The sequence below is a fragment of the Nocardia sp. NPDC005366 genome (assembly GCF_040606855.1).
GTDB lineage: Bacteria > Actinomycetota > Actinomycetes > Mycobacteriales > Mycobacteriaceae > Nocardia.
The window spans coordinates 115,343-171,069 of record NZ_JBEXFQ010000003.1; the positions used below are offsets into that span (position 1 = coordinate 115,343).

At 66.4% G+C, this 55,727-nt stretch carries 57 protein-coding genes and 1 tRNA gene (2 of these 58 running past the window's edge); 24 read left to right on the plus strand and 34 right to left on the minus strand.

Features of this window, described 5'->3' with window-relative positions:
* The 4 genes from ABZS43_RS04885 to ABZS43_RS04900 form a co-directional block, all read right to left on the minus strand.
* Positions 1-298, minus strand: partial view of an HIT family protein gene (locus ABZS43_RS04885; protein ID WP_355034483.1) — the 5' portion only. 131 nt of this gene lie to the left of the window's left edge; 298 of the gene's 429 nt are visible here — the first part of the coding sequence; its start codon is at positions 296-298; the stop codon falls past the left edge of the window.
* Positions 299-380: 82 nt separating this feature from the next.
* Positions 381-1,802, minus strand: coding sequence for an adenylosuccinate lyase (purB, locus tag ABZS43_RS04890; RefSeq protein ID WP_355034484.1), 1,422 nt, complete (start codon positions 1,800-1,802; stop codon positions 381-383).
* A gap of 83 nt (positions 1,803-1,885) precedes the next feature.
* Positions 1,886-2,524 carry a TetR family transcriptional regulator gene (locus ABZS43_RS04895; RefSeq protein ID WP_355034485.1) on the minus strand — a complete coding sequence of 213 codons (639 nt, stop codon included), beginning with the start codon at positions 2,522-2,524 and terminating at the stop codon, positions 1,886-1,888.
* Between the two features lie 142 nt (positions 2,525-2,666).
* Positions 2,667-3,836: a pyridoxal phosphate-dependent aminotransferase gene (locus tag ABZS43_RS04900; RefSeq protein ID WP_355034486.1), complete on the minus strand. Its 1,170-nt coding sequence runs from the start codon at positions 3,834-3,836 to the stop codon at positions 2,667-2,669.
* Between the two features lie 111 nt (positions 3,837-3,947).
* Here ABZS43_RS04900 and ABZS43_RS04905 point away from each other — a divergent pair, with 111 nt between their 5' ends.
* A complete protein-coding gene (locus ABZS43_RS04905; RefSeq protein WP_355034487.1) occupies positions 3,948-4,994 on the plus strand; it encodes a M23 family metallopeptidase in 1,047 nt (348 codons plus the stop codon).
* A 65-nt stretch (positions 4,995-5,059) separates the two neighbouring features.
* Here ABZS43_RS04905 and purD read toward each other — a convergent pair whose 3' ends face one another.
* Positions 5,060-6,331 carry a phosphoribosylamine--glycine ligase gene (gene purD / locus ABZS43_RS04910; protein WP_355034488.1) on the minus strand — a complete coding sequence of 424 codons (1,272 nt, stop codon included), beginning with the start codon at positions 6,329-6,331 and terminating at the stop codon, positions 5,060-5,062.
* 216 nt (positions 6,332-6,547) lie between these two features.
* Here purD and ABZS43_RS04915 point away from each other — a divergent pair, with 216 nt between their 5' ends.
* Together ABZS43_RS04915 and ABZS43_RS04920 are read left to right on the plus strand one after the other, a co-directional pair.
* The gene (locus ABZS43_RS04915) at positions 6,548-6,925 is read left to right on the plus strand and encodes a PH domain-containing protein (RefSeq protein WP_355034489.1); all 378 of its coding nucleotides are present in this window, start codon (positions 6,548-6,550) and stop codon (positions 6,923-6,925) included.
* A gap of 53 nt (positions 6,926-6,978) precedes the next feature.
* Positions 6,979-7,404: an HIT family protein gene (locus tag ABZS43_RS04920; RefSeq protein WP_355034490.1), complete on the plus strand. Its 426-nt coding sequence runs from the start codon at positions 6,979-6,981 to the stop codon at positions 7,402-7,404.
* A 115-nt stretch (positions 7,405-7,519) separates the two neighbouring features.
* Here the strand turns inward: ABZS43_RS04920 and ABZS43_RS04925 are convergent, their stop codons facing one another.
* A complete protein-coding gene (locus ABZS43_RS04925; protein ID WP_355034491.1) occupies positions 7,520-8,500 on the minus strand; it encodes an aldo/keto reductase in 981 nt (326 codons plus the stop codon).
* Positions 8,501-8,685: 185 nt separating this feature from the next.
* Between ABZS43_RS04925 and ABZS43_RS04930 the strand changes: the two genes are divergently transcribed.
* The gene (locus tag ABZS43_RS04930) at positions 8,686-9,591 is read left to right on the plus strand and encodes a helix-turn-helix transcriptional regulator (protein ID WP_355034492.1); all 906 of its coding nucleotides are present in this window, start codon (positions 8,686-8,688) and stop codon (positions 9,589-9,591) included.
* A 145-nt stretch (positions 9,592-9,736) separates the two neighbouring features.
* On the opposite strand, the gene ABZS43_RS04935 is transcribed toward ABZS43_RS04930, so the two are convergent.
* The 3 genes from ABZS43_RS04935 to ABZS43_RS04945 all read right to left on the minus strand — a co-directional run bounded on the left by ABZS43_RS04935 (position 9,737) and on the right by ABZS43_RS04945 (position 11,199).
* Positions 9,737-9,808, minus strand: a tRNA-Thr gene (locus ABZS43_RS04935).
* A 126-nt stretch (positions 9,809-9,934) separates the two neighbouring features.
* Positions 9,935-10,177 (minus strand): MbtH family protein, encoded by a 243-nt coding sequence (locus ABZS43_RS04940; RefSeq protein ID WP_011207082.1) that lies wholly within the window; start codon positions 10,175-10,177, stop codon positions 9,935-9,937.
* Positions 10,178-10,365: 188 nt separating this feature from the next.
* Positions 10,366-11,199, minus strand: a complete 834-nt coding sequence (locus ABZS43_RS04945) for an alpha/beta hydrolase (RefSeq protein ID WP_355034493.1) — start codon at positions 11,197-11,199, stop codon at positions 10,366-10,368.
* 183 nt (positions 11,200-11,382) lie between these two features.
* On the opposite strand from ABZS43_RS04945, the gene ABZS43_RS04950 reads away from it, so the two are divergent.
* From ABZS43_RS04950 to ABZS43_RS04965, 4 genes are all read left to right on the plus strand, one after another.
* Positions 11,383-11,574 (plus strand): hypothetical protein, encoded by a 192-nt coding sequence (locus ABZS43_RS04950; protein ID WP_355034710.1) that lies wholly within the window; start codon positions 11,383-11,385, stop codon positions 11,572-11,574.
* Between the two features lie 156 nt (positions 11,575-11,730).
* The gene (locus ABZS43_RS04955; protein ID WP_355034692.1) at positions 11,731-13,302 is read left to right on the plus strand and encodes a trehalose-6-phosphate synthase; all 1,572 of its coding nucleotides are present in this window, start codon (positions 11,731-11,733) and stop codon (positions 13,300-13,302) included.
* Positions 13,303-13,424: 122 nt separating this feature from the next.
* Complete coding sequence (locus ABZS43_RS04960; RefSeq protein WP_355034494.1) at positions 13,425-14,150, plus strand: response regulator transcription factor; 726 nt, start codon at positions 13,425-13,427, stop codon at positions 14,148-14,150.
* Between the two features lie 59 nt (positions 14,151-14,209).
* Positions 14,210-15,685: a HAMP domain-containing sensor histidine kinase gene (locus tag ABZS43_RS04965; protein ID WP_355034693.1), complete on the plus strand. Its 1,476-nt coding sequence runs from the start codon at positions 14,210-14,212 to the stop codon at positions 15,683-15,685.
* Positions 15,686-15,700: 15 nt separating this feature from the next.
* Here ABZS43_RS04965 and ABZS43_RS04970 read toward each other — a convergent pair whose 3' ends face one another.
* The 12 genes from ABZS43_RS04970 to ABZS43_RS05025 all read right to left on the minus strand — a co-directional run bounded on the left by ABZS43_RS04970 (position 15,701) and on the right by ABZS43_RS05025 (position 27,518).
* A complete protein-coding gene (locus ABZS43_RS04970) occupies positions 15,701-16,198 on the minus strand; it encodes a h domain protein (RefSeq protein ID WP_355034495.1) in 498 nt (165 codons plus the stop codon).
* Positions 16,195-17,013: a hypothetical protein gene (locus ABZS43_RS04975; protein ID WP_355034496.1), complete on the minus strand. Its 819-nt coding sequence runs from the start codon at positions 17,011-17,013 to the stop codon at positions 16,195-16,197. Before ABZS43_RS04975 ends, ABZS43_RS04970 begins: the two co-directional genes overlap by 4 nt.
* 148 nt (positions 17,014-17,161) lie before the next feature.
* Positions 17,162-18,580 carry an MlaD family protein gene (locus ABZS43_RS04980; protein WP_355034497.1) on the minus strand — a complete coding sequence of 473 codons (1,419 nt, stop codon included), beginning with the start codon at positions 18,578-18,580 and terminating at the stop codon, positions 17,162-17,164.
* Complete coding sequence (locus ABZS43_RS04985) at positions 18,577-19,818, minus strand: MCE family protein (protein ID WP_355034498.1); 1,242 nt, start codon at positions 19,816-19,818, stop codon at positions 18,577-18,579. The genes ABZS43_RS04980 and ABZS43_RS04985 overlap by 4 nt, the downstream gene beginning before the upstream one ends.
* Entirely contained in the window at positions 19,815-21,059 is a 1,245-nt protein-coding gene (locus ABZS43_RS04990) for an MCE family protein (protein WP_355034499.1), read from the minus strand. The genes ABZS43_RS04985 and ABZS43_RS04990 overlap by 4 nt, the downstream gene beginning before the upstream one ends.
* The gene (locus ABZS43_RS04995) at positions 21,056-22,123 is read right to left on the minus strand and encodes an MCE family protein (RefSeq protein ID WP_355034500.1); all 1,068 of its coding nucleotides are present in this window, start codon (positions 22,121-22,123) and stop codon (positions 21,056-21,058) included. Before ABZS43_RS04995 ends, ABZS43_RS04990 begins: the two co-directional genes overlap by 4 nt.
* The gene (locus ABZS43_RS05000) at positions 22,116-23,144 is read right to left on the minus strand and encodes an MCE family protein (protein ID WP_355034501.1); all 1,029 of its coding nucleotides are present in this window, start codon (positions 23,142-23,144) and stop codon (positions 22,116-22,118) included. The genes ABZS43_RS04995 and ABZS43_RS05000 overlap by 8 nt, the downstream gene beginning before the upstream one ends.
* A complete protein-coding gene (locus ABZS43_RS05005) occupies positions 23,141-24,280 on the minus strand; it encodes an MCE family protein (protein WP_355034694.1) in 1,140 nt (379 codons plus the stop codon). The genes ABZS43_RS05000 and ABZS43_RS05005 overlap by 4 nt, the downstream gene beginning before the upstream one ends.
* Before the next feature lie 88 nt (positions 24,281-24,368).
* Positions 24,369-25,220 carry an ABC transporter permease gene (locus ABZS43_RS05010; RefSeq protein WP_355034502.1) on the minus strand — a complete coding sequence of 284 codons (852 nt, stop codon included), beginning with the start codon at positions 25,218-25,220 and terminating at the stop codon, positions 24,369-24,371.
* A gap of 4 nt (positions 25,221-25,224) precedes the next feature.
* Complete coding sequence (locus ABZS43_RS05015; RefSeq protein WP_355034503.1) at positions 25,225-25,989, minus strand: ABC transporter permease; 765 nt, start codon at positions 25,987-25,989, stop codon at positions 25,225-25,227.
* A gap of 298 nt (positions 25,990-26,287) precedes the next feature.
* Complete coding sequence (locus tag ABZS43_RS05020; protein ID WP_355034504.1) at positions 26,288-27,208, minus strand: 3-oxoacyl-ACP reductase; 921 nt, start codon at positions 27,206-27,208, stop codon at positions 26,288-26,290.
* Between the two features lie 121 nt (positions 27,209-27,329).
* A complete protein-coding gene (locus ABZS43_RS05025; RefSeq protein ID WP_355034505.1) occupies positions 27,330-27,518 on the minus strand; it encodes a ferredoxin in 189 nt (62 codons plus the stop codon).
* Positions 27,519-27,673: 155 nt separating this feature from the next.
* Between ABZS43_RS05025 and ABZS43_RS05030 the strand changes: the two genes are divergently transcribed.
* Both ABZS43_RS05030 and ABZS43_RS05035 read left to right on the plus strand, forming a co-directional pair.
* Positions 27,674-28,867, plus strand: coding sequence for an acyl-CoA dehydrogenase family protein (locus ABZS43_RS05030; RefSeq protein ID WP_355034506.1), 1,194 nt, complete (start codon positions 27,674-27,676; stop codon positions 28,865-28,867).
* A gap of 31 nt (positions 28,868-28,898) precedes the next feature.
* Positions 28,899-30,002: an acyl-CoA dehydrogenase family protein gene (locus tag ABZS43_RS05035; RefSeq protein ID WP_355034507.1), complete on the plus strand. Its 1,104-nt coding sequence runs from the start codon at positions 28,899-28,901 to the stop codon at positions 30,000-30,002.
* Positions 30,003-30,094: 92 nt separating this feature from the next.
* Here the strand turns inward: ABZS43_RS05035 and ABZS43_RS05040 are convergent, their stop codons facing one another.
* Complete coding sequence (locus tag ABZS43_RS05040) at positions 30,095-30,682, minus strand: TetR family transcriptional regulator (RefSeq protein ID WP_355034508.1); 588 nt, start codon at positions 30,680-30,682, stop codon at positions 30,095-30,097.
* A 99-nt stretch (positions 30,683-30,781) separates the two neighbouring features.
* Between ABZS43_RS05040 and ABZS43_RS05045 the strand changes: the two genes are divergently transcribed.
* The gene (locus ABZS43_RS05045) at positions 30,782-31,963 is read left to right on the plus strand and encodes an FAD-dependent monooxygenase (RefSeq protein ID WP_355034509.1); all 1,182 of its coding nucleotides are present in this window, start codon (positions 30,782-30,784) and stop codon (positions 31,961-31,963) included.
* A gap of 359 nt (positions 31,964-32,322) precedes the next feature.
* Here the strand turns inward: ABZS43_RS05045 and ABZS43_RS05050 are convergent, their stop codons facing one another.
* Complete coding sequence (locus ABZS43_RS05050; RefSeq protein ID WP_355034510.1) at positions 32,323-33,402, minus strand: substrate-binding domain-containing protein; 1,080 nt, start codon at positions 33,400-33,402, stop codon at positions 32,323-32,325.
* Between the two features lie 31 nt (positions 33,403-33,433).
* Here ABZS43_RS05050 and ABZS43_RS05055 point away from each other — a divergent pair, with 31 nt between their 5' ends.
* Positions 33,434-33,874 carry a MarR family winged helix-turn-helix transcriptional regulator gene (locus ABZS43_RS05055; protein ID WP_355034511.1) on the plus strand — a complete coding sequence of 147 codons (441 nt, stop codon included), beginning with the start codon at positions 33,434-33,436 and terminating at the stop codon, positions 33,872-33,874.
* Here ABZS43_RS05055 and ABZS43_RS05060 read toward each other — a convergent pair.
* Positions 33,871-34,695 carry an acyl-CoA thioesterase domain-containing protein gene (locus ABZS43_RS05060; protein WP_355034512.1) on the minus strand — a complete coding sequence of 275 codons (825 nt, stop codon included), beginning with the start codon at positions 34,693-34,695 and terminating at the stop codon, positions 33,871-33,873. The genes ABZS43_RS05055 and ABZS43_RS05060 overlap by 4 nt on opposite strands.
* 83 nt (positions 34,696-34,778) lie before the next feature.
* Entirely contained in the window at positions 34,779-36,428 is a 1,650-nt protein-coding gene (locus ABZS43_RS05065; protein WP_355034513.1) for an acyl-CoA synthetase, read from the minus strand.
* A 106-nt stretch (positions 36,429-36,534) separates the two neighbouring features.
* On the opposite strand from ABZS43_RS05065, the gene ABZS43_RS05070 reads away from it, so the two are divergent.
* Entirely contained in the window at positions 36,535-37,317 is a 783-nt protein-coding gene (locus tag ABZS43_RS05070; protein WP_355034514.1) for a crotonase/enoyl-CoA hydratase family protein, read from the plus strand.
* A 57-nt stretch (positions 37,318-37,374) separates the two neighbouring features.
* Here ABZS43_RS05070 and ABZS43_RS05075 read toward each other — a convergent pair whose 3' ends face one another.
* Positions 37,375-37,794 (minus strand): VOC family protein, encoded by a 420-nt coding sequence (locus ABZS43_RS05075; protein WP_355034515.1) that lies wholly within the window; start codon positions 37,792-37,794, stop codon positions 37,375-37,377.
* 217 nt (positions 37,795-38,011) lie between these two features.
* On the opposite strand from ABZS43_RS05075, the gene ABZS43_RS05080 reads away from it, so the two are divergent.
* On the plus strand, positions 38,012-39,010 hold the full coding sequence (locus ABZS43_RS05080) for a sigma-70 family RNA polymerase sigma factor (RefSeq protein ID WP_355034516.1): 999 nt from the start codon (positions 38,012-38,014) through the stop codon (positions 39,008-39,010).
* A gap of 110 nt (positions 39,011-39,120) precedes the next feature.
* On the opposite strand, the gene ABZS43_RS05085 is transcribed toward ABZS43_RS05080, so the two are convergent.
* Together ABZS43_RS05085 and ABZS43_RS05090 are read right to left on the minus strand one after the other, a co-directional pair.
* On the minus strand, positions 39,121-40,659 hold the full coding sequence (locus tag ABZS43_RS05085) for an acyl-CoA synthetase (RefSeq protein ID WP_355034517.1): 1,539 nt from the start codon (positions 40,657-40,659) through the stop codon (positions 39,121-39,123).
* A gap of 64 nt (positions 40,660-40,723) precedes the next feature.
* The gene (locus ABZS43_RS05090) at positions 40,724-41,758 is read right to left on the minus strand and encodes an LLM class F420-dependent oxidoreductase (RefSeq protein ID WP_355034518.1); all 1,035 of its coding nucleotides are present in this window, start codon (positions 41,756-41,758) and stop codon (positions 40,724-40,726) included.
* Between the two features lie 115 nt (positions 41,759-41,873).
* Between ABZS43_RS05090 and ABZS43_RS05095 the strand changes: the two genes are divergently transcribed.
* Genes ABZS43_RS05095 through ABZS43_RS05110 form a run of 4 tightly spaced genes read left to right on the plus strand, consistent with a single transcriptional unit; the run spans position 41,874 to position 45,497 of the window.
* Entirely contained in the window at positions 41,874-42,866 is a 993-nt protein-coding gene (locus tag ABZS43_RS05095; RefSeq protein WP_355034519.1) for a Zn-ribbon domain-containing OB-fold protein, read from the plus strand.
* A gap of 17 nt (positions 42,867-42,883) precedes the next feature.
* Positions 42,884-43,924 carry a thiolase domain-containing protein gene (locus ABZS43_RS05100; RefSeq protein ID WP_355034520.1) on the plus strand — a complete coding sequence of 347 codons (1,041 nt, stop codon included), beginning with the start codon at positions 42,884-42,886 and terminating at the stop codon, positions 43,922-43,924.
* Positions 43,921-45,087: a thiolase domain-containing protein gene (locus ABZS43_RS05105; RefSeq protein WP_355034521.1), complete on the plus strand. Its 1,167-nt coding sequence runs from the start codon at positions 43,921-43,923 to the stop codon at positions 45,085-45,087. The genes ABZS43_RS05100 and ABZS43_RS05105 overlap by 4 nt, the downstream gene beginning before the upstream one ends.
* Positions 45,084-45,497 (plus strand): nuclear transport factor 2 family protein, encoded by a 414-nt coding sequence (locus ABZS43_RS05110; RefSeq protein WP_355034522.1) that lies wholly within the window; start codon positions 45,084-45,086, stop codon positions 45,495-45,497. Before ABZS43_RS05105 ends, ABZS43_RS05110 begins: the two co-directional genes overlap by 4 nt.
* An 89-nt stretch (positions 45,498-45,586) precedes the next feature.
* Here ABZS43_RS05110 and ABZS43_RS05115 read toward each other — a convergent pair whose 3' ends face one another.
* Positions 45,587-46,960 carry a cytochrome P450 gene (locus tag ABZS43_RS05115; RefSeq protein WP_355034523.1) on the minus strand — a complete coding sequence of 458 codons (1,374 nt, stop codon included), beginning with the start codon at positions 46,958-46,960 and terminating at the stop codon, positions 45,587-45,589.
* 42 nt (positions 46,961-47,002) lie between these two features.
* Between ABZS43_RS05115 and ABZS43_RS05120 the strand changes: the two genes are divergently transcribed.
* Together ABZS43_RS05120 and ABZS43_RS05125 are read left to right on the plus strand one after the other, a co-directional pair.
* Entirely contained in the window at positions 47,003-48,166 is a 1,164-nt protein-coding gene (locus ABZS43_RS05120; protein ID WP_355034524.1) for a steroid 3-ketoacyl-CoA thiolase, read from the plus strand.
* Between the two features lie 360 nt (positions 48,167-48,526).
* On the plus strand, positions 48,527-48,943 hold the full coding sequence (locus ABZS43_RS05125; protein ID WP_011207048.1) for a helix-turn-helix domain-containing protein: 417 nt from the start codon (positions 48,527-48,529) through the stop codon (positions 48,941-48,943).
* A gap of 633 nt (positions 48,944-49,576) precedes the next feature.
* Here ABZS43_RS05125 and ABZS43_RS05130 read toward each other — a convergent pair.
* The 5 genes from ABZS43_RS05130 to ABZS43_RS05150 form a co-directional block, all read right to left on the minus strand.
* On the minus strand, positions 49,577-49,969 hold the full coding sequence (locus ABZS43_RS05130) for a hypothetical protein (RefSeq protein WP_355034525.1): 393 nt from the start codon (positions 49,967-49,969) through the stop codon (positions 49,577-49,579).
* On the minus strand, positions 49,966-50,481 hold the full coding sequence (locus ABZS43_RS05135; protein ID WP_355034526.1) for an ImmA/IrrE family metallo-endopeptidase: 516 nt from the start codon (positions 50,479-50,481) through the stop codon (positions 49,966-49,968). The genes ABZS43_RS05130 and ABZS43_RS05135 overlap by 4 nt, the downstream gene beginning before the upstream one ends.
* Before the next feature lie 10 nt (positions 50,482-50,491).
* On the minus strand, positions 50,492-50,695 hold the full coding sequence (locus ABZS43_RS05140) for a hypothetical protein (RefSeq protein ID WP_355034527.1): 204 nt from the start codon (positions 50,693-50,695) through the stop codon (positions 50,492-50,494).
* Positions 50,696-50,906: 211 nt separating this feature from the next.
* Entirely contained in the window at positions 50,907-51,818 is a 912-nt protein-coding gene (locus tag ABZS43_RS05145) for an SDR family oxidoreductase (RefSeq protein WP_355034528.1), read from the minus strand.
* Positions 51,819-51,850: 32 nt separating this feature from the next.
* Positions 51,851-52,651 (minus strand): SDR family oxidoreductase, encoded by an 801-nt coding sequence (locus ABZS43_RS05150; protein WP_355034529.1) that lies wholly within the window; start codon positions 52,649-52,651, stop codon positions 51,851-51,853.
* 118 nt (positions 52,652-52,769) lie between these two features.
* Between ABZS43_RS05150 and ABZS43_RS05155 the strand changes: the two genes are divergently transcribed.
* The 4 genes in view from ABZS43_RS05155 to ABZS43_RS05170 are tightly spaced (at most 9 nt apart) and all read left to right on the plus strand, a layout consistent with a single transcriptional unit that may run on beyond the window.
* Positions 52,770-53,534, plus strand: a complete 765-nt coding sequence (locus ABZS43_RS05155; protein ID WP_355034530.1) for an enoyl-CoA hydratase family protein — start codon at positions 52,770-52,772, stop codon at positions 53,532-53,534.
* A 9-nt stretch (positions 53,535-53,543) separates the two neighbouring features.
* Complete coding sequence (locus ABZS43_RS05160; RefSeq protein WP_355034531.1) at positions 53,544-54,425, plus strand: CoA-transferase; 882 nt, start codon at positions 53,544-53,546, stop codon at positions 54,423-54,425.
* Positions 54,426-55,211 carry a CoA-transferase gene (locus tag ABZS43_RS05165; RefSeq protein WP_355034532.1) on the plus strand — a complete coding sequence of 262 codons (786 nt, stop codon included), beginning with the start codon at positions 54,426-54,428 and terminating at the stop codon, positions 55,209-55,211.
* A protein-coding gene (locus ABZS43_RS05170; RefSeq protein ID WP_355034533.1) for a nitronate monooxygenase crosses the window boundary here: on the plus strand, positions 55,208-55,727 show its start. Its footprint extends 572 nt past the window's final position; only the first 520 of its 1,092 coding nucleotides appear in the window; it begins with the start codon at positions 55,208-55,210; its stop codon lies beyond the right edge, outside the window. The genes ABZS43_RS05165 and ABZS43_RS05170 overlap by 4 nt, the downstream gene beginning before the upstream one ends.

Below are 55,727 nucleotides of genomic sequence, written 5' to 3' on the forward strand. Positions count from 1 at the left end.
CATGGAATACCTCCTGCCCGGCCAGCGCTCCGTCGGCCAAGAAGAAGTTAACCCCATCGCAGCCCACCTCGCTATCCCGTAGCGCCCCCGCCAGCAATTGCGCCACCTTGAACAGTTTCCCCCCGACCTCGGGATCGAGTTCGGACAGATCGCGCGCGGCCACCTTCGGCACGACCAGCAGATGTCCCGGCGTCATCGGGCGGATATCGAGAAACGCGAGCACGTCGTCGTCCTCGTACACCTTGGACGCGGGCGCACGCCCGGCGACGATATCGGCAAAGATCGTGTACGGATTCACCCCGGCACCCTAACCCGGACCATCCGGGACGACGACGCGCGAATGTCGCCGCCGTCACGGAAACCCGTGGCGCCGTATCCGATTACAGAATCGGGGACGGGGTGTAGCGGGCCGCGTCGGGATAGCTGTCCACGAGTTTCTGCACGGCGGCGATCACGTCACCGACCTGGGCCTCGGCCGCACCGATGAACGCGGATTTATCGGCGAGCGCCGCGTCGAGTCCCGCACGATCCAGCGGGAAGCGCGCGTCGGCGGCGAGACGATCCAGCAGATCGGGTTCACGCCCCTGCTCACGCATGGCGAGCGCGACCGCGACCGCGTGTTCCTTGATGACCTCGTGGGCGGTCTCCCGGCCGACGCCCGCGCGCACAGCGGCGATCAGCATCCTGGTCGTGGCGAGGAACGGCAGGTAGCGATCGAGTTCGCGGGAGATGACGGCCGGATACGCCCCGAATTCGGTGAGCACGGTCAGGAAGGTCTCGATCATGCCGTCGATCGCGAAGAAGGCGTCGGGCAGCGCGACGCGACGCACCACCGAACAGAAGACGTCGCCCTCGTTCCACTGCGCGCCCGCGAGTTCGGCGGCCATCGAGGCGTAGCCGCGGAGCACCACCTGTAGGCCGTTGACCCGCTCGCACGAACGCGTGTTCATCTTGTGCGGCATCGCCGAACTACCGACCTGGCCCGGCTGGAAACCCTCGGTGACCAGTTCGTGGCCAGCCATCAGCCGGATCGTATGCGCGAAGGACGACGGGCCGGCGCCGACCTGCACCAGCGCCGAGAGCACATCGTGATCGAGGGAACGCGGATACACCTGACCGACGCTGGTCAGCACGGTCGCGAAACCGAGATGCCGGGCAATCTGATGTTCCATGGCGGCCAGCTTTTCCGCGTCGCCGTCGAGCAGGTCGAGCATGTCCTGCGCGGTGCCCATCGGTCCCTTGATACCGCGCAGTGGGTACCGGTCGATGAGTTCGCGCACCCTGGTCAGCGCGATCAGCAGTTCATCAGCGGCCGAGGCGAAACGCTTACCGAGCGTGGTGGCCTGGGCAGCGACATTGTGCGAACGGCCCGCCATCACCAGCGTCTGGTACTCGGCGGCCCGCTCGGCCAGCCGAGCGGCGACGGCGACGCCGTGGGAGTACACATGTTCCAGCGAAAGCCGGATCTGCAACTGCTCCACATTCTCGGTGAGGTCGCGGCTCGTCATGCCCTTGTGCACGTGTTCGTGCCCGGCCAGCGCGTTGAACTCCTCGATGCGCGCCTTCACATCGTGGCGGGTGACCCGTTCACGCTCGGCGATCGAGGCCAGATCCACCTGATCGATGACCCGCTCGTAATCGGCGACGACACCGTCCGGGATATCGACGCCCAACTCGGACTGCGCCCGCAACACCTCGAGCCACAGCCGCCGCTCCAGCACGATCTTGTTCTCGGGTGACCAGAGGTGCACCAGCTGAGGGCTGGCATACCGGGTGGCGAGAACATTGGGAACAAGACTCACGACCGCACCTCGCTGACGCTCGGATCCATCGCGCTCATGCGCCCTGTCCCTACGGTTGGCTCGCTGCGCTCACTCACGTGGGGTCAGTCTAGTGCCCGGAAGCGATCCACTTGCTGGGGCGTCGCCGGAGCGACGATATCGATGACTTCCAGGAGCGCGCCACGGGCCATCCGCCGCGGTTCCGGATCCATTTCGCTCAGTGCCGCGACCACGGCGCCGTCGACCACCGCGACCAGTCTGCGCAGTTGTTCGGGCCGAACGACGCGATCGGACCGGCGCAGCACATCGGCGAGGAGTTCGTCGAGTTGCGCGCGCAGGCGTAGTTGCACACCGCGTAGCTCCGGATGCCGCGCCGAGGCCACCGAGCGTTCGTAGCGGGCGATCAACTGCCCGCGCGCGCCCTCGTCCGCGCCGTCGACGCCGATCAGCAGATCGAGCACCAGATCAACGGTCGCCTCAGCGCCGCGACGGCGGTGACTCACCTCGCCGACACGGCGGCGCATCATGTCCAATTCAGCGTTGCCGCTGAATTCGACCGCGCGCGCGATCAGATCCTCCAGGGACTGGAAATAGTAGGTCGTGGACGCGAGCGGCAAATCAGCTCGCGTGGCGACCGAACGATGCCGTACCGCATCGAATCCGCCTTCGAGTAACAACTCGGCGGCGGCCGCTACCAGAGCCTGGCGACGCCGTTCGCCTTTCGGGGTCGTCGCGGTTATCACCGTGCCATCGTGCCAGTTGTCATCAGTTCATTCCGTGCGAATTCGAGAGTGGAAACCCAGCTACCGATTTTCTACCCCATCAACACGTCCCGTGGGACGGACTGTGGAAACTTGTTGCCGGGCATGGCCTTCGAGTACCTCGTCAGCCGCCCAGATAGCGGCCCAAACGTGTCAACGCCTCTTCTATGTCCGCGGTAGCCCCGGCAAATGAGAAGCGAACCGTCCGATGACCCGACGCGGTATCGAAATCGATGCCGGGCGCGAGGGCGACGCCGGTGTGCGCGAGCACCTGCGCACACCACGCGCGGGAGTCGTCGGTGAGATGACCGATGTCGGCGTAGGCGTAGAACGCGCCGTCGGCGGGGGCGAGGTCGGTGATGCCCAGTTTCGGCAGTCCGTCCAGCAGTAGCCGGCGGTTCGCCGCATAGCGCCGAACATGTCCGTCCAGTTCGCTTTTCGCGTCCGCGCCGAAGGCGTGCAGCGCCGCGTACTGTGATATCGCGGGCGGGCACACCGTCATATTCGATGCCAGCCGCTGCAATGCGGGACGCAGATCGGTCGGAGCGAGCATCCAGCCCAGCCGCCACCCGGTCATCGAGAAGTACTTCGACACCGATCCGATCACCACCGATTCCCGCGAGGTCTCCCACGCCGACGAGGTGCGGTCATCGGCAGCCGCGCTCTCGTAGGTGATGCCGTGATAGATCTCGTCGGAGATCAGCAGGGTGCCGTGCGCCTCGCACCACCGTGCCAGCGCGGCCAATTCGTCCGGGGCGATCATGGTCCCGGTCGGATTCGCCGGACTCGCGACCACCAGGCCCGCGGGCGGCTCCGGCAGCGCCTCCAACATCGCCACCGTCGGCTGAAACCGGGTGCCCGCACCACAATCCAGCTCGATCACCCGGCAGCCGAGAGCGGTGAGGCTGTTGCGGTAGGCCGGATAGCCCGGCCTGGCCACCACCACCGTGTCTCCCGGGTCGAAGGCGGCGAGGAAGATCAGCGTGAACGCGCCGGACGATCCCGTGGTCACCACCACCTCGTCCGGATCCACCCGGTATCCGTAGGTCTGCGTGTGGTGTTCCGCGATCGCCTCACGTAACGGCAGGATGCCGAAAGTTTCTGTGTAGCCCAATAATTCGGCGTCGATAGCGACCTTGGTCGCCCGCAGCACCGGCGCGGGCGCCGGTGTGGACGGCTGCCCAGCCGCCAGCACGAGCACGTCACCGTGCGTTCTTGCGCGCTCCGCGGCTGCCTTCCAGACATCCATCACGTAGAAAGGTGGGATGGTCGACCGGCGAGATTCTCGAGACACCCGGAAGACGGTAGACCCTCGCGCGCGACGGCACCCCGCCAACGCCCGGGTTGCCGCACACGTCCCCGGCATCGTTTACCTACCGGTTCGACCGGGTTAGGGTTCTGCGTAATGCTCGAAAAAGCTCGCCGCCTCGAAAAAGCTCGCCGCGTGGGGCTCGAACGAGTACGCGGGGTGGGCCGCATCGGCGTCATCCCGCGTGATCGGGGTGCCGCGCAGACACGACGACCGCGAGTGACCGGCGCGCGGTCGTGGCGCTGGGTCGGAACCCGACTGCGCGAACTGCGGCGACACGAACTGCGGCGACTATGTGAACCGCGCCGACACGAACTGCGGCGACTACGCGAACTCCGACAGCGACCGCGCCCCGATCTGCACGCACTGTGGCGGCGACAGCGTGATCGCGACTACCGCGCGCTGCTGCTACAGCACCGGGTGCTGCTCGTCGGAGTACTGGCGGTGGCCGTCTTCGCCGCAGCCGACTCCCCGTTCACGTGGGGCGTCACCGAGCGCACCCCCGGCCCGGGGGAAGCCCAGCGCGTCGCCTTCGCCTATCCCCAGCAACTCCAGTCGACCCCGCCCTCGGTACGCCGCTACCTCAACGCCATCGCCAACGGCGAACGCATCCGCGAACAAGCCGTCGTCGCCGCCGCCGCGCGCGCCACCCTCGAACGGGCGCGAGCCGAGGCCGCCGCCGCGGTGGCCGGTGAACGCCAACCGTGGATGTCGTCGGGAGCGGCACCGCTCTCGCCCGGCTCGATCCTGCCCGGCGCCGGGGGTTTCGTCCTACCCGCGATCGGCGCGTTCACCTCCGGATTCGGCTCCCGCTGGGGCACTTTCCACAACGGCATCGATATCGCCGCACCCATCGGCACCCCCATCTACGCCGTCGCCGCGGGCACCGTCATCGACGCGGGCCCCGCCCAGGGCTTCGGCCTGTGGGTGCGCATCAGGCACGACGACGGCACCATCACCGTCTACGGACACATGTACGACTTCTTCGTCTCCGTCGGCGAACGCGTCCCCGCCGGCATGCAGATCGCCCGCATGGGCAACCGAGGCGACTCCACCGGCCCCCACCTGCACTTCGAGGTGATCCAGGCCGGACAACACGTCGACCCGGCCGCCTGGCTCGCCCAACACGGGCTCGGGTTGTGATTCCGGCGGCCCGGGGGCCGCGGGTTCGCGTGAGGGCCGCTGGTCACCGTTGCCGGAAGTCGACCTCAGACCTCGATGCGGTCTTCCACCGCGGCGAGGCCGATATCCGTGCGGTAGTGGCTTCCGGGGAGTTTGATCCCGGTGATCCGTTCATACGCGGCGCGGCGCGCCTCGGCGAGATCCTCGCCGATGCCGACCACACTCAGCACCCGCCCACCGGCGGAGACCAGTGCGCCGTCGTCGCGCAATTGCGTACCCGCGTGCAGGACCGCCGACGATCCGTTCTGCGCGCTGTCTTCGGCGCCGGTGATCACGTCGCCGATGCGAGGCCGCCCCGGATAGTTCTCGGCGGCGACCACCACGGTGATGGCCGCGCCGTCACGCCAGCGCGGGGCGGCGACCTCGGCGAGCGTTCCGGTGGCGGTGGCGTTGAGCAGTTCCCCGAGCGGGCTCTCCAGCAGCGCCAGCACCGCCTGGGTCTCGGGATCGCCGAAGCGGCAATTGAATTCGATGACGGCCGGTCCGTCCGCACCGATCGCGAGCCCGGCGTAGAGCAGGCCGGAGAAGGCGTTGTCGCGCCGGACGAGTTCGGCGGCGACCGGCTTCACCACGTCGTCGACGATGGCGGTCAGCGTCTCCTCCGGCAGCCAAGGCAGCGGCGTATACGCGCCCATGCCACCGGTATTGGGCCCGGTATCGCCGTCGCCGACGCGTTTGTGGTCCTGGGCGGGCAGCAGCGGCACCACGGTTTCACCGTCGACCAGGCAGAACAGCGAGACTTCCGGCCCGTCGAGGAAGGATTCGAGCAGCACGGGGTGGCCCTGTTCCAGCAGCTCGGCGCCGTGGTCGCGGGCGGCCGAACGATCGCTGGTGACCACGACGCCTTTACCGGCGGCCAGGCCATCGTCCTTGACGACCCAGGTGGGCCCGAAGCGGTCGAGCGCGGCGTCGAGGTCGGCCGGGGTGTCGACGACCTCGCTGTGCGCGGTGCGGACCCCGGCGGCCGTCATGACATCCTTGGCGAAGGCTTTGGAACCCTCGATGCGGGCGGCGGCGGCCGACGGCCCGAAACAGGCGATGCCCGCCGCGCGGACGGCATCGGCGACGCCGAGGACCAGCGGCACTTCGGGTCCGATGACGACCAGATCCGCTTTCACCTCGACGGCTAGGGCGGCGACCGCCTCGCCGGAGGTCGGATCGACCGCGCGGGTCTGCGCGTGCTGGGCGATTCCGGCGTTACCCGGAGCCGCGACCAACGCGGTGATCGCGGGGTCCTTGCGGAGGGCGAGGACGAGGGCATGTTCACGGGCACCTGAGCCGATGACGAGTACGCGCACGGCCAACAGCTTAGGTGCAGCCCCCGCCGTCTCGAGTCGGAGCCCGTTACCAGCGAATGACGAGCGATCGACGTTTCGGCTAACAGTTCTGCGACGCGCTCGAAATCCGTTGTCGCCATTCACCCGTCGCAGCCCGGCGAAGAGGATGATGGAAGACGGTGTGGGCGTAGCGCCCACACCGTCCGCTGCCGGAGCGAGCCGAAGGGTGGGCCAGCGATGGGTCTTATCGATGGACTGATGGGAAACGCCGGACGAATCGATCCGGGACAGGCGCAACAGGAATACGCCAAGCTGCTCGGCAACGGCGAACAGATCTATTCGGCATATCTACTGGTCCGCGATGCCATGCTCTTCACCAACCGGCGTCTGATCCTGGTCGACAAGCAGGGGTTGTCGGGGCGCAAGGTCAGCTACCACAGCGTCCCGTACCGTTCCATCACACATTTCTCGGTGGAAACCGCGGGCACCTTCGACCTGGACGCCGAACTGGTCATCTGGATATCGGGCAGCGCCGAACCCTTACAGAAGCGTTTCAACCGTCAGGTCGACATCTACGAGGTCCAGGGCATCCTGTCGCATTTCGTCGCCGTGTGACAGCGTCGCGGGTGTGCGGGCGTCCCCGCGTGACGGCGTTGTAGCCTGCGGGCATGGCAACTGTCTTCAGCGCGATCATCGCAGGTGATATCCCCGGCCGATTCGTCTGGGAGGACGACGAATTCGTCGCTTTCCTGACCATCGCCCCCGTCACCGCCGGCCACACACTCGTGGTGCCGCGTGCGGAAATCGATCAGTGGCAGGACATCGACGGCGAGGTTTTCGCCCGACTCAACGCGGTGGCCCAGAAGATCGGGCAGGCGGTGCGTTCGGCGTGGGACGCGCCGAGGGCCGGGTTGCTCATCGCCGGGCTCGAGGTGCCGCATCTGCACGTGCACGTCTTCCCCGCGTTCTCGATGGGGAATTTCGATATCTCCGGCGCGGATCCGAATCCGTCGCCGGAATCCCTCGACGAGGCGCAGTCCAAGATCAAGCAGGCCCTGCGCGAGCTGGGTTACGGAGCGAACGTTCCGAACTGAGTTCGCATCCTCCACACGAAAGCCCTGTATCAGGATCGGATTCTCGGAACGGTTCCGAGACAGGGCTTTCGCGCTCTACCGCCCGGACGGCCGGGACCGGCGACACCGGGAGTCGTCATCGGTCGATGCTGGACATGTTCGCCTCGTCGTGGCGGGCCCCGACGGCCGGCGTGAGCCCGTCGAGACGCGCGAGCTGATCGTCGGAAAGAACGACGGCGTCGGCGGCGGTATTCTCCTCGACGCGGGCGACTCGGCGGGTGCCGGGGATGGGGGCGATATCGGCGCCCTTGGCGAGCAGCCAGGCCAGTGCGACCTGCGCCGGGGTAGCGCCGACCTCGTTTCCGACCGCCCTGACCTCGTCCACCAACCTCAGGTTCTGAGTGAATGCCTCCCCGATGAACCGCGGATTGGTCTTACGCCAGTCGTCGTCCGGAATGTCGGCGGGCGAGCGGAGTTGACCGGTGAGGAATCCGTGACCCAGCGGAGAGTAGGGCACGAACCCGATGCCGAGACTGCGCAACAGGGGAAGGAGTTCGTCCTCGGGGTCGCGGGTCCACAGCGAGTACTCGGTCTGCAGCGCAGCCACCGGGTGCACCGCGTGGGCACGGCGGATCGTCTCCGGCGAGGCCTCCGACAGCCCGATGTGCACAACCTTGCCTTCGTCAACCAGTTCGGCCAGCGCGCCGACGGTCTCCTCGATCGGCGTGCCGCGGTCGACGCGATGCTGGTAGTAGAGGTCGATCCGGTCGGTGCCCAGACGCCGCAGAGAACCTTCGACCGCGGCCTTCACGTTCGCCGCACTGCTGTCGACGGTGCCGGGCCCACCACCGGAATGCGAGACCAGGCCGAACTTCGTCGCGACGACAACCTCGTCGCGACGGCCGGCGATGGCCCGGCCGACGACCTCCTCACTATGGAAAGGACCGTAGATCTCGGCAGTATCGATATGGGTGACGCCAAGGTCGAGCGCGCGGTGAATGGTGCGAATCGACTCGGCGTCGTCCAGACCGCCGCCGGAAGTGTAGGTGCCTGCCATGGTCATGGCGCCAAGGCCGATCCTGGACACCTCCAGAGCGCCCAGAGAAGCGTGCTTCATTCGAATGACTCCTTCGTCGGGGGTGATGACAGGGAACGGCGAGGTCGTCCGCCGAGCGCGGGCCGCCTCGGCCTCGATATCCCTGACTCCAGCGAACACCGTGTTCCGCGGTCGAGACAGGGCCTGCCGATGGGGGCACTCACGGTGACCCCTCAGGCGTCCTGCCTGCCTCTACGCTCGATACCATGGACGAGAAGGAGGCGGCGCGCACAGCGGTCCGCGAATTCCTCAGCACGCGCCGCGACCGGGTATCACCCACCGACGTCGGCCTTCCATCGACAGGAACCCGGCGTCGTGTGAAGGGCCTGCGCCGCGAAGAGGTAGCTCTGCTGGCCGGTGTCAGCCCGCAGTACTACATCCGCCTCGAGCGTGGCACGGCTACCGGACCCTCACCCGGCGTCGTGGAGGCCATCGCCGCGGTACTGCGACTCGACGGCGACGAACGTGCCCATCTGGACCGGTTGCTCGCGGCACTCACCCCCGAGGCCCGTAAACGTCGCAAGGCCGCGGTCGCCCCGCTGGAGGAAACGGTCAGCCCCGGGATCCGAGTGCTGCTGGACTCGATGGGCCACCTGCCTGCCGTGGTGTTCAACAGTCGACTCGACATTCTCGCCGTCAACGATATCGGGCGGGCCCTCTACGCGACGCTGCTCGACATCGAACAGCCCGCGAACGCTGCGCGCTTCATGTTCCTGGACGAGCGCGCGGCCAGGGAACTCTTCCCCGAGTGGGAACGCATCGCCGACGATACGGTGTCCGTCCTGCGCATCGAGGCGGGGCGACACCCCGACGACCCGGAGTTGGTCGCCCTGATCGGCAAACTGTCCACCCACAGCCAGACATTCCGCACCCGCTGGGCCTCCAACGACGTCAAGACGCACAGGGCGGGCACCAAGATCTTCCGGCACCCCCTGATCGGACAGCTCACCCTGCCCTTCGAGACCCTCACCGTCGACGCGACAGGCGATCAGGTCATGACCGTGTTCACCCCGCGGCCGGGCTCACCGGAACACGATGCGATCCAACTGCTCGCCAGTTGGACCGCTCGCTCCTCGGACCCCGCGCAGGCCGAGACGTCGTCCGATACCTGAGCGGCATCGCCGAATACCCCGCGGATACGCGGGCGCGGAATGTGAAGGCGTTTGAGCCGCAACGGCATTGGTCGCGTATCTGCCGCGACCGTGGCCGAGACGCGAGAAAGGCCCCGACCTTCGGCCGGGGCCTGCTCACGAACGGAGCCCCCTGTCAGGATTGAACTGACGACCTTTCGCTTACAAGGCGAGTGCTCTACCACTGAGCTAAGGAGGCGGAAGCGGTACCAATCGCGACCGGGAGCCATCATAGCGGGGCACACCGATCGCGCGACACCGACTTACGGTGCCGCGCGATCGGCGGCAGAATCAGCTTTCCCGGCGCAGTATCGGATACCGCGGCTCAGGACTGGGCGCCCTGACGGGCCGCGTCATCGGCGGCCATCGCGTCCCGCAAACTCTTCGGACGCATATCGGTCCAATTCTTCTCTACGTACTCGACGCAGGCAGCGCGGCTGTCCTCGCCGAACACGACTCGCCATCCGGCCGGGACCTCCGCGAAGGCCGGCCACAGGGAATGCTGTTCCTCGTCGTTGACCAGGACGAAGAAGCGACCGTCTTCGTCATCGAAGGGGTTGGTGCTCAATTTCACCTCACTGGATACTGGCGCTGTGTACGGGGCGGCTCCTGGGACCGTCCGGCGCGGGGGCGTGCAGGCGCACGTTCCGCGCTCCGGATGACTCCCCGAGCGTTGTGTCGACCCTAGCAAGGGAGATGTTACGTGTCGGTGGTTACCTCGTCCTGGGGTTCATACGGCTCGGTCGGCGCCCCGGTTCACGCGGCGAAGAACTCGAGCAGAATCTTGTTCACCTCGTCCGGCTTCTCCAGGTATCCGAAGTGTCCGGCGTCGGGAATCTCCTGGTAGCGGGCACCGGGGATGGCCTCGGCGACCTCGCGCGAGAGGTAGGGCGGGATCATCCTGTCATCGGCGAATCCGATGGCGAGGCACGGCACGGTTATCGCACGGTACGCGGCGACCCGGTCGAAATCGTGGTTCATCCGGCGCTGGGCGCGGATACCGGGGGTCACCGGACCGCCGGTGAATTCGAACAGATCCAGCCAGTCCCGCGCCGCGTTGGGCTGCGCCATCGTCGCGGGCGACAGATTCATCACCGCGGTGACGGCGGCCTCGTACTTCGCCGGCATCTTCACCCCGCTCGCGTCCAGTTCGTGCTCGCCGAGGGACAGCGTCTTCTGGAACTGGTCGAGGCGTCCGTGACCGGCCATGAAAACGGCCTTGCGCACCAGGTCGGGCCGGGCAAGCGCCAGTTCCTGGGCCACCCGCGCGCCCATCGACGTCCCGACGACCAACGCCGGGCCTTCGCCGAGCAGTTCGATCAGCCCGGCGGTATCGCCGACCAGCTCATCGATGGTCATTCCCGACGGCGCTTCGAAGGAGGGGGCGATACCCCGGTTGTCGAAGGTGCACACCCGGTATCCGGCGGCGATCAGTGCGGGCACCTGGTGCAGTTCCCAGACCCGGCCTGGGCTGCCGGTGCCCATGATCATCACGACGAGTGGCGCCCCGCCCTTCACGTCCGAGCCCTTGGCGCGATCACCCTTGACCTGATAGTTGAGGGATATCCCGTTCACCGTGGCCAGCGGCATTATCGACCCTTTCGTGGAGTTGGTGCTGACTGCCTGGCGCGACCTGCGTACGGTCGCCACAGCCGTGCTCCCACGGTATAGCCAGGGGACGCACGGCGCACCGAGCCGGGTACTCGAGGTATCCGGGTGCGGCGCGACCACACCTGAGCCATATACCATTGACTATTCGCACGTACGAGCGTAATGAGCCGGGAGGACATAGAGATGGCCGCGAAGGGCAGCGCGAACGATATCGCGGACGATGACCTGGAACCACTCGCCGATGAGACCGCCCGTCAGGCCCAGCGCGTCGTCGCCGCGTACGCGGAGGACGCCGACGAGTGCCGCATGTTGCTGTCGATGCTCGGCATCGGCCCCAACGGCCGGGGCGAGTAACCGAAACCCGCTCGACGACAACGGCGCCGTCGACGACACCTGACAACTCCAGACGGGATCAGCGACGTACACCGCACGGTGCGCCGGGCCCGGAGGCGGGCGCTCGCGCAGCACCGCGAACGCCGCCAATCGAATAAGGATGCGTGAGTGGACCAGATGACCGACCAGCCGTCCGACGACTCCGAGCTCGCTTCGCCCGACGACCACTCCCAGGACGTGGCGTCACGGGGGGAAACGATCGAAACCGACGGGGCCGGTTCCGGTTTCGTCGTTGTGGCCAATCGGCTACCGGTTGACCTCGAGCGACTCCCCGATGGTTCGACCCGGTGGAAACGCAGCCCGGGCGGCCTGGTCACCGCGCTGGAACCGGTTCTGCGCAACAACAAGGGGGCGTGGGTCGGCTGGGCGGGAGTTCCCGACGCCGACCTCGAGCCGATCATCGAAGACGGCCTGGAACTGCACCCGGTGACGCTGTCGGGGCAGGAGGTGGCCGACTACTACGAAGGTTTCTCCAACGGCACCCTGTGGCCGCTCTACCACGACGTCATCGTGCGCCCGACCTACGACCGCGCCTGGTGGGCCGCCTATGTCACGGTGAACCGCCGCTTCGCCGAGGCCACCGCCAAGGTGGCCGCCGAGGGCGCGACGGTCTGGGTGCAGGATTACCAGCTGCAACTGGTGCCCAAGATGCTGCGCATGCTGCGCCCCGATCTGACCATCGGATTCTTCCTGCATATTCCGTTCCCCCCGGTCGAATTGTTCATGCAGATGCCGTGGCGGACCGAGATCATCGAGGGTCTGCTCGGCGCCGATCTGATCGGCTTCCATTTGCCCGGCGGCGCGCAGAACTTCCTGTATCTGGCCCGGCGCCTGGCCGGCCAGCCCACCTCGCGCGGCGCCGTCGGCGTTCGCTCCAAACTCGGTGTGGTCCAGGTCGGCTTCCGTACCGTGCGGGTCGGCGCGTTCCCGATCTCGATCGCCTCGGCCGAGATGGACGAGAATTCCCGGCGCAGGTCGGTGCGCGAGCGGGCCGCGAAAATCCGTGCGGAACTGGGTAATCCGAAGAATATCCTGCTCGGCGTCGACCGTCTCGATTACACCAAGGGCATCGATATCCGGCTCAACGCGCTGGAGGAACTGCTGGTCGACGGCCGGGTCGATCCCACCGAAACCGTCATGGTGCAGTTGGCGACCCCGAGCCGCGAGCGCGTCGAGAGCTATATCCAGATGCGCGGCGATATCGAACGCCAGGTCGGCCGGATCAACGGCGAATTCGCCCGGGTCGGCTACCCGGTGGTGCACTACCTGCACCGCCCCATCCCGCGCGAGGAATTGATCGCGTTCTTCGTGGCGGCCGACGTCATGCTGGTCACCCCCTTGCGGGACGGCATGAATCTGGTCGCCAAGGAGTACGTTGCCTGTCACAGCGGACTCAACGGCGCCCTGGTTCTCAGCGAATTCACCGGCGCCGCAGCGGAATTGCGCCAGTCCTACCTGTGCAACCCGCACGATCTGGACAGCGTGAAAGACGCGATCGTCTCCGCGCTGGAGGACGACCGCGACACCAAGCGTCGCCGCATGCGTTCGCTGCGCCGTCAGGTGCTCGCCCACGATGTGGACCGCTGGGCTCGCGCCTTCCTCGAAGCCCTCGCCCAGGATCAGGTCGCGGGCAGCGCGCTGCTCACCGACGACGACGTCTACCCGGAATCGCGGTCACCACGACGCTGAATTCGACGGCGGCGTGATTCGACGGCGTTATTCGAGGGCGGCGTTATTCAAAGGCGGCGTTCACAGCGATCACCCAGGAAAGGTCCAGTGAGTTCCCAGTCCCCTACCGCAGGATGGTTGACATGACTGGTGCGTCCACGGAACAGAAACCCGAGGCCAGGGTGCTGGTCGTGGACGACGAGCCGATGATCGTCGAACTGTTGTCGGTGAGCCTGCGCTATCAGGGTTTCGCGGTGGACACCGCGGCCGATGGAGCGCAGGCGCTGGACAAGGCGCGCGCCTTCCGGCCGCAGGCGCTCATCGTCGACGTCATGATGCCGGGTATGGACGGGTTCGGCCTGCTGCGCAGGCTGCGGGCCGACGGTATCGACGCGCCGGTGCTGTTCCTCACCGCACGCGACGAGGTGCAGGACAAGGTCGCCGGGCTCACCCTCGGAGCCGACGACTACATCACCAAACCCTTCAGCCTGGAGGAGGTGGTGGCCCGGCTGCGGGTGGTGTTGCGCCGCGCCGGCCACGCCGCGCCGGAGCCGAAGAGTCCACGGCTCCGGTTCGAGGACATCGAACTCGACGACGACACGCACGAGGTGTGGAAGGCGGGGGAACCGGTCGCGCTGTCCCCCACCGAATTCACGCTGCTGCGCTATTTCATGGTCAACGCGGGCACCGTGCTGAGCAAACCGCGCATCCTGGATCACGTGTGGCGCTACGACTTCGGCGGCGAGGTCGGCGTGGTGGAGACCTACGTGTCCTATCTGCGCAAGAAGGTCGACACCGAACAGCGGCTGATCCACACGCTGCGCGGCGTCGGCTATGTCATGCGCGCCGCCCGCCCGGCCGGGCAGTGAGCGAGAACGGCCCCGCACGACGCCAGCGCGCGGCGAAAAGCGGTCCCGGCCGGTCGCGGGTGGCCTGGCAGCGTGTGCGCGACGGGTTGGCGGCCGTACCGCTGCGCATCACGCTGGTACTCGCTTTGGTGGTGCTCGCGGGTCTCGGTCTGCTGATCTCCGGCACGCTGGTGACCTCCGGACTCGAGCAGTCGCTCACCAGTCGCACCGACCAGCAGTTACGCGAAGGCGCGCTGGAATGGTCGCGACGGCTGCGTCCGCCCGCGCCGAGCGCACAGCCACCGGATTCGCACCATCCGCCGAGTCAGTTCTACGTGAAGGCGCAGAGCAGCGGGGACGCTGCGCAGATGGCGGTGCAGATCGATGTCAAAGCGTTCGGTGTCGACGCCGAACCCGCGTTACCGGACATCCCGAGCGCGCTGCCCGCGAATACCCGTATCGCCGTCACCGGGCCGACGACGGTCGGTTCGGTCGGGGGCTCCCCGATCCAGTGGCGGACGCTGACGCTGCGCACCCAGGACGACGTCACCACGGTCGCGCTGCCGCTGACCCAGAACAACGACACCGTGCACCGCCTGGTCGTGCTGCAATTGGCGGTCGGCGTCGCGGTGCTGGCGGTGCTCGCGGTGGCCGCGTATTTCGCGATCCGGCGCAGCCTGCGCCCGCTGCGCCGGGTCGAGAACATCGCCGCGGCCATCGCCCGCGGCGATCTGCATCGCCGGGTTCCGGTGCGCGGCACCAATACCGAGGTGGATCGCCTGTCGCGCTCGCTGAACGGCATGCTCGCCCAGATCCAGTCGGCGTTCAAGGCGACCGAGGCGTCCGAGGCCGCGGCCAGGCGATCCGAGGCGAAGATGCGGCGTTTCGTCGCCGACGCCAGTCACGAATTGCGCACTCCGCTCACGACCATCCGCGGCTTCGCCGAACTCTATCGGCAGGGCGCGACCACCGATCCCGCGCTGTTCATGGACCGGATCGAGAGTGAGGCCCAGCGGATGGGCCTGCTGGTGGAGGATCTGCTGATGCTGGCCCGCCTCGATGCCCAGCGCCCGCTCGAACGCGGCCAGGTGGATCTGCTCGCCGTCGCCAGCGATGCCGTGCACAATGCCCGCGCTGTGGTCGCCGCTGCCGCGCCGGAGCACCCGCGACGGATCGAATTGGAACTCCGTCCCGGCGAGGGCACATTGGAGGTTTCCGGTGATGCGGAACGATTGCGTCAGGTGCTGGCCAATCTGCTGAACAACGCCCTCACCCACACCCCGGCCGACGCCGATGTCACCGTACGGCTGACACCCGCCGAAGACGAGGTGCGACTCGAGGTCGCCGATACCGGTCCCGGCCTGCCCGAGGAGGAGGCCGCGCGGGTATTCGAACGGTTCTACCGCACCGATACCTCGCGCACCCGCGCCAGCGGCGGCACCGGACTCGGCCTCTCGATCGTGCAGGCGCTGGTCACCGCGCACGGCGGAACCGTCACGGTCGACAGCGTCCAGGGCGAAGGCACCACCTTCACCGTCGCGCTCCCCCGCGACTGACCGAGCGGGCAGCGCCTACACCGGGTTGACGGAATCGACCAGCCAGCGATCGCCGGTCTTGTCCAGCGTGACGCGCACCCGACTGCCCGTGGTCGTGCCCTGCGGGGTGTCCTTGCTCGTGGTCACCTGATTGAGAAACAGCAGCACGACGACGTGGTCGCGGTCGGCCTCGACCACGCCACCGGCCTGCGTGGTCGCCTTGACGGTGAGCTGCTTGTCCTTGGCCCCCGGCGCGATGGCCTGGGTGATCAACTTCAGGTAGTCCTCGCGAAAAGTCGCCGACAGATTGTCGGCGGCCTTCGGCAATTCGGTGTCGACGGTGCCGTAGTCGTAGGTGAACATGGCCGATACCGCACGATCGGCGGCGGTCACCGCTTCTTCGCGCGCGACCTCGGTCCGCTCGTGGTCCCAATACCGGAATCCGTTGACGCCGAGGACGATCACGGCCGCGGCGACGAGCACGCCCGCGACGCCCGCGACGACCCAGCCGAACCTTCCAGATATGACTCTCATGCCACGAACTCCACTTTCGAGGCGGTGAGACCGGAATCGCCCCTGGTCACGGTGACCCGGAAACGGTAGTACCGCGTCTGCGGCTCGGCCTGGCCCGCATTGGTCAACGTCTGCTTCGCCGCGACGAGCACCTGGGCCGAATCCTCGTCATCGGTCTGGATCGCGGCATCGACGACCTCGCCGTTGGAGACGACCTTCGCCTGCTGCACGATGCTCATGAAAGGATCGACGCGGCCGTCGAATTCATTCTTGAACTGCCCCGAAGCCATCGACAGAATCCTGTCGATATCCTCCTTGGCGGAATCCGCCCTGATGGTGGTCAGGTTCAGCACCGCTTGGCGCGCGGTCTGCAGATATTCGGCGCGCCGATCGTCGCGCTGGTTCCCCTCATGCGCCAGGTACGTCACCGTTCCCGCGCCGATCACCGTGAGCACCGCGAGAAGCGCGGCGGCCACAGCAGCGGCGATAGGCCATGCTCGGCGTTTCGGTTTCGCGACCGCTCCGGCATCGGAGGTGTCGACGGCTTCCTGGGCAGACTTCGTCGCGTCCTTGCCGAGGTCGACGCTGGTTGCGGTATCGACGACTCCCGCGTCCACCACGTCCTTTTCCACGCTGTCCGCCGCGGCGGCTTCGCCCGGTTTCGGCGCGACGTCGTTGCCCGACTTACTCATCGCTACGGCGTGCACCGGCGCCTTCTTCACCGTCGCGCCCGTGCTCGACGCTTCGATACCGGCCGCGTCCCCCTCGACCGGAGGCCCTACCGAACGGACCGCTCGCCTGCGCACGCGGTGGTTATCGCCATTGATGTCACTCATCGGATACCCCCCGCGAAACCGGTGGAGAGGTAACGGCGGTTACATGTTCCGCTGGTTCTCGACATACGTCTGACCACTTCCTGGGTTGTTCCGTCGAGGGTTGCGAGGGGTGATTCCGGCTGTGGCAGGGCGGGGCCACACTCGCCCGCTAACGTTGCTGCTCCTCGAGCATCGCGCGCCAGCTCGACGGTACCGTGCCCGAACCGCCCGGGCCGACATCGCCCTGACGGTAGGTGCGGCCGTCCGGGCCGATGTACACGCCGTTCGACGGGTCATATGACCTGGCCGCCGCCGGTGTGCGGTACGAGGCGGGCGCGGTCGGCGTCTCGTCGGGCGTCTCGGCGCTCGCGGGCGCCACCGGCTGGACGGGTCCGAACGGCGGATTGTTGCCCTGGGGGACGAATCCGGTCCGGCACAGCTCCGGCGTCGGCGCGCGCACGCCGGGGAATTCCGCGCACGGGGTATTCCTGATGCCGCGCACCTCGATCGGCGAATCCTGCGGCACCTTGCAGTACAGGCCGGGCGGGGTGTCGACGGAATCCAATTCGCTCGGCGATCGCCATTCGCTCGCGGGCAGGAAGCCCGTGGTGCAGGCGGGCGGATCGTTGACTACGGCCATGAAGTCGACCATCGCGCCGTATCTGGCGGGCCCTCGGATGATCGTGCGCAACGCAGCGATCAGCGGCGGGAAGACCACGAGAAGTTGTTCGAGACCCGCGTGATAGGTGACGCCGACCTGGCCGAGACTGACCAGATTGGTCAGCAGCAGCGGCAGTGTCGGTCGCAGCGACTCGAACTGTTCGGTGACCCGCCGCATCGCCGACGGCCCGTCTTGCAGCAGGCTTCGCAGTGACGGATCGTGCGCCCGCAGGGTATCGGTGACCGTCGCGAGATCATGGGTCCACGAACGGATCGCGGCATCGGATTCGACCTGGGTGTCCAGCAGCGGGCCGAGCTGATCGAGCAGCTGTTTGGTCGGTCCGGTGTTGTCCTCGGCCTCCTGCACCAGCAGCGAGGCGGAGTCGATGAAACGTTGCAGATCCGGGCCCGCGCCGTTGAACGCGCGGAAAGCCTCGTCGATCACCTGGCGCAGCCGCGTGTCGGCCACACTGGACAGCAGCCGGTCGGCCTGGTCGAGCAGCGAACCGACATCCTGCGGCAGTGCGGTGCGCTGCACGGGAATCACCGAGCCGTCGGACAGATTGCCGCCCTTGGGCTGATCGGCCGGGATCAGATCGACATACTGCTCGCCGATCGCGGAGACGCTGCGCACCCAGGCATCCACATCGGCGGGGATCTTGTAACTGCTGTCGATGGAGAGTTTCGCCTCGACGCCCTCGTCGGTCAGCACCACATCCTTCACGACACCGACATTCGTGCCCCGATAGGCGACATTGGCCTGCTGGTACAGCCCACCCGTCGCCGCGAGTTGCACGGTCACGTCATAGCGTCCGATGCCGAACATGGCCGGCACCTTCACGTAGACACCACCCATCACGACCAGGCCGATCACCGTGAGCACGGCGAAGATCGTCAGCTGGGCGCGGACGAACTTGGTGAGCGTCATCGGCCCGTACCCCCTTGTGGCGCGGCATTTCCGGGCAGCGGAACGGTCAACCCGGGAATGGCGGGCAGACCGGGAATGGGCGGCAGACCTGGCAGCGTCGGTGCCGCACCCGCATCGGGCGTGGTCAGCAGAGGCCCGGTCGCGGGATTACCGCCCTGGGCGGCGGAATCGGGTGCGAAACTGCCGATCACGCCCTCGACGCCGCCGAAGCGTCCGCCGAGCGGGGTTCCGGTCAGCCAGTTGGAATCCAGCCTGCGCCCGGTCATATCCACCGTGATGAACAGGTTCAAGTAGTCGCCCTTGATCGCGTTGCCGAGGTTCTTGATCGGGAACGGGAAGGTGGGCAGGATCTTCAAGGACTCGATGAGGTTGACGCCGGTGTCGGCCAGGGTCCGCAGCACCGGGGACAGACTGCGCAGATTCGCCTTCAGATCCTCGCCGCTCTCGGTGACGATGCGGTCGGCCACATCGCTGAGTTCGCCGAGGGAATTCACCGCCGCCGTGATGTTCGCGGTGCGGTCGGCCAGCACGGTCAGCGCGGGATGGATCTGCTCGATCGCCCTGGCCACGACGTCGCGCTGATCGGCGAATTGCCCACCGAGACGGTCCAATCCGCTCATGGCCGCGATGATGTCCTCGCGCTGCTGGTCGAGGCCGGTGGCCAGGGTAGCCAGTTGCGGCAGCAGATCGCGGATATCGTCCTCGCGGCCGGTCAGCGCGGTATTCAATTCGCGGGTGATGGTTTCCAGCTGCGAGATGCCGCCGCCGTTCAGGACCACCGACAGCGAGGAGAGCACCTGTTCGGTGGTCGGGTAGGCCCCGGCTCGTTCCAGCGGGATGACGTCGCCGCTGCGCAATTCGCCCACCGGGGCCGCGTTCTCGGGCGGACCGAGTTCGATGTGGTTACTGCCGAGCAGGCTGGTCTGCCCGATCTTCGCCACCGCGTTCGCGGGGAGTCGGACATCGCGTTGCAGCGAAACGGTGACCAGCGCGTGCCAGTCCTGCACCTCGATACCGGTGACCGTGCCGACCGCGACATCGTCGACCCGGACGGGCGAATTCTTGGTCAGCGTGGTGACATTCGGCATCTGGATCTGGATCTCGTAGCCGTCGGTTCCCTCGGTGCCCGGCAGCGGAAGCGAGTTCAACCCGTCCCATTCGCAGCCGGAGACCGCGAGTGTCGCCGCCAGACCTACGGCGAATACGGCCAGCCGCCGCATCGAACGCGGGCGCGTCATCGCTCTCCTCCCGGAATAGCCAGACCGGAAACCCCGTTCGGCACGGTCACCCGCGTCGAGCTCCGATCGGCCAGGCTCGGTTCGCTGTAGACGATCTGATCGGGGAACGCGTGCACGCCGGTGGCCGGATTCAACATGATGGGCGCGTAATTCATGGCGAGCGAGCTGATCACCGGCGCCAGGTACTGCGCGCACAGGTCGGCGCTGCGGTCGGACTGGTCGTATTCCAGCGCCCGCACCGAACCGCACAGGAAGCCGAGCGGATCGGCCGTGTTGTTCAGCGAGATCGCGCCGGTGAGCGTGCCCTGCGCCGGCTTGTAGATCTGGTAGAAGTTCACCAGCGCGGTCGGCCCCGAATGCAGCACCCGTTCCAGTTCGGGACGCTTGTCCACCAGCAGTTGCGTGACGTCGCTCAGCCGCTCGACGCCTTCGGTGAGTTCGGCCCCGCTGCCGTCGAGGAATCGCTTCACATCCGCGAGCGCGATATCCAGATTATCCAGTCCCGCACCGAGATCGGCCGAGGTGTCGCCGAGCACTTCCGACACCGAGGCGAGTCTGCTGCCGAACTGCACGATCTGCTCGTTGCTGCCGGAGAGCACCTCGACGAATTTCTGCAGATTGCGGATTGTGCCGAACAGGTCGGTGCGACCGTCGGAGAGCGTATTCAGGGTCGCGGCCAGTTCCCGCAGGGTGTCACGAAATTTCTGGCCGTTGCCGTCCAGATTGTCGGCCGCGGTATCGATGAGGCGACCGAAGGAACCCTGCTTGTCGTCGCCGACCGGGCCGAGCGCGGTCGCCAGTTTGGACAGTTCGGCCTTGATGTCGTCCCATTCGACCGGGATCGCGGTGCGCTCGATCGGAATGCGGTCGCCGTCGGCCATTTTCGGGCCGCCGGTGTAGGCGGGGGCCAACTGGATGAACCTGGCCGAGACCAGGGAGGGCGAGATGATCACCGCGCGGGCGTCGGCGGGGATGTCGATGCCACGGTCGAGCGTCACTGTGACGCGTACCTGATCGCGGCCGGGCTCGATCTCGTCGATCCGGCCGACCTTGACGCCGAGGACGCGCACATCGTCGCCCACGTAGAGGGCGCTCGTCGACGGGAAAAAGGCGGTGATCGTGGTCTTGCCGATCCTGGTGATACCGGTGTACGCGCCGAACGCCACCAGCGCGACCACCAGCACACCCGCCAGGATCAATAGCCAGCGCGGCAGGTCGCGAACTCCGTTCAGCTTGCTCATCGCGGTGGATCCTCTTCCGATGGCCCGATCGACGGCGGCGCCGGGTGGGTGAAAATATTGCGCAGATCTTCGGGGAGATGTTCCGGCCACACCAGGGCGTCGACCAGCGGCCGCAACTCGGTACTGGTGGCGTTCACGACGTAGGCGTTGAACCAGGGGCCGTTGCCGACCTGTTCGCCCAGCGCCGCCGCGTACGGTCCGACACTGTCGAGCGCCTGACTCAGATTCTGCTTATTGTGCTGGAGCAGGTTGAGCACCGAGTTCAGCCGGTCCAGCGCCGATTTCAGCAGGGGCTCGTTATCGGCGACCAGGCCGGACAGCTGCTGCGCTACCTGGTTCACGTAGACGATGAGCTGCCCGATCGCGCCGCGGCGGCGTTCCAGCTCACCGAGCAGATTGTTGCCGTCCAACAGCAGCGTATTGATCTGGTTACTACGGTCGGCCAGGATTCTGGTGACGCTCTGGGCCCTGGTCAGCAGATCCGACAGCGCTTGGTCGCGCGCGTTGATACTGCGTGACAACGCGGTGACCCCGTCGAGCGCGGCCCGCAGCGGCGCCGGGGTTTCGGCGAAAGTCTCCGACAGCACGTCGAGTGTTTCGTCGACCTTTTGCATATCCAGGCCCCCGACGGTGCGGCCGAGATCGCCGAGCGCGTCGTTGAGCGAATACGGGGAGGTGGTGCGCTCGAGCGGGATCGTGTCGTCCACGCGCAGCGCGCCGGACCCCTCGGGGGTCACCTCGAGCGATTTGCGGCCGAGCAGCGTATTGGTCTTGACCGCCGCTGACGTCTTCTCGCCGAGGACGATCGACTCGTCGAGGCTGAAGCGCACCAGCACCTTGGCGCCGTCGAGTTCGACATCCTCGACACGACCGCTGCGCACACCGGCGACCTGTACCGGATCGCCGGGTACGAGCCCGCCCGCGTCGGTGAAGAACGCCGTGAAGGTCGCGCCGCCGCGAATGAAGGGCAGCCGGTCGAATTGCAGGGCGGACAGGGCGATCGCGAGGCCGACGACGATGCCGACGACGCCGATGGTGATGGCGGGCGAACGCTTCTCACTCATTGGGCGTACACCTTCCTGTTGCCTGCAGACCCGGCATCTTGACCTCGAGGGTTTCCCCGTTCGGGCCGTCCACCAGGAAATTCGTCCCGCAGACGTAGAGCTGTAGGAAGGAGCCGTAGGCGCCGATGCGGATGAGCTTCTTATAGGTGTCGGGCAGCCGTTCGAGCACCCACTGCAGGGTGTCGGAGCCATTGTCGAGATTGGTGGCGAGCCGGCCGGTCTGCTCGATGGTGCCGCGCAGATCCGGACGGGCCGTCGCCAGCAGATCGGTCAGATCCCTTGTGGCCCCCGCGATCCGGGGCAGCGCGGCGCCGATCGGATCGCGGTCGGCGGCCAGGCCGCTGACCAGGCGCTGCAATTCGTCCAAGGTGGTGGCGAATTGGTCGCCGCGCTCATCGATCGTCTTCAACACCGTGTTCAGATTATTGATGACGCTGCCGATCAACTCGTCGCGTTCGGAGAGCGTCTTGGTGAAGGAACCGCCGCTGTTGAGCAATTGGACCAGCGTGCCGCCCTGCCCCTGGAAGATCCGCAACAGCGCACTGGTCAGATCGTTCACCTGAGCCGGGTCCAGACCTCGCAGCAGCGGTTTGAAGCCGCCGAGCAACAGATCCAGATCCAGTGCGGGCGAAGTCTTCTCGGTGCCGATGGTCGCGCCGGAGCGCAGTTTGTCGGCCGAGCCTGGCCCCTCCATGAGTTCCAGGTACCTGTCGCCGACCAGATTCTCGTATTTGATGGCCGCGCGAGTGCTCGTAAGCAGTGTGTATTTGCGGTCGACGTCGAATTCGACGTGCGCGAGATAATCCTTGCCCACCTGGACCGACGTCACCGAACCCACGGGCACACCGGCGATACGCACCTTCGCGCCGGGCAGCATCCCCGAGGAACTGGTGAACACGGCGTGGTAGCCGTGCTCGCGCGCGAAGCGCACCTGACTGAAGACGATGGCGAGACCTGCGAAAACCAAGGCCATCACCAGGGTGAAGATGGTCAGCTTGATTGTCGTCGCGGTGTTCTTCACAGCTTGTCCACCCCCGGCAGCCCGGCGAAGAGCAACTGGAACACCTTCGGCCCCTCGTTGAATGTCGTCGGGCCGGTACTCGGCTTGTACGGCGCGCCCTGGCTGGTATCGGTGACGAGGTAGTCGGAGTGGCTCTCGGGCACCCTGTCGACGACGCCCTCGCACCGTGGGCCGCCGGTGGCGTTCACCTTCGGCAGATCATCCGGGTAGGTGTAGGGTTTGGCGCCCCACATGAAGTTGGTATTCATTCCGATGCCGGGCACGATGCCGCCGAAAACCTCCTCGGCCAAGGGCATCAATCCGCCGAGACCTGTGATCACACAGCCGAGCGCCGGTGCGTACTCGTCGAGCACAGCGGTCGTCGGGCGCAGCAGATCCAGCGCGGTGACGAGGTTGTTCTCGTTCTGGCGCAGCACCGCACCCGTGGTGTCGGCCAGCCCGATCACATTGGTGAGCACCGCGTCGAGGTTGTCCTGCTCGTCGACAAAGGTGCGGCCGGTGAGCGTGGCATTGTCCAACGTGCGCAGCAGGTCGCTCGACGCATCGGCGTAGATGCCGGTGACCTGGCTCGTCGTGTTCAGATCCCGTCGCAATGTCGGCAGGTAGGGGTTTATCTCGCGCAGGTAGGCGTCGCTGCGGGAGAGCAACTCGCCGAGCTTCTCGCCGCGCCCCTCCAGCGCGGTACCGACCGCGGTCAGGGTGGCGTTCAGCTTTTCCGGGTCGATCTGGGCGAGCACGTCGGACAGGTGCTGGAACAGGGTGTTGAATTCGACGGTCACCCTGGACGCGGACACCGTGGAGCCGGGTTTCAGTGAGGTCGAGGCGGGGGCGTCGGGAATGACGAAGTTGACGTACTTCGCGCCGAACACCGTGGTCGATCTGATGTCGACAGCCGCGTTGGACGGCACAAGCTTCAACTTGTCCGGCGACACCTCGAGACGCAGCCGCGCGCCGCTGTCGGTGTATTCGACCGAGGCCACCCGGCCGATCTCGACCCCGCGCACCTTCACTTTGGCATCGGTGTCGAGGACCAGACCGCTGCGCGGCGCCTCGACGAGAATTCTCGAGGTCGGGGTGAACCCCCCGACGAACATGACCATCGCGACGGCGACCATGGCGACCATGGCGAGCACCATCGCCAGACCGGCCAATTTCAGTCCGAGCCCGCCGCTCAACGCGCGCTTCAGACCATTTTCTGAGTGCTTCGAATCCGCCATTTTTCGCTTACCCGGAGAGATGGAAGTTGCCGGAGGTGCCGTAGATGGCCAGCGAGATCAGCAGGGTCACCGTGACCACCGCGACCAGCGAGGACCGCACCGCGTTGCCGACCGCGATACCGACGCCGACCGGGCCGCCCGCGGCGTTGTAGCCGTAGTAGGTATGGATCATCATGACCGCGAGGGCCATGAAGATCGCCTGAGCGAATGACCAGAGAATATCGCTCGGAATCAGGAACGTGGAGAAATAGTGGTCGTACACGCCCGCCGATTGACCGTAGATGACGACGGTGGCGAATCGGGCCGCGAGGAACGAGGCGATCACGGCCAGCGCGTAGAGCGGGACGATCGCGATCATCCCGGCCAGCACTCTGGTGCCGACCAGATACGGGATCGGCCGGATCGCCATGGATTCCAGCGCGTCGATCTCCTCGGCCACCCGCATCGCGCCGAGTTGGGCGGTGGAGCCGGCGCCGATGGTCGCGGCCAACCCGATCCCCGAGATCACCGGCGCCGCGATGCGGACGTTGATGAAGGCGGAGAAGAATCCGGTGAGCGCCTCGACGCCGATATTGCCCAGTGAGCTGTAGCCCTGCACGGCGATGGTGCCGCCCGCGAACAGCGTGAGGAATCCGACGATCACCACGGTGCCGCCGATGACGGCCAGCGCGCCGGAGCCCATGCTGATCTCGGCGATCAGCCGGATGGTCTCGGTGCGGTAGTGCCGCAGCGCACGCGGTATGGAAGCAATGGTCTGCGCGTAGAACACCGCTTGTCTGCCGAGCGAATCGAACGAATCGGAGAACCGGCGCACGCGCCGCAGCGTCTTCGGGAAACGGGATTGGATCACCTGGGCCATCGGGTCACCGCACCGTGAACTTGATGCCGACCGCGGTGACCACCACGTTGACCACGAACAGGGCCATGAAGGCGAAGACGACGGTCTGGTTCACCGCATCACCGACACTTTTCGGACCACCCTTGACATTCAGGCCCAGGTAACAGGCCACCAGTCCGGCGATCAGCCCGAACAGACCGGCCTTGACCTCGGAGATGACCAGTTCCGGCAGGTGGGTCAGCAGCGTGATGCCGTTGACGAAGGCGCCGGGGTTCACGTCCTGCAGCAGTACCGAGAACAGGAAGCCGCCGACGATGCCGATGGTGCAGACCAGGCCGTTCAGCATGAGCGCCACGAACATGGAGGCGAGCACGCGGGGCACGACGAGGCGCTGCACCGGGTCGATGCCGAGTACCCGCATGGCATCGATCTCTTCGCGGATCGTTCTCGCCCCGAGATCGGCGCAGATCGCGGTGGCGCCCGCACCGGCGACGATCAGCACGGTGACGATCGGACCGACCTGGGTGACGGAACCGAAGGCGGCGCCGGCACCGCTGAGATCGGCGGCGCCGATCTCGCGCAGCAGAATATTCAGCGTGAAGCTCACCAGCACGGTGAACGGGATCGCGACCAGCAGGGTCGGCACGAGAGACACCCGCGCGATGAACCAGGACTGATCGATGAACTCACGCGCTTGAAAGGGCCTGCGGATGCTCGCACGGGCGACGTCGGCGGTGAGTTCGAAGAACCCTCCGACCGCCCGCAACGGCACGGCAAGGACCTCGTTCATCCGCGATCCTCCTTGCTCAACGTGCTCGTGTTACGCGCGACACGGCCCACTGATCGGGCCGCGTCGCCGGAATGATTAGAACATGTTCATTTTTTAGATGCGAGCTTTTGATGGTTTTGAACTGCCGTTTTTCGTAGATCGAGGCTCTGAAGTTGTAACGCGTATCAGATGTTTCCTGTGCCGAGGCTGTGAGGCGACACACACCTCAGACTCCCATGTGTACCAAGTGTCTGGGTCGCGATCAACAGCTGGACAACTGTTCAGCTTCGAGCCGACAGCACCCGCCATCGGTCTACGGTCAGCCGAGATCGTTCAGCGAGGACGCGGAGAAGGTCCGGTTCGCCGGACGACCGGCGAAATAGCCGCCGAGCGTGTCGGCCAGCGCCTCGGCGCTCCACTGATCGCCAGCGGCGTCGAAACGCCGCTCGACCACCGGCGCGGCCATCAACGCGACCATCGGTCCGTAGACGACGAAGAGCTGACCGGTGATCGCGTCGGCGGCGGGCGAAGCGAGGTAGGCCACCAGCCGGGCGACATGATCGGGCGAGAGGGGATCGACGCCACCCTCGGGCGCGGCACTGAAGACGGCCTCGGTCATCGCGGTGCGCGCCCGCGGCGCGATGGCATTGGCGCGCACGCCGAACCTCGACAGCGCACGGGCCGCGGTGAGGGTGAGCGCTGTGATACCCGCCTTCGCCGCGGCATAGTTCGCCTGCCCCTCCGGACCGAGCAGACCCGCCTCCGAAGAGGTATTGACCAGGCGGCCGTAGACCGGCGCGCCGGTTTCCTTGGACTTCGCGCGCCAGTAGGCGGCGGCATTGCGGGTCAGCAGGAAATGCCCCCGCAGATGGACCGCGAGAACCGCGTCGAAATCCTCGTCGGACATGTTGAACAGCATGCGGTCGCGGGTGATGCCCGCGTTGTTGACGACGATGTCCACACTGCCGAACGCCTCGTTCGCCACGCGGATCAGCGCGTCGGCGGTCGACCGCTCCGCGATGCTGCCCGCGACGAATTCCGCTTTGGCGCCGAGTGCCCTGATCTCGCCGAGGGTTTCGGCCACGACATCGCCGTCGGCCAGATCGTTCACCACCACGGAGGCGCCCGCGGCGGCCAAGGCGAGCGCCTCGGCCTTACCGAGCCCCGACCCCGCCCCGGTGACGATCGCGACCCGGCCCGCCAAGTCGACCGCGGATTCGCTCGCGCCGTCGTTGCTCATGCCGGGGCCTCACTGCGCTCGATGACGTCGCGCGCATCGCACGCTGTGTTGCTGGTTCGCACGCTTAGCTCACTCACCGGGCCGACTTTAGAACGTGTTCCTACCGATGGGCAAGCATTGCTCATTCGAGTTTCAGCGCGGCCTTCGGACACTGCGCCACCGCGTCCTCGACATCGGCGAGCAGGTTCGCGGGCACCTCGGCCCCGTGGATGTGCAGCTGATCCTCGTCATCGAGTTCGAACACGTCGGGGGCGAATCCGACGCAGATTCCATTGGCTTCGCACTGGTCGAAATCGACCGTTACCTTCATGAGGACTCCTTACCGACGACTACCGTTGAAAGCCTACAAGCCAGGGCGAGCGCACGCGCGGCCATTGACCGTCTTCGAGGTCAATACTGGAACATGTTTCAGTCGATATGCAATCATCGGATCAACCGAATCCAACGAAGGCTCGAGGTTTTGCCATGCGCATTGCGTATACGCCGCAGCAGGAAGAGCTCCGCGCCGAGCTGCGCGACTACTTCGCGCGACTCATGACCCCCGAGCGCCGGGCCGCGCTGAGCGCGACGACAGGCGAATACGGGCACGGCAACGTCTACCGCGAGGTCGTGCGGGACATGGGCCGCGACGGCTGGCTCACCCTGGCCTGGCCCGAAGAATACGGCGGCCAGGACCGGCCGACCATGGACCAGCTGATCTTCACCGACGAGGCCGCCATCGCGGGCGCCCCGGTGCCGTTCCTGACCATCAACTCCGTCGCGCCGACGATCATGCACTACGGCAGCGAGGAGCAGAAGAAGTTCTTCCTGCCCAAGATCGCGGCGGGCGAACTGCATTTTGCGATCGGATACTCCGAGCCCGGCGCCGGCACCGACCTGGCGAGTCTGCGCACCAGCGCGGTGCGCGACGGCGACGACTACATCATCAACGGCCAGAAGATGTGGACCAGCCTGATCGCCTACGCCGACTACATCTGGCTGGCCGTACGCACCGATCCCAGCGCGAAGAAGCACAAGGGCATCAGCATGCTGATCGTGCCGACCAGCGCCGACGGCTTCTCCTGGACACCGGTGCACACCATGGCGGGACCCGACACCAGCGCCACCTACTACCAGGACGTCCGGGTGCCGACGAGTTCACTGGTCGGCCAGGAGAACGGCGGCTGGTCACTCATCACCAACCAGCTCAATCACGAGCGGGTCGCGCTCACCTCGGCGGGACCGCTCGGCGTCGCGCTGAACCAGACCATCGAATGGGCCCGCGCCACCAAGGCCAGCGACGGCTCCCGGGTCATCGACCGGGAGTGGGTACAGCTCAACCTGGCCAAGGTGTACGCCAAGACGGAATACCTGAAACTGCTCAATTGGGAGATCGCCAGCCGCGCCGACGCGGGCGGTGACGCGGCTCCGCGCCCATGGGACGCCTCGACCTGCAAGGTGTACGGCACCGAACTCGCCACCGAGGCGTACCGCCTGCTCATGGAAGTGCTCGGCCCCCAGGCCTACCTGCGCCAGGATTCCCCCGGTTCGCAATTGCGCGGGCGTCTCGAGCGTTTCCACCGCGCCGCGCTGATCCTCACCTTCGGCGGCGGCACCAACGAGGTCCAGCGCGACATCATCGCCATGACCGCACTGCGCCAGCCCGCCTCGGCACGCTGACAGACTTCGAACGCGGAAAGCAGGTAACACCATGGATTTCACCCAGACCGAGGCCCAGACCGATCTGGGGCACCTGACCGCCGAGGTGACCGGCAAACTGGTCACCGCCGACCGGCTGCGTGAACTCGACAGGGCCGGACGTTTCGACGACGCGCTGTGGCACGCGCTCGCCGAAACCGGTGTGCTGGCCGCCGCGCTGCCCGCCACCGTTGGCGGCGGCGATTTCGGGGTGCTCGAACAGAGCGCCATTCTGCGCGAACTCGGCAAATCGGTCGCCGCGGTGCCGTACCTGTGGTCGATCGTGGTCGGCGCGGGCGCGCTGGCGCGATTCGGTGACGAGAGCCAGCGCGCATGGGCCGAGCAGGCGGGTGCGGGCACCGTCGTGCTGACCGCCGCGCTGGCCGAGGAATACAACTGGGAGCCGACCCGCCCGGCGACCGTCGCCAGGCAGAGCGATGGCGGCTGGCTGCTCACCGGAACCAAGATCACCGTGCCGCACGCCGACCGGGCGGCCCGAATCCTGGTTCCCGCCATGGTTTCCGGTGTGCCCGCGGTCTTCCTCGTCGATCCCGCCCACTCCACCGTGCGTTCGACCGCGCAGCAGGTGGTCGACTGGAGCGCGGAGTTCGCCGTCGAATTCACCGACACTCCGGCCGAATTGGTCGCGACCGTCGAATCCGGCGCGCGGATTCTGGACTGGATTCTCGGCCGTGCCTGGCTCGGACTGGCCGCCCAGCAGCTCGGCACCCTGGAGAAGGCCCTCGATCTCGTCGCCGACTACGCACGCGAGCGCGAACAATTCGGCAAGGCCATCGGCTCGTTCCAGGCCGTGGCCCAGCGCCTCGCCGACGCCTACATCGACGTACAGGGTCTGCGCCTCGCGGTCACCCAGGCGGCATGGCGGCTGTCGGAGGATCTGCCCGCGGGCGAGGCCGTGCACACCGCCAAATTCTGGGCCGCCGACGCGGGGCACCGGGTCGCCCACACCCTCGTCCACGTCCACGGCGGGGTCGGCATCGACCGAGATCACATCGTGCACAACTACTTCACCGCCGCCAAACACCACGAATTCGCCCTCGGGCCGGCCACCGACCATCTGCGCGGTCTCGGCGCGCTCCTGGCCGACCCCGCCTGATCCCCCACCACTCGACGGCCCGCCGGATGTCGGCGGGCCGTTCGTCGTCCGCGACCGGCAGTCCGCGACCGGCAGTCCGGGGTCGCGTCAGGTCAGGACGTCGCGGTCGGGATGAGGTAGCGCTGGATGGTCGGGCCGATATCGGCGACGATGGCCTCCGGGGTGAGCGCGAGCACCGGCGGCAGGCGCAGGATGTAGCGGCACAGCGCGAGGCCGAGGAGCTGGGTCGCGATCAGGCCGCTGCGACGGGGGGCGTCCGCGGGGTCGCCGCAGCGCAGGACGGCGGGGGTGACCTGCTCGGCGAACACGGCGCGGGCACGATCGGCCACGGCGTCGTCGGTGATCGCGGTGCGCAACAGAGTGAGCATGACCTCGTTGCCAGGGGATTCCTCCCAGACGGCGAGGAATCGGCGGATCAGTAGCTCCCCCATGACGTGCGGGTCGACGCCCGAGAGATCGGGCAGGTCGAGGGTGATCTCGACGGCGGCGGCGAACAGCCCGTCCTTACTGCCGAAATAGCGCATCACCATGGATGGATCTATGGCCGCGTCGGCCGCGATGGCGCGAACCGTCGCTTTGCGATAACCCTCGGCGGCGAAGCGGGCGCGTGCCGCGTCCAGGATCGCGGCGCGGGTCGCGTCCGAACGCCGCGCCGGGGGGTGATCTGCGTCGACTGTCATGCCAACGATTGTAGGCCAACAACTGTTGACTTCATATCCGTCACCGCGTTACGGTTATGCCAACAAGCGTTGACCTACAGTTGTTGACCAGGAGTAGTCATGACAACCACCCCGCTGCCGCAGTCCGCCGCCGTCGTCATCGTCGGCGCGGGACCGGCCGGACTCACCGCCGCGATCACGCTGGCCGACGCCGGTGCCGACGTCGTCGTGCTGGACCGGCTCAGCGAGGGCGCGAACACCTCGCGTGCCGCTGTCGTGCACGCCCGAACCCTCGAGGTGTTGAACGACCTCGGCATCGCCGACGAACTGATCGAACGCGGCATCGTGGTCCCCCGGTTCACCGTGCGCGACCGCACCCGAACCCTGGCCACGGTCGACTTCGACGGACTCCCCACCCGGTACCCCTACACCCTGATGGCGCCGCAGGACATCACCGAAGCGGTACTGCTCGCACGTCTGTGCAAGGCGGGCGGCGAGGTCCACCGGCCCTACCGGGTCACCGGGATCGCCCACGAAGGCGCGGGACTCGCCGTCGAATATCTCGACGGCGCGGATACCCCGGGAACCATCCACGCGAGGTATGTCATCGGCGCGGACGGCATGCACAGCGTCGTGCGGGATCAGGCCGGGATCGGCTTCACCGGGGACTCCTATCCGGAATCGTTCGTACTCGCCGATGTCCGGATGAGCTGGCCCATCGCCCGAAACGAAGTGGCACTGCATCTCTCACCGGAGGGCGTCACCGTGGTCGCCCCGCTGCCCGATGACGACGAGCCGAACCGGTTCCGGGTGGTCGCGACCGTCGACGAGGCGCCCGAACATCCGTCCGTCCACGATATCCAGGCCGTACTCGACGCGCGTGGTCCCGGCGGCGAGGTGAAAGTGACAGAGGTGCTGTGGAGTTCACGCTTCCGGGTACACCACCGGGTCGCCGATCACTACCGCGCCGGGCGCATCCTGATCGCGGGCGATGCCGCACATGTGCACAGCCCGGCGGGCGGCCAGGGTATGAATACCGGAATCCAGGACGCCGCCGTCCTCGGCGGACTTCTCGCCAGGGTTCTCGCGGGCGAGCCCGAGGCGCTGCTCGATACTTACGAGACGACCCGTCGCCCGGTGGCGCGCGACGTGGTCGCCTTCACCGATCGGATGACCAGAATGGCCACCCTCGGCTCACGTCCCGCCCGCCTGATCCGCAACGCGGCGCTGTCGATACTCATCCGCGTTCCGGCCGTGCGCGGCAGGCTGGCCTACCGACTCGCCGAACTCGGTTATCGCTGAGGGATTCCGGCCGGAATCGGCCCGCCCCATCGGCGGGCCGATTCCTTATGGCCGGACGCGGGGTCGCTCCTGCCCCAGTATCCGGCCCCCGTGTGCGCCCGGCCGCCGGCACGGCCGGGCGCACACGGAGTTCAGCGGGCCGCATCGATGAGTCGGACCGCGCGGAGCATGGACCCGCCCGTCGCCTCGATCATCGCGGCGTCTCCCTCTCGTTTATTTTCAAGTGAACCTATTTCGTACGGTTATGATCCAAAGGCAGCGATGTCTCCACCGTGAAACCGTGGTGTGAACTTCCTATTACGGCCGCCGCGGAATCGGCGCGACGCGCCGAGCGCTGACGGCAGTGTCGAGCCCCCTGATCAGGAGATCAGTTCGGCGAGCACGCTGAATTCGAGTTCATTCGCGTCGGCGAGGAATACCGGTTGCGTGGTGTGCGAACCGCGCACCCGCACCTCACCGCGCGGGCCGCCATAGCTGACCCGGCCCGCGTACCGCTCGATATCGCGCACGTCGAGACTGCGCGCCGCCTCGGCCAGCGACGCGAACAACAGCATTCCCTCGTAACAGGATTCGCCGATATTGTTCAGCGCGGGCGCGAAGGCCCCGTAGCGACCGACGTATCGACTGCCGAAATCCATCCCCTCGGGCGAGACCACGCTCTCGAAATATCCCGAGGCCGTATAGAGTCCGCGCGAACTCTCCGGCCCGCCCGCGTACAGCACGTCCTCGCCGATCATCATGCTCAGCCGGATCCTGCTCTCATCGAGCCCGGCCCGCGCGAACGCGCTGTTGAACGCGGCGCCGTCGGCCCCGACCATGAGCAGCAGCACGCCGCGGGCCGGTGAGTTCGCGATCAATTCCAGCAACGGAGCGAAATTCCGGCCGCCGAGCGGGACGAACGCCTCGCCGATGATATCGATATCGGTATTCGCGACGTATTCCCTTGTCGCTCGCGCGGTTTCACGCGGCCACACGTAGTCGTTGCCGATCACGCACCAGCTCCGGATACCGAATTCCGCGCGCATCCAGCGCAATGCGGGAAACAGCTGCTGCTCCGGCGTCTCCCCGACCATGTAGACGCCGTCGGAATCCTCGCCGCCCTCGTAGAAGGTGGTGTACACGTAGGGAACCCGACCGACGGTGCGCGGCGTGATCACCTTGCGCGCGGTGGACAGATGCCAGCCGATGACACCGTCGATCCGACCGAGACTCACCATCCGGTCGATCCGGGCGGAGAGTTCGGGAAGCGGCGCTCCCGCGTCGACCGGATGCAGACGCACGGGGCGGCCAAGTATGCCGCCCCTGGCATTGATGTCCTCGGCGGCCAGCGTCGCGCAGGCCTCCGACGAGGGACCGAACATCCCCGCCGGTCCGCTCAGCGGAATGACCAGTGCGATATCGACGCTCGCCCGCCTGCCTCGTGAATCCGACGCCGCCATGGGAAATCACCACCGCATATATAGTGCTGACGTGGACGATAGCACCGCCCCCGCCGCACTGGAGGAGTTGGCACGGCTCATACGCCAGGCATCGCAGGAATTGGATCGCGCCATCGCGACCAGTCTCGGCGAATCCTCGGTCGGTCGCTGGCACGTGCTCACCGCCGTCGCCGCCGGCGACGGCCGCTCGATGTCGCAACTGGCCGAGGCGACGCTGTGCACAGGTGCCAGCCTCACCCGCCTTATCGACGCGATGATCGCCGATAATCTCGTACTGCGCCGGGTGGACGACACCGATCGCCGCCGCGTACTCGTATTCCCCACCCGCCGTGGCCAACTCGCGTTCGAGTCGATGACCGCGGCGCTCGGAGCGAGCGGACTCGACCGCCTCGCCGCCGACCGGGGCCGGCTGACCCGTTCACTCACCGCGCTCATCGACAATCTGCACGCGACGACGAGCGCTCGCGTCTAACTCATCCGCATCTCCGCGAAACGATCCTCGGCGAAATCGACCTGCCGCTCGGCATTCGCCAGCGCCGTGACCACGCAGGTGCCGAAGGAACCCGCCCGGTCGAACAGCGTCGCGCTTCCCACGGCGATACCGTCCAGACTGAGGTGACTGTCCGCCTCGACCCCGATCGCGGTGCCCTCGACGGCCCTGGTCAGGGCGATGGTCAGATCGGCATTGATGAAGCCGACGCCGGCGCTGCCCCAATTCGTCATCAAGCTCGCCGATTCACCGATCGTCGCGGCGGCGGCGAAAGCGGACGCGGGCCGGTCGAGAACCACCGGCACCGGGGTCTGCCAGCAGCGTTTGCGACTGCCGTTCTGGTGTTCCACGAGTTCGTGCGTCCATCCGGCAGGGTGTTCGTCGCTGCCCCACAGCGGCCTGCCCACGTCACCGAGAAGTTCGCTGGGCGGCGGCGCGGGTTCGTCCCCACGCGTCCACAGCTCGCCCGGGGGCTGTTCCGAACGCCGGAGGAAGACCGCCGAGGCACGCGCCACCGTCGTCGCGTCCTGGACCAGTTCGGCGTCGGCGACCCGAATCCGATTACCCGAGCGCACCAGCGTCGTGCGCACTGTCACCGGACGCCGCAAGGTCGGCCGGAACAGGTCGACGGTGAGCCGAGCCGGGGTGAAACCCGGGGCGCAATGCTCGATTTCGAGCGAGCGCGCCAGCAGCCCGCAGATCGAAGGACCGTTGACCGTATCCGGCGACCACGCGCCCGCGGCCAGCGGAAGCGGAACGAATCCGAATTCGGTCTCCTCGAAGAAGGCCAGCGGCAAGGCCATATCAACACCCTTCCGGCTGGTGGCCGACTGATGTGGCATGGCCGCCGCGAAATCACGGCGGCCATGGGCGGTCTACTCGATTATTACTTCGCGCTCGCCTCGGCGTGCGCGTCGGCCGGGCGGACCTCGGTCTGCTCCTTGGCCCACCGGTAGTCCGGCTTGCCCGCGGGAGAACGCTTGATCTCCTCGACGAACCACAGGCTGCGGGGCAATTTGTAGGCCGAGATCTCCTTGGTCAGCATCGGGCGCAATTCCTCCAGCGTCGGGCGCTCTTCGCCGCGGCACTGCACGACCGCAACCACCCGCTGCCCCCAGCGCTCGTCGGGAACACCGACGACGAGAGCGTCGAAGATCTGCGGATGCGCCTTGAGCGCGCCCTCGACCTCCTCGGGGTAGATCTTCTCGCCACCGCTGTTGATGCTCACCGAACCGCGCCCGAGCATCGTGACAGCGCCGTCCTCCTCGACCCTGGCGTAGTCGCCGGGAATGGAGTAGCGGACCCCGTTGAACTCCTTGAACGTCGCTTCGGTCTTGGCCTCGTCGTTGTAGTACCCGACCGGAATATGCCCCTTGCGGGCCAGGAATCCGATCTGGCCCGAGCCGGGCGCGACCGGATTGCCGTCGTCGTCGAGGACCTCGGTGGACGCGTCGATCTTCACCCGGGGGCCGCCGGTGTGGGTGGCGCCCTTGGTGGCGACGGCAAGACCGCCGAATCCGGTTTCCGAGGATCCGATCGAATCGGTGATCATGGTGTTCGGCAGCAGTTCGATGAACTGGTCCTTGAGCGTCGGGGAGAAGAGCGCCGCGCTGCTCGCCAACGCCCACAGGGTCGAATGCTGGTACGGCTCACCGGTTTCCGGATTTCCGGCCTGCAACGCGTCGAGCATGGGCCTGGCCATCGCGTCGCCGGTGATGAAGATCAGGTTCACGGTGTGGCGATCGATCGCCTGCCACACCCCGTGCGCGCTGAACTCGGGCAGCATGACGGTCTTGCCGCCGTCGAACAGGCCGTGGAATATCGCCGACTGCGAACCGCCGTGAATCAGCGGCGGAATCGGATAGCGCACCATCTGCGGATTCCCCGCGCCGACCTTGGCCTGCTGCCACTCGTCCTGAATGGCCTCGCCGGTCATGAAATTGATGCCCCCGCCTAGCACCCGCCACCAGTCCTCGTGACGCCACATCACGCCCTTGGGCAGACCCGTTGTGCCCCCGGTGTAGATCATGAAGATGTCGTCGACGGACCTCTCGCCGAAATCGCGCTCCCCCGACGATGTCGCCAGCACGGTGTCGTAGTCGATCGAATCCGCTGCGGTCGGCACCGAACCGGCCGTATCGTCGTCGACGACGACAACGGTCTTCAACTTCGGCACGTTCGGGCGGACGGCGGCCACCTTGTCGCTGTAGCGGCGCTCGTGGATCAACGCGACCATATCCGAGTTGTCGAAGATGTACTGCAACTCGTTCTCGACATAACGGAAGTTGACGTTGATGAGCACGGCCCTGGCCTTGAACACCGCGACCATGGTCTCGACGGCCTCGATGGTGTTGCGAGAGTACAGGCCGACCTTGTCGCCCGGCCGAACACCCTGTTCCTGCAGGTAATGGGCCAGTTTATTGGCCCTTTCCTCCAACTGCGCGTAAGTCACCTCACGGGTGTCGTCGACCAGCGCGACGCGATCCGGCATGAGGTCGATGGCGTGTTCGACAAAATCCGCTATGTTGTAGCTCACAAGCTAAAAATAGAACGTGTTACTGTTCCTGACAAGGCTGATTTTGCCTACTACGGCCGACTCGGCCGGTTAACCATCCCCGGCCAGAAAGTCAGGAGAAGTCCCGATGCCGCACTGCCTCGTCGAGAAGCGCGACCACGTTCTCATCGTCACCTTGAATCGGCCGGAGGCCCGCAACGCCCTGTCCGGGGAGATGCTCGCGATCATGCGCGACGCCTGGGACCAGGTCGACAGCGATCCCGATATCCGGGTGGCCATCCTGACCGGTGCGGGCGGGGCGTTCTGCTCCGGCGCGGATCTCAAAGCGATGACCACCTCGCATCCGGGCGACGCCTTCAAGGGCGGCGGCTGGGATCTGTCCAAGATCGATGCGTTGCTCAAGGGCCGCAGGCTCACCAAACCCCTGATCGCGGCGGTCGAGGGCGCGGCCATCGCGGGCGGCACGGAAATCCTGCAGGGCACCGATATTCGCGTCGCGGGCGAGAGCGCCAAATTCGGTGTGTCCGAGGCACGCTGGGGCCTGTTCCCGCTCGGCGGCTCGGCGGTGCGCCTGGTTCGTCAGATCCCCTACACCATCGCGGCGGAAATTCTGCTGACCGGTAGGCATCTCAGCGCCGCCGAGGCCAAGGAGATCGGCCTGATCGGACATGTGGTGCCGGACGGCACGGCCTTGGACAAGGCACTGGAAATCGCGGACCAGATCGCGGCCAACGGCCCCATCGCCGTGCAGGCCATTCTGCGCACCATCCGCGATACCGAGGGTATGCACGAAGAGGAAGCCTTCAAGATCGACGCCGAACTCGGTGCCGCGGTATTCAAATCCGCCGACGCCAAGGAGGGCCCGAAAGCCTTCGCCGAGAAGCGCAAGCCGAATTTCTCCGGCAGCTGAGTTCGAGATACACCGCACCCCCGGTTCCTACGATGTACCGGGGGTGTTCGGCGTGGCTCAGCCCGCGCCCGGGTGCGCCATCCAGAACGGCTCCCACTGGTGTCCGTCGGGGTCGATGAAGGTGCGGCCGTGCATGCCGACCTGGGCCTCCTGCGCGCGCTTGTCCTCATTGACCTCCTCCGTCGCGCCCGCGCCGATCGCCGCGTCGGTCAGGCTGTCCACCTCCGCCGCGCTCGAAAGCAACAGCGCGTAGGCCGCGCCGATCGTCGCGGCCGTATCGGCGATCGGACGTGTGGTGAAGGTCGGGAAGAATTCCTTGGTCAGCAGCATCAGGCAGATATTGTCGTCGACGACGATGCACGCGGCATTGTCGTCGGTGAAATCCTGATCGACCTTCCAGCCCAGCGTCTCGTAGAAATTCTTCGACCGCGTCAGGTCGGCCACGGGGAGGTTGATGAAGATCATCCTGCTGCTCATTGTCTGTCCTCTCGACACAGTCTGTCCTCTCGACACACCGATGGGTTCACCCATGAGGACGGGACGGCGGCGCGAAACTCATCGCGACAGCGGGTGGCGACGGCTGTGACCGTACGAGGCCGCCCCACGATACCGAGACCCGATACCGATCCCGATCGCCGCCGCCACCGGAGTTTCGGGTCTGTAATCTGTCGGCACCCTGTGCCATGGTTGCACCATGACCGACTCGTCCAGCACCGTCAACGACGATGTCCTGAAATCGTTCGAAGGACATCGGCGGGAGTTGTGCGCCTACGCCTATCGCATGCTCGGATCGTCCTTCGAAGCCGAGGACGCGGTACAGGAGGCCTTCACTCGCGCCTGGAAGTCCTACGATTCGTTCGAGGGCCGCGCGAGTCTACGGTCGTGGCTGTACAAGATCACCACCAATGTCTGCCTCGACATGCTCGACGGGCCGCAGCGCCGGGCCAGGCCGATGGACCTCAACGGTCCGTCCCGCCCGGACTCGCCGCTGCCCGCCCCCCAGCCCGATTACGTCTGGATCGAACCGATTCCCAACGGCCTCGCCTTCGGGGCGGATCCGGCCGAACACGCGTCGACCAAGGACACATTGCGGCTCGCCTTCGTCGCGGCCTGTCAGCATCTTCCGGCCACCCAGCGCGCGATTCTGATCATGCGGGAGGTGCTCCGGTTCTCCGCCAACGAGACCGCCGAGGCCCTCACCATGTCCCCCGCCTCGGTGAACAGCGCGCTCCAGCGTGCCAGAGCCACCATGTCGAAGGTGCAGCCAACGGTCACCGACGATTACAACGAGACCGACGAGAATCAGCGCAAACTGATCAACGATTTCGTCTCGGCTTTCGAGGCGTACGACATGGATACACTCACCACCCTGCTGAAAGCCGATGTGGCCCTGTCCATGCCGCCCTTGGAACTCTGGATCTCCGGTCCCGACAATGTGGCCGCGTTCATGCTCGGCACCGGAAGCGCCTGCGCGGGTTCCAAACTCATCCGCCTGGAAGGCGCGAACGGCCACGTCGCCTTCGGCCACTACAAACCGACCGAAGAACCCGGCGTCTACTCGCCCTGGTCGATCACGGTACTGGAATTGGCGGGCGAAACCATCGCAGGCCTGAACTTCTTCCTGGACACCGAGAAGTTGTTCCCCCTGTTCGACCTCCCCATGGAACTGCGCGAACCGGCCACGCAACCCTGAAATCCCCAGGCCCCACAACCATCCGCCCCTCCCCAACCCCGCCCGGAGCGAGACAAAGGGGGCCGCGAACCCGCGGCCCCCGGGCCGCCGAATCACACCCCCCCTTTACATCAATACCTTTCGCGCAGTTTGCGCTTGTACAACTTGCCGTTCGGGTCGCGCGGCAGTTCGGGCAGGTAGTCGATGGATTTCGGGATTTTGTACTTCGCGAGCTGGGTCGCGGCGAAGGCGAGTAGTTCAGCGGTGAGTTCGTCGTCGCCTTCGATACCTTCGGCGGGTTGCACGACCGCTTTGACCTCTTGGCCCCAGTCTTCGTGCGGGATACCGAAGACCGCGACGTCGGCGACCTTCGGGTGGGTGATGAGTACGGTTTCCACTTCGGCCGGGTAGATGTTGACACCGCCGGACAGGATCAGGTCGGAGCGCCGGTCGTGCAGGTAGAGGTAGCCGTCGCTGTCGAGGTGGCCGATATCGCCGACGGTGAACAGGTCTCCGACCCTGGACTCTTCGGTCTTCTCTTTGGCGTGGTGGTATTCGAAGCTGGACGCGCCCATTTTCATGTAGACGAGTCCGGGCTCACCCGCGGGCACTTCGGAGCCGTCCTCTTCGCTGAGGACCTTGATGACCGACCACGGCCAGGCTTTGCCGACCGACCCCGGCTTGCGCAGCCAGTCGGTGCCGTTGATGACGGTGCCGCCGCCTTCGGTGGCGGCGTAGTACTCGGTGACGGTCGGGCCCCACCACTCGAGCATCTGTCGTTTGGTTTCCTGCGGGCACGGCGCGGCGCCGTGCACCATGCTGCGCAGCGAGGAGACGTCGTATTTGGCCCGCACCTCTTCCGGGAGCGCGAGCAGCCGGTGGAATTGGGTCGGGACCATATGACTGTGGGTGACTCGGTGTTTGTCGATGAGCCGGAGCATGTCCTCGGCGTCCCACCGATCCATCAGAACGAGCTTGTGCCCCAATTGGATCGAGATGGTCGCGAAGTTGAGTACCGCGGTGTGGTACAGCGGTGATCCGCAGATGTGGACGTGGTCGTCGTAGGGGCCGAGTCCGAACAGACCGAAGAAGGCGGTGGTGTGGACGGGCACCACGTCCGGGTCGGCTCCGGTGAGCGGACGGCGGACACCCTTGGGGCGGCCGGTGGTACCGGAGGTGTAGAGCATGGGTCCGCCGGTGCTGCGATTGTCCGGGCGCCCGGAGTCCGCTGCTCCCAGCTGGGACAGCGGGGTGAATCCGTCGATATCGCCCAGGGCGAAGCGCGCCGTCGCGGGCAGAGCGGCTTCGTCGGCGGCGGCTGTCGCCGCGGCGGCGAAACGGTCGCTGGCGAAGAATGCCTTGGCTTCGCTGTCCTGGAGGATGTAGGCGACTTCGGGACCCGTGAGATGCCAGTTCACCGCGACGATGTACAGCCCGGCCTCGTAGGCCGCGAAGTAGGTGGCGATCGCCTCGACGCTGTTGTGCAGCATGCTGACCAGGACATCGCCGGTTTCCAGGCCGAGCGACTGTAGGCCGGTGGCGTATCGGTCGGCGAGGGTGGCCAATTCCCGATAGGTCACCTCCCGACCCGTCGGATCGACCATCGCGATCCGATCCGGTTCGGCGTCCGCGATATTCCACAGACCGAGAATTTTCACTGGTTCCTGCACGGAGGAATGCTGGGGCGACGGGGCTGGTGAGGCTGACACCTCAATAAACTTAGAACGTGTTCTACTAATCGACAAGGGGTGCGAGTCGATGCAGTTGCTCGACGTCGGGAACCGACACCAGCATCATGGTGACACCGGCCGCCTCCCACACCTTCAGCTGCCGCCTGACATGTTCCTCGTCGCCGATGATGGCGGTGTCGAGAATCAGCTCGTCCGGGACGAGCGCCGCGGCCTCGGCCTTCTTTCCCGCCTGGAAGAGTCTGCCGATTTCGTCGACCTCGCGGTCGTATCCCATCCGCCGATAGACCTGGGCGTGGAAATTCAGCTCCGGCGCTCCCATGCCGCCGATGTAGAGCGCCATCACCCAGCGCATCCGTTCGAGTTCGCTCGCCGCATCGTCGGTGATCACCACCTGACAGCTCGCGGCAATCTCGAAATCCTCCCTGGTGCGGCGTGCGCCCGCCCGCGCGAACCCCTCGTCGAGCCAGTCGTTATACATATTCGCCAGGCGCGGCGCGTAGTAGATGGCGAGCCAGCCGTCGGCGATCTCCGCGGTGAGCGCGACATTCTTCGGACCTTCCGCACCCAGCCAGATCGGCAAATCCGCACGTAGCGGATGCACGATCGGCTTGAGCGGCTTGCCGAGGCCGAGTGCGCCCGCCCCGGTATAGGGCAGCGGGTAGTGCGGGCCAGGATTGGTCACCGGCGCCTCGCGCGCCAGCACCTGACGGATGATGCTCACGTACTCGCGAGTGCGCTGCAACGGCTTGGCGAACGGCTGCCCGTACCAGCCCTCCACCACCTGGGGACCGGAGACGCCGAGCCCGAGGACCGCGCGCCCGCCGCTGAGGTGGTCCAGTGTCAGCGCGTGCATGGCGGTCGCCGCCGGGGTGCGCGCCGACAACTGCACCACCGACGTGCCAAGGCGCACCCGCCGCGTCCTCGAGCCCCACCAGGCGAGCGGACCGAACGCGTCCGAGCCCCAGGACTCAGCGGCGAAAACGGCGTCGAATCCGGCCGCCTCGGCGGCGACGACCACCTCGCCCGCGTTCGCGGGGGGCTGCGCCATCCAATACCCGAGCTGCAATCCGAACTTCATGATCGACCCCTTTCCGGCCAACTGCTTGCCAGCAGAATAAGAACCTGTTCTACTCGATATCGTGACTCAGGGGAATACCGCATCCGGCGTCATCGCGGATGAGAAAGGGTCGGAATTGAACACCAGCCAGCTGGAGCAGAGCGACCCCGGGATCAACACCGATGTACTCAGCGCGCCACTGCGAGTCCGATTCGACTACACCCGGTCGGTGGGCCCGACCATCGGCGCCTTCCTGACCGGACTGCGCGCCCGCACAATCGTCGGCGTACGCGGCTCGGACGGCCGGGTGCTCGTGCCGCCGTCGGAATACGATCCGGTGACGTTCGAACCGCTGACCGAATTCGTCGACGTCGCGGATGTGGGCACCGTGGAATCGTGGACCTGGGTACACGACACGCTGCCGGGCCAGCCCTTCGACCGGCCGTTCGCCTGGGCGCTGATTCGCTTGGACGGCGCGGATTCCGCGCTGCTGCACGCCGTCGACGTGGCGACGCCCGCCGACATCAGCACCGGTATGCGCGTGCGAGCCAGGTGGGCGGACGAGACGCGGGGCAGCATCACCGATATCGCCTGCTTCGAACCGGGCGAAACGTCCATCGCCACGCCGGAGACCGGCGAATACGCCGAGCCGGTCACGATGATCACCACGCCGGTCGACCTCGCCTACAAGCACACCGCGTCGCCCCAGGAGTCGGTCTACCTGCGCGGACTCACCGAGGGCAGGCTGATCGGCGCGCGCACCGACGCGGGCGGCAAGGTGTATTTCCCGCCGCGCGGGGCGAACCCGACCAACGGCTTGCCGACCGACGACTTCATCGAACTCTCCGATCACGGCACCGTCACCACGTACTGCATCGTGAACGTGCCTTTCCTCGGGCAACGCATCAAACCACCGTACGTCGCGGCCTACGTACTGCTCGACGGGGCCGATATCCCGGTGCTGCACCTGGTCCTCGGCTGCGACGCGAGTGAGGTCCGCATGGGTATGCGGGTCAAGGCGGTCTGGCGACCGCGTGAGGAGTGGGGTTTCGGCCTGGAGAACGTCGACCACTTCGAGCCGTCCGGCGAGCCCGATGCCGAATACGACACCTACAAGCATCACCTCTGAGAGGCGCTGTCCCCATCATGAATGAGCGTTCGACCGACATCGCGGTCGTGGGCTTCGCCCACGCGCCGCATGTGCCGGAAACCTTCGGCACCACCAATGGTGTCGAGATGCTGGTGCCCTGCTTCCAGCAGCTCTACACCCGTCTCGGCATCACCAAGACCGATATCGATTTCTGGTGCTCGGGCTCTTCCGATTTCCTTGCCGGGCGCGCCTTTTCCTTCATCTCCGCGATCGACTCGATCGGCGCCGTGCCGCCGATCAACGAATCGCACGTGGAGATGGACGCCGCGTGGGCACTGTACGAGGCGTTCGTGAAACTGAAGTCAGGCCAGGCCAGCACCGCGCTGGTCTACGGCTTCGGCAAGTCCTCGGCGGGTACGTTGCGCCAGATCCTGACCATGCAGCTCGATCCCTACGTGGTCGCCCCACTGTGGCCGGATTCGGTATCCATCGCGGGGCTACAGGCTCGCGCCGGTATCGACGCGGGCCGCTGGACCGAACGGGATATGGCCGCGGTCGCGGCCGGTTCCGACGGTGATATCGAAAGTCTGCTCGCCACACCGTATGTCGCCGATCCGCTGCGAGCACACGATGTCGCGCCGATCACCGACGGCGCGGCGGCGATCGTGCTCGCGGTCGGCGATCGTGCTCGCGAGCTCTGTGCGCGTCCGGCCTGGATCAGCGGTATGGCGCACCGAGTGGACAGCCCCGTGCTCGGCGCGCGAGACCTCACCGTCTCCCCCTCCACTTCGGCTGCGGCACACGACGTTACCGGCGGGGACACGAGTGGATTCGATATCGCCGAACTGCATGCGCCCTACAGCCATCAGCAGCTCATCCTCGCCGAGGCGATCGGCCTGAAGCCCGGGACCTCGGTGAATCCCTCCGGTGGCGCACTCGCGGCCAACCCGATGTTCGCCGCGGGCCTGGAGCGCATCGGTTTCGCGGCCGAGGCCATCATCTCCGGCACCGCGAATCGCGCACTCGCCCACGCCACCAGCGGGCCCGCGCTGCAACAGAACCTTGTGACCGTACTCGACTCGGAGGCGATTCGATGAGTCAGCCGGCCGCGGTGCTCGGCACCGGACAAACCCATCACGTGACGAAACGAACCGATGTATCGATGGCAGGACTCTGCCGCGAGGCCATCGATCGCGCACTCGCCGATGCCGGTCTCACCATGACCGATATCGATGCGGTGGTAGTCGGCAAGGCGCCCGACTTCTTCGAAGGCGTCATGATGCCCGAACTGTTCATGGCCGACGCCCTCGGCGCGACCGGTAAACCGCTGCTGCGTGTGCACACCGCGGGATCGGTCGGCGGCTCGACCGGCATCGTCGCCGCCAATCTGGTGCAGGCGGGCGTGCACAAGAAGGTGCTCGCGGTCTCCTGGGAGAAGCAGTCCGAATCGAATGCCATGTGGGCGCTCTCGATTCCCGTACCGTTCACCATGCCGGTCGGCGCGGGCGCGGGCGGCTACTTCGCCCCGCATGTCCGCTCCTATATCCGCAGGTCGAACGCACCGAGCCATATCGGAGCGATGGTCGCGGTGAAGGATCGGCGCAACGGCGCGAAAAACCCGCTGGCCCACCTGCAACAGCCGGATATCACGCTGGATTCGGTGCTGGCCTCGCAGATGCTGTGGGATCCGATCCGTTTCGACGAAACCTGCCCGTCCTCGGACGGCGCCTGCGCCGTCGTGATCGGCGACGAGGACGCCGCGACCGCGATCGAAGCCACCGGCAAGAAGGTCGCCTGGATTCACGCGACCGCGATGCGCACCGAACCGACCACCTTCTCCGGACGCGATCAGGTCAACCCCCAGGCCGGCCGGGACGCGGCCGCCGCACTGTGGGAGGCGGCCGGAATCACCGATCCGCTGGAGGAGATCGACGTCGCCGAGATCTACGTCCCGTTCTCCTGGTTCGAACCGATGTGGCTGGAGAATCTGGGTTTCGCCGCCCCCGGCGACGGCTGGAAACTGACCGATAAGGGTGAGACCGAAATCGGTGGCCGGATTCCGGTGAACCCCTCCGGCGGCGTGCTCTCCTCGAACCCGATCGGCGCCTCCGGCATGATCCGATTCGCCGAGGCCGCCAAGCAGGTCATGGGCAAGGCGGGCGATTACCAGGTCGAGGGAGCGCGCAAGGCGCTCGGCCACGCCTACGGCGGCGGTTCGCAGTACTTCTCGATGTGGGTTGTTGGGTCGGAACGCCGATGAGCGCCGAGCATCCGGCCAGGGCGGCCGGGCTGGCATCACAGGCCGCGGTGCGTGCCAAGGATAAGGCGGCCTGGGTAGCGCTGTTCGCCGCCGATGGGATCGTCGAAGATCCCGTCGGCCCTTCGGGTTTCGATCCCGAGGGGAAGGGGCATCGGGGCGCCGAGGCCATCGCGGCATTCTGGGATCTGGCGATCGCGAAGACGGAATCGATCGAATTCCTCTTCGAGGATTCGTTCGCCTGCGGCTCGGAGGTGGCCTTCACCGGCGCCATCCGCAGCCGTATCGGCGGGCATCGGATCGACGCGGAGGGCGTGTTCACCTACAAGGTCGACGGCACGGGCAAGATCACCGCCTTGCGGGCGTTCTGGGAAGTCGATCGCGCGATGCGCACCGCCACTCCCGTCGACTGAGGCAGTTGCCTCCGCTCTGACAGTCGGACAAGGGGCCCCGAACCGATCGCGGTTCGGGGCCCCTTTCGTCGGCCGGACTCTCGGACAGATCAGCCCTTCGTCCCGTAGTCCACCGCGAATTCCTTGATGCCGTTGAGCCAGCCCGAGCGCAGACGCTTCGGGGCGGCGACCTTGGTAATGTCGGGCAGATGATCGGCGATGGCGTTGAAGATGAGGTCGATCTCGAGCCGGGCCAGGTTGGCGCCGATGCAGAAGTGCGCGCCGGTGCCGCCGAAGGACAGGTGCGGGTTGTCCTTGCGCGTGATGTCGAAGGTCTCCGGATTCTCGAAGACGTCCTCGTCGAAATTCGCCGAGCGGTACAGCATGACCACCCGATCACCCTTCTTGATCTGCACGCCGCCCAGTTCGGTGTCCTCCAACGCGGTCCGCTGGAATGAGGTCACCGGGGTCGCCCACCGGATGATCTCTTCGGCGGCGGTGGCGGGACGCTCCTTCTTGAACAGCTCCCACTGATCCGGGTTCTCGATGAAGGCGTTCATGCCGTGCGTAATGGCGTTGCGGGTGGTCTCGTTCCCCGCAACGGCGAGCATGATGACGAAGAAACCGAATTCTTCCTCGCTGAGCTTGTCGCCGTCGATATCGGCCTCGATCAAGGTGGTGACCAAGTCGTCGGCCGGGGCTTCCTTGCGCGCCGCCGCCATCTGGTAGGCGTAGCCGAGCACTTCCGCCGAGGCCGTCACCGGGTCGGCGTCACTGTCGGGATCGTCATAGCTGGTCATATCGTTGGACCAGGTGAATACCTTCATCCGGTCTTCCTGCGGAATGCCGATCAGTTCGGCGATCGCCTGCAGCGGCAGTTCGCACGCGACCTGGGTGACGAAATCTCCGCTCCCCGACTCGGCCGCCGCCTTCACGATCGATTCGGCCCGGGCCGAGAGCTCCTCGCGCAGGCTGTTGATCGCACGCGGGGTGAAGCCGCGGGAGATGATCTTGCGGAGTTTGGTGTGCTCCGGGGCGTCCTTGTTGAGCAGGACGAAGCGCTGCAGTTCGATCTGTTCCCGGGTGATGTCGTCGTTGAAGCGCGGGATCGCGGTGTTCTCGTGACTGGAGAACACGTCACTGCGCCGCGACACCTCCTTCACCTCGGCATGCTTGCTGACCACCCAGAAACCCTCGTCGTGGAAGCCGCCGACAGCGGGCGACTGCGGGTTCCACCAGACGGGCGCGGTCCGCCGCAGTTCGGCGAATTCCTCTACCGGAATACGCTCCGCGTAGATGGCAGGGTCGGTGACGTCGAACCCGTCCGGCACATTCGGAGCTGTTTCGAGCGACCTGCCGGCAGTCGCCAGCGGCTGGGCGTTCCCAGTGTCAACCACCAGATGTCTCCTTCGACAAACTGAAACACGTTCTACAATCATTGCAGCACAGGCGGACGGACTAGTAAAGAAGACCTGGCCCAACACCTGGCACACGTTTCAGTTTTCGCACCTTACGAAAGGTTGGACATGGGCACACCCGTGATCGTCGAAGCCGCTCGCACCCCGATCGGCAAGCGCGGTGGCTGGCTGGCCGGCCTGCACGCCGCCGAACTTCTCGGCCTCGCCCAGCGCGGACTGCTGGACAAGGCGCATCTTGATCCGGCGTTGGTCGAGCAGGTCATCGGCGGCTGCGTCACCCAGGCGGGCGAGCAGTCCAATAACGTCGCCAGGGTCGCGTGGCTGCACGCGGGCCTGCCGTGGCAGACCGGCGCCACGACCGTCGACGCCCAGTGCGGCTCCGCGCAGCAGGCCAATCATCTCATTGCGGGCCTGATCGCGGCCGGTGCCATCGAGGTCGGGATGGCCTGCGGCGTCGAGGCCATGAGCCGGGTCCCCCTCGGCGCCAATCTCGGCGAGAACGCGGGCTCGCGCAGGCCCGCGTCGTGGAATATCGACCTGCCGAACCAATTCGAAGCAGCCGAGCGTATCGCCAAGCGGCGCGGCATCACCCGCGCCGACGTCGACGAGTTCGGCGCGCGCTCACAGCGCTTGGCCGCCCAGGCGTGGTCCGAGGGCCGTTTCGACCGCGAGGTGCTGTCGATCACCGCGCCCGCGCTCGACAAGGAAGGGAAACCGACCGGCGAGAAGTTGGAGGTCACCCGGGACCAGGGTCTGCGCGAGACCACCGCGGAGGGGCTGGCCAAGCTGAAGCCGGTCCAAGAGGGCGGGATCCACACGGCGGGAACGTCATCCCAGATCTCCGACGGTGCGGCGGCGGTCCTACTGATGGATGAAAAAGTCGCGCGGCGAGAGGGTTTGCGCCCCCGCGCGCGGATCGTCACCCAGGCGCTGGTCGGCGCCGAACCCGAGTTCCACCTCGACGGTCCGGTGCAGGCGTGCACCCGTCTGCTCGAGCGCTCCGGTATGAAAATTGACGATATTGATCTTTTCGAGATCAACGAGGCATTCGCTTCGGTCGCCCTTTCATGGGCTTCAGTCCACAAGCCGGACATCGATCGGGTTAATGTCAACGGTGGCGCCATCGCGATCGGGCATCCCGTCGGCTCCACCGGATCCCGTCTGATCACAACGGCTTTGCACGAACTGGAGCGAACCGGCGGTAGTACCGCGATGGTTCTCATGTGTGCCGGTGGCGCTTTGGCGACAGGAACGATCATCGAACGGCTGTAGCATTCGCGCCAATTCCCCCAGGTAGTTGAACGTTCATCTTAAATGACCCGAAACGTGTCGTACGCCACACAAAGACCAGTTCACGCCAGTAGATGAGATGTCAGCTATCTTGTAGTTATCATCGAACGGTGAGGTTAGACCTTCTCGACGGGCCAGAACCGGGCCGTACAACGCCTCTTCTAGAGACGTTGGGGCGACCCGCAAACGCCACGGTCGCAGTCACTTCACCGGAGCGACACCTGGAAGCTTCAAGGAAATCCTGAATCAGGCGTAGGTTTTCAGTTACTGAGCCGCTAATATCAATGATACGTATCCGAGATAACAACTGTTAGTACAGCGAAGGGAATTGGGCGGCTCACAATGGCTGATTTCGCGGCGCGGCTGAACAAGCTGTTCGAAACCGTGCATCCCCCGGGGCGCAAGCCGCACACCAACGCGGAGGTTGCGGCTGCGCTGACAGCCTCCGGACATCCGATCTCGAAACCGTATCTCTCGCAGTTGCGGTCGGGACAACGGACGAATCCGTCGGATGAAACGGTGGCTGCACTGGCCAAGTTCTTCAAGGTCAAACCGGACTACTTCTTCAACGACATCTATGCCGCCAAGATCGATCATGATCTGGAACTGCTGTCCCAGCTGCAAGGCTACGGACTGCGACGGCTGTCGAGTAGAGCGTTCGACTTGTCCGAAGAATCACAGAACCTCCTCACCTCGATGGCGGAGAAGCTTCGAGCGAGCGAAGGCTTGCCCGAAATCCCGCCTGACGGTACCGAATAGGCGCACCCCGCCCTTCCGGAACGTCGTCCGCACTCCCACAGTGCCCGTGACGTTGCGGTTCGGCGGTCGTGCGCCCGAGGGGTTCTTGGCGTGACGCCGGTTCCCGAGGTCGACAGACCGAAGGGGCCCGGCGAGGGTTGCATGGAAATGCGGGTTCGGCCAATCATGGCCGGACCCGCATTCTGCGCTGCCGCTACGCAATTCCCGCGCACAACAGAACGTACGCACATCCTACCTTGCAAACGAATTCGACAATGCACACCACTCTACTGTTGATCACGGCGGTCGACCACGCATTTCGCAAGACCTCGAGAGTGGGGGCAGGCATCGAGTGATGCCAAGACCTCGTCCGGCCTCGAACGGACGAAATACACCTCGCCTGATCGTAATGCGCGGTGTTGATCGAGAATGCGCTCGGCCGCTCGACGGCCGCACGATTCGAGAACATCGCTACCGTCCCGGCATTACCTTGTACGGATTCGACCCCGTTGTCGTTCGAACTCGGGTGCGGGCCCGGCGTCGGCGCGATCGGCCGACCGGAACGACCGGGCGATGGCCCGGACCCAGCCGCGCGCGCTGACGCCGTCGGGCGGCACGATCCAGCGCGCGTCGATCATGATGTCACCCAATGGGTTACGCGCCCACGCGGCGACGAGGGCGGCGCGTTCGGGAATCTCCGGCGGCGGCACACCCGCCGCCGCCGTAGATATAGGTCGCGATCCTGCGCAGATTCACACGCGATACCACCGGCCAGGCCGCCGCCACGACCACCGATGTGGCGACGGCGAAAAGCTGCCACGCGGCGACCGCGATACCGTCCGAGAGCAGTCCCGCGTGGACGCCGCGCGGCAGCGGATTATCAATGGCGAGCGCTATTTCGGGCACCGCGACGGTGGTCGCCAGCGCGACCGAGGCCACCGCGACGACGATCGCGACCCTGGCGGTCGTCGCGGGTTTCACCAGTACACGCCCCACCCGCGCGCCCGCGGCGCCCCAGACCAGCAGGGCCGTCAACCACAACGTCATCCGAGGGCCTCATCGAATCGAAGGACCGAGACGCCTGCGCCCCGGCTGTTGAACACGCGCAGCCGAGTCATCAGCATGGCGGCGAAGGTCTCCGCCTCCCATTCGGCGAGTTCATCCGCGCCGTCGTCCACGATCTGCTGGTGGGAACGCTGGCTCAGCATGTAGGCGATGAGATCGTCGCTGGCTTCCAAGGTCACCTCGGACGCGGGTGCGCCCTCGTGATCGAAGACGATATGCCCCAATTCGTGAGCGAGTATGTGCTCACGGCTGGGCAGCGCCGTGGCCAGCACGATCACGTCGCGGTCGGGATAGAAACGGCGCTGCCCGCAGACTCCCGGCCCCAGTCGCGCGCTGGCGATTTCGATCTCCCGTTTCCGCTCACCGGCGATCGACGCGACCACCTCCTCCAAGGTGGTGGCGTCGGAATCGGCGGCGATCGCGCAGACGGCGTCGACCGCGGCTGCCACTCTGCGGTAGGAGCGGGAGTTGCTGCGCGTTCTGCTCTCACTCACCTGCGGCCCCTCACGATCTCGGTCCGAAGAATTCGGCGCGCGCGGCATGCTGCGGCAGGATGGGCACGGGCACCGCGCCGATGGGACCCGGCCCCGCACTCCCGCCCGCGCTACCGCTTCCCGGCTGCGCGACGGCGACCACCGGACCGAGTAGCGCAAAACCGGCAACCGCCCCGGCTACCGCCACCGAACGCATCGTGCGACCAATGGCCATTGCGCGAGCCTTCCCCTCATCGTTTCAGCGCAGCACTTCCCCGGTGTCCGTACCCTCCCGGTTTCACATATAGGCGCCTATCGTAGACCGCGGCATCCCGTGCACATAGGAGAACGCAGCTCGCGGCACCCCTGGCGCGAAGACGACGAAGGCCTCCATGGGCGCGGACATCGCTGCCCTGCGCCCATGGAGGCCTTCGTCGGTATAGCGCTCAGGCTCCGTAGACGGGCTCGGGCGGCACTCCCTTGGCAATCAGGTCGGCAACCACCGGTCCGAGTTCGGCGGGCGACCATCGTGCGCCGCGATCGACGGCGATGCCGTGACGCCAGCCGTCGGCGAGGGCGACCTTGCCGCCCTCGATCTCGAAGATCCGGCCGGTCACCGACGACGACTGCGCGCTGCCGAGCCAGACCACCAGCGGGGAGATGTTCTCCGGGGCCATGGCGTCGAAGCCGCCGTCCTCCGGCGCGGCCATCATCTCGGCGAAAACGGTTTCGGTCATCCGGGTGCGCGCCGAGGGCGCGATGGCGTTGACGGTGACCCCGTAGCGCCCGAATTCGGCGGCAGCGGTCAGCGTCAGACCGGCGATACCCGCTTTCGCCGCGCCGTAGTTGCCCTGCCCGACACTGCCCTGCAGACCAGCGCCGGAGCTGGTGTTGATGATTCGGGCGTCGACGGGACGACCCGCCTTCGATTCGCCGCGCCAGTATTCGGCAGCGTGACGCATGGTGACGAAGTGGCCCTTGAGGTGCACCCGCACCACCGCGTCCCATTCGTCCTCGCCGAGGTTGACCAGCATCCGGTCCCGGACGAAACCGGCATTGTTGACCAGCACATCCAGCCCGCCGAAGGTGTCGACCGCCTGGCGGATCAGGGCGCGCGCACCCTCCCAGTCCGCGATATCGTCGCCGTTGGCGACAGCCCGGCCTCCGAGCGCCTCGATCTCGGCGACGACCTGCTGGGCGGGCGTCTCATCGGTCGCAGCGCCGTCAAGCGTCGAACCGAGGTCGTTGACCACCACCTTGGCGCCCGCCGCGGCGAAGGCCAGCGCGTGCGCCCGGCCGATCCCGCGACCCGCGCCGGTGACGATCACGGTGCGCCCGGCGCAGATCTGCTCGTCCATACCTGTTGTCCTCTTTCGTATCCGGATACTTCTCAGGCCTTTTCGCCGGTCGCTGCGGTGGCCATGGCGGTGGACGCGGCGAGGAAGGCGGGGCGCTCGCCGCCGCCGTGCACCAGCAGGGTGGCCCCGCTGACGTAGGCGGCCAGCGGTGAGGCAAGGAACACCGCGCATCGGCCGATATCTTCCGGGGTGGCCATCCGGCCGAGCGGTATCGTCGCGCTGACCGCGTCGATACCGTCGCGGTCGCCGTAGTGCAATTCGCTCAGTTCGGTTTCGACCATGCCGACGATCAGGGAATTCACCCGCACCTTCGGCGCCCATTCGACCGAAAGCGACTGCGTCAGACTGTCCATGCCCGCCTTCGCCGCGCCGTAGGCGGCGGTGCCGGGCGAGGCCCGATGCCCGCTGACGCTGGAGATCATCACGATCGAGCCGCCGTCGGGCTGATCCGCCATGACCCCGTAGGCGGCCTGCGAGACCAGCAGCGGGGCCATCAGATTCAGCTCGACGATCTTGGTGTTGAAATTCTTGCTCGCCGTGGCCGAGGGCGCGAAGGGCGCACCGCCCGCGTTGTTCACCACGTGATCGAGCCTGCCGTGCCGCTCGATGACGGCATCGACGAGACCGCGCACCGCGTCCGCGTCCCGTACGTCGCAGGGCAGGTAGTCGATCTCCCGCGCGCCGAACGCGACCGGGCGCTCGGCCGGGCGACGGGCACAGGCCACCACGGTCGCACCCGCCTCGAGGAATACCCGGCTGATGCCGGCGCCGACTCCGCGCACACCGCCGGTCACGAGAACTACGCGTCCGGCCAGATCGATTTCGAGTGCCACCGTGCTAACCTACCAAGCAACTGCTTGCTTTGCCAATGCCGCTCACCTTGCCGGTGCGGCGAACAGCGCGCACACCGAAGACCCTGGCACCGAAGACCCTGACAGCGAAGGACATGCGATGGGGATCAACCGTCACTCCGAATCGACCGGCATCACCGTGGTCACGGTGGACTATCCGCCGGTCAACGCCATACCGACGGACGGCTGGTTCGCCATCGCCGACGCGGTGCGCGAAGCGGGGCGCGACCAGGAGACCAAGGTCGTGGTGCTGCGGGCGGAGAATCGCGGGTTCAACGCGGGCGTCGACATCAAGGAGATCCAGAGCAAGCCGGGACACCAGGCGCTCATCGACGCCAACCACGGCTGTTTCGACGCTTTCGCCGCTGTCTACGACTGCGAGGTCCCGGTGATCGCGGCGGTCCAGGGATTCTGCCTCGGCGGCGGCATCGGCCTGGTCGGCAACGCCGATATCGTGATCGCCTCGGACGACGCCACGTTCGGACTGCCCGAAGTGGATCGCGGCGCGCTCGGCGCGGCCACCCATCTGTCCCGGCTGGTTCCCCAGCATCTGATGCGGGCGCTGTTCTATACGGCGAGCACGATCACCGCGCAGCAGTTGCACCATCACGGCTCGGTGTACCAGGTGGTGCCGCGCGCCGAACTCGACGCCGCGGCACTGGAAGTCGCCAAGAACATCGCGGCCAAGGACGGCCGGGTGATCCGCGCGGCCAAGCGGGCGCTCAACGGTATCGACGTGCAGGACGTGCACCGCAGCTACCGGTACGAACAGGGTTTCACCTTCGAATTGAATCTGGCCGGCGTCGCCGACGAGATCAGGGCCAGATTCGACGAGGATCTGGCAGCGCGGAAGAGCGGGGAGTAAGGAAACGCTATGCGAGACAAGCGAATGTCGCTGGACGAGGTCGTCGGTGAGCTGCGCAGCGGCATGACCATCGGCATCGGCGGCTGGGGGTCCCGGCGCAAGCCGATGGCGCTGGTCCGTGCCATCCTGCGCTCGGATATCACCGATCTGACCGTGGTGAGCTACGGCGGCCCCGATCTCGGACTGCTGTGCTCGGCGGGCAAGGTGCGCAAGGCGTACTACGGTTTCGTCTCCCTGGATTCGGCCCCGTTCTACGATCCGTGGTTCGCCAAGGCGCGCACCTCCGGCGCGCTGGTCGCGCGCGAAATGGATGAGGGCATGCTGAAATGCGGGCTCGAGGCGGCGGCGGCGCGGCTGCCCTTCCTGCCGATCCGCGCGGGACTCGGCTCGGATGTGTTCAATTTCTGGGACGGCGAACTGCGGACGGTCACCTCGCCGTATCCTGGCCCCGGCGGCGCACCGGAAACACTCACCGCCATGCCCGCGCTGAATCTCGATGCGGCACTCGTGCATCTGAATATCGGCGACAAACACGGCAATGCCGCCTACACGGGCGTCGACCCCTACTTCGACGACCTGTACTGCCTGGCGGCGCAGCGGCGCTACCTGTCGGTGGAACGCGTGGTGGAGACCGAGGAACTGGTGAAAACCGTTGCGCTGCCCTCGCTGCTGCTCAACCGCATGATGGTCGACGGAGTCGTCGAGGCGCCCGGCGGTGCGCACTTCACCCTGGCGGGCGACGATTACAAGCGGGACGAGAAGTTCCAGCGCCACTACGTGGATTCTGCCAAGACACCGGAATCCTGGCAGCGGTTCGTCGATACCTACCTGGCCGTCTCCGAAGACGAGTACCAGGCCGCCGTCCGCGCGTTCGCCACCCAGGAGGCGTGAATGTCCGAGACAACGACTACTACCGAGACAACGACCACCGAGACCATCACCCGCGCCGAGATCTGCGCGGTGGCCTGTGCCGAGATCTTCAGCGGCGCCGGCGAGATCATGGCCTCCCCGATGTCGCCGATGAGCATTCTCGGCGCGCGCCTGGCCAAACTGACCACCGAACCTGATCTGCTGCTCTCCGACGGCGAGGCGCTGTTGTTCGCCGAGACTCCCCCGCTCGGCGGCAAATCCCCCATCGAGGGCTGGATACCGTTCCGCAAGGTGTTCGACGTGGTGGCCTCCGGCCGCCGCCACGTGGTGATGGGCGCCAACCAGGTGGACCGCTACGGCAACCAGAATCTGTCGGCCTTCGGTCCGTTGCAGCAGCCGACCCGGCAGATGTTCGGTGTGCGCGGCGCGCCGGGCAATACCCTCAATCACGCCACCAGCTACTGGATTCCGCGCCACAACAAGCGGACGTTCGTCGACAAGGTCGATATCGTCAGCGGCGTCGGCTACGACAAGATCGATCCTGGGAATCCGGCCTTCCGCTTCCTGCATCTGCACCGCGTGGTGACCAATCTCGGCGTCTTCGATTTCGAGGGGCCCGATCACACCATGCGGGCACGCAGTCTGCATCCCGGCGTGAGCGCCGACGAGGTCGCCGAGAACACCTCCTTCGAGATCGCGGGCCTGGCCGAGGCGGGCGAAACCCGGCTGCCCACCGCCGAGGAGTTGCGATTGATCCGCGATGTGCTCGATCCCAGGAAGATTCGCGAATCCGAGGTACCGGCATGACACCCCGGATCCGGACGCCGCTGACCGAGCTCGTCGGTATCGCGCATCCGGTCGTGCAGACAGGTATGGGTTGGGTGGCAGGGCCGAGTCTGGTCTCGGCGACCTCGAATGCGGGCGGTCTCGGCATATTGGCCTCTGCCACCATGACTTTCGATGAACTCGAGGCCGCCGTAGCGAAGACCAAGGCGCACACGAACAAGCCCTTCGGCGTGAATATCCGCGCCGATGCCACCGACGCCTCCGAGCGGATAGATCTGCTCATCCGGGAGAAGGTGGCGGTCGCCTCGTTCGCGCTCGCGCCCAAGCAAGATCTGATCGCGAAACTCAAAGACGCCGGCGTCGTGGTGATTCCGTCCATCGGCGCGGCAAAGCACGCGGTGAAAGTAGCCTCGTGGGGCGCGGACGCGGTGATCGTGCAGGGCGGCGAGGGCGGCGGTCACACCGGTCCGGTCGCGACCACCCTGCTGCTGCCCTCGGTACTGGACGCGGTGGACATTCCGGTGGTCGCCGCCGGTG

Bases quoted from the DNA above. Each gene is read 5' to 3' on its own strand.
- ABZS43_RS04925 (WP_355034491.1), bottom strand. From the start codon at position 8,500: ATGAAGCACGCTTCTCTGGGCGCTCTGGAGGTGTCCAGGATCGGCCTT.
- ABZS43_RS05020 (WP_355034504.1), bottom strand. From the start codon at position 27,208: ATGAGCAACGACGGCGCGAGCGAATCCGCGGTCGACTTGGCGGGCCGG.
- ABZS43_RS05080 (WP_355034516.1), top strand. From the start codon at position 38,012: ATGACCGACTCGTCCAGCACCGTCAACGACGATGTCCTGAAATCGTTC.
- ABZS43_RS04970 (WP_355034495.1), bottom strand. From the start codon at position 16,198: ATGAGAGTCATATCTGGAAGGTTCGGCTGGGTCGTCGCGGGCGTCGCG.
- ABZS43_RS04955 (WP_355034692.1), top strand. From the start codon at position 11,731: ATGACCGACCAGCCGTCCGACGACTCCGAGCTCGCTTCGCCCGACGAC.
- ABZS43_RS04975 (WP_355034496.1), bottom strand. From the start codon at position 17,013: ATGAGTGACATCAATGGCGATAACCACCGCGTGCGCAGGCGAGCGGTC.
- ABZS43_RS05025 (WP_355034505.1), bottom strand. From the start codon at position 27,518: ATGAAGGTAACGGTCGATTTCGACCAGTGCGAAGCCAATGGAATCTGC.
- ABZS43_RS05125 (WP_011207048.1), top strand. From the start codon at position 48,527: ATGGCTGATTTCGCGGCGCGGCTGAACAAGCTGTTCGAAACCGTGCAT.
- ABZS43_RS05110 (WP_355034522.1), top strand. From the start codon at position 45,084: ATGAGCGCCGAGCATCCGGCCAGGGCGGCCGGGCTGGCATCACAGGCC.
- ABZS43_RS05060 (WP_355034512.1), bottom strand. From the start codon at position 34,695: ATGGCCTTGCCGCTGGCCTTCTTCGAGGAGACCGAATTCGGATTCGTT.
- ABZS43_RS05050 (WP_355034510.1), bottom strand. From the start codon at position 33,402: ATGGCGGCGTCGGATTCACGAGGCAGGCGGGCGAGCGTCGATATCGCA.
- ABZS43_RS04980 (WP_355034497.1), bottom strand. From the start codon at position 18,580: ATGACGCTCACCAAGTTCGTCCGCGCCCAGCTGACGATCTTCGCCGTG.
- ABZS43_RS05040 (WP_355034508.1), bottom strand. From the start codon at position 30,682: ATGACAGTCGACGCAGATCACCCCCCGGCGCGGCGTTCGGACGCGACC.
- ABZS43_RS05075 (WP_355034515.1), bottom strand. From the start codon at position 37,794: ATGAGCAGCAGGATGATCTTCATCAACCTCCCCGTGGCCGACCTGACG.
- ABZS43_RS05165 (WP_355034532.1), top strand. From the start codon at position 54,426: ATGTCCGAGACAACGACTACTACCGAGACAACGACCACCGAGACCATC.
- ABZS43_RS05155 (WP_355034530.1), top strand. From the start codon at position 52,770: ATGGGGATCAACCGTCACTCCGAATCGACCGGCATCACCGTGGTCACG.
- ABZS43_RS04915 (WP_355034489.1), top strand. From the start codon at position 6,548: ATGGGTCTTATCGATGGACTGATGGGAAACGCCGGACGAATCGATCCG.
- ABZS43_RS04985 (WP_355034498.1), bottom strand. From the start codon at position 19,818: ATGACGCGCCCGCGTTCGATGCGGCGGCTGGCCGTATTCGCCGTAGGT.
- ABZS43_RS05030 (WP_355034506.1), top strand. From the start codon at position 27,674: ATGCGCATTGCGTATACGCCGCAGCAGGAAGAGCTCCGCGCCGAGCTG.
- ABZS43_RS05010 (WP_355034502.1), bottom strand. From the start codon at position 25,220: ATGGCCCAGGTGATCCAATCCCGTTTCCCGAAGACGCTGCGGCGCGTG.
- ABZS43_RS05035 (WP_355034507.1), top strand. From the start codon at position 28,899: ATGGATTTCACCCAGACCGAGGCCCAGACCGATCTGGGGCACCTGACC.
- ABZS43_RS04995 (WP_355034500.1), bottom strand. From the start codon at position 22,123: ATGAGTGAGAAGCGTTCGCCCGCCATCACCATCGGCGTCGTCGGCATC.
- ABZS43_RS05160 (WP_355034531.1), top strand. From the start codon at position 53,544: ATGCGAGACAAGCGAATGTCGCTGGACGAGGTCGTCGGTGAGCTGCGC.
- ABZS43_RS05090 (WP_355034518.1), bottom strand. From the start codon at position 41,758: ATGAAGTTCGGATTGCAGCTCGGGTATTGGATGGCGCAGCCCCCCGCG.
- ABZS43_RS05070 (WP_355034514.1), top strand. From the start codon at position 36,535: ATGCCGCACTGCCTCGTCGAGAAGCGCGACCACGTTCTCATCGTCACC.
- ABZS43_RS04950 (WP_355034710.1), top strand. From the start codon at position 11,383: ATGAGCCGGGAGGACATAGAGATGGCCGCGAAGGGCAGCGCGAACGAT.
- ABZS43_RS05015 (WP_355034503.1), bottom strand. From the start codon at position 25,989: ATGAACGAGGTCCTTGCCGTGCCGTTGCGGGCGGTCGGAGGGTTCTTC.
- ABZS43_RS05045 (WP_355034509.1), top strand. From the start codon at position 30,782: ATGACAACCACCCCGCTGCCGCAGTCCGCCGCCGTCGTCATCGTCGGC.
- ABZS43_RS04920 (WP_355034490.1), top strand. From the start codon at position 6,979: ATGGCAACTGTCTTCAGCGCGATCATCGCAGGTGATATCCCCGGCCGA.
- ABZS43_RS05130 (WP_355034525.1), bottom strand. From the start codon at position 49,969: ATGACGTTGTGGTTGACGGCCCTGCTGGTCTGGGGCGCCGCGGGCGCG.
- ABZS43_RS05100 (WP_355034520.1), top strand. From the start codon at position 42,884: ATGAATGAGCGTTCGACCGACATCGCGGTCGTGGGCTTCGCCCACGCG.
- ABZS43_RS05145 (WP_355034528.1), bottom strand. From the start codon at position 51,818: ATGGACGAGCAGATCTGCGCCGGGCGCACCGTGATCGTCACCGGCGCG.
- ABZS43_RS05120 (WP_355034524.1), top strand. From the start codon at position 47,003: ATGGGCACACCCGTGATCGTCGAAGCCGCTCGCACCCCGATCGGCAAG.
- ABZS43_RS04905 (WP_355034487.1), top strand. From the start codon at position 3,948: ATGCTCGAAAAAGCTCGCCGCCTCGAAAAAGCTCGCCGCGTGGGGCTC.
- ABZS43_RS05105 (WP_355034521.1), top strand. From the start codon at position 43,921: ATGAGTCAGCCGGCCGCGGTGCTCGGCACCGGACAAACCCATCACGTG.
- ABZS43_RS04945 (WP_355034493.1), bottom strand. From the start codon at position 11,199: ATGCCGCTGGCCACGGTGAACGGGATATCCCTCAACTATCAGGTCAAG.
- ABZS43_RS04990 (WP_355034499.1), bottom strand. From the start codon at position 21,059: ATGAGCAAGCTGAACGGAGTTCGCGACCTGCCGCGCTGGCTATTGATC.
- ABZS43_RS04930 (WP_355034492.1), top strand. From the start codon at position 8,686: ATGGACGAGAAGGAGGCGGCGCGCACAGCGGTCCGCGAATTCCTCAGC.
- ABZS43_RS05140 (WP_355034527.1), bottom strand. From the start codon at position 50,695: ATGGCCATTGGTCGCACGATGCGTTCGGTGGCGGTAGCCGGGGCGGTT.
- ABZS43_RS05005 (WP_355034694.1), bottom strand. From the start codon at position 24,280: ATGGTGCTCGCCATGGTCGCCATGGTCGCCGTCGCGATGGTCATGTTC.
- ABZS43_RS04960 (WP_355034494.1), top strand. From the start codon at position 13,425: ATGACTGGTGCGTCCACGGAACAGAAACCCGAGGCCAGGGTGCTGGTC.